Here is a 57,671-nt window from a genome sequence, read left to right as displayed (position 1 = left end):
GGCCAAGGGCGGCGGCAGCGCCAACAAGTCGTTCCTCTACCAGGAGACCAAGGCCGTTCTCAACGAGAAGCGGATGCTCGGGTTCCTGGAGGAGAAGATCCGTTCCCTGGGCACCGCCGCGTGCCCGCCGTACCACCTGGCGATCGTCATCGGCGGCACCTCCGCCGAGCTCGCGCTGAAGACGGCCAAGTACGCCAGCGCCCGCTACCTGGACACCATTCCCACCGAGGGTTCGCCCAGCGGCCACGGCTTCCGCGACACCGAGCTGGAGGCCAAGGTCTTCGAGCTCACCCAGAAGCTCGGCATCGGCGCCCAGTTCGGCGGCAAGTACTTCTGCCACGACGTCCGTGTCATCCGCCTGCCCCGCCACAGCGCCTCCTGCCCGGTCGCCGTCGCGGTCTCCTGCAGCGCCGACCGCCAGGCCCTGGCGAAGATCACACCTGATGGGATCTTCCTGGAGGAGCTGGAGACCGACCCGGCCAGGTTCCTGCCGGAGACCACCGACGAGCACCTGTCGGACCACGTGGTGAAGATCGACCTCAACCGTCCGATGCCGGAGATCCTCGCCGAGCTCACCAAGTATCCGGTCAAGACCCGCCTGTCCCTGACCGGTCCGCTGGTCGTCGCCCGCGACATCGCGCACGCCAAGATCGGCGAACTCCTCGACGCGGGCGGCGAGATGCCGCAGTATCTCAAGGACCACGCGGTCTACTACGCCGGCCCCGCCAAGACCCCCGAGGGGTACGCCTCCGGTTCCTTCGGCCCCACCACCGCGGGTCGCATGGACTCCTACGTCGAGCGCTTCCAGGCCGCGGGCGGCTCCATGGTCATGCTGGCCAAGGGCAACCGGTCCAAGCAGGTCACCGACGCCTGCGCGGCCCACGGCGGCTTCTACCTCGGCTCCATCGGCGGTCCCGCCGCCCGTCTCGCCCAGGACTGCATCAAGAAGGTCGAGGTCCTGGAATATCCCGAGCTCGGGATGGAGGCCGTCTGGAAGATCGAGGTCGAGGACTTCCCCGCCTTCATCGTGGTGAACGACCAGGGCGAGGACTTCTTCAGCGACACCGCCGGCCCGGTCCTGTCCATCGGCCGCCGCTGACCGGAGGCGCGGGCCCGGCTCCCCCGAGCGGGGCCCGCGCGGCCGGACAGGGCACGGCCCCCGGGCGAGAGGGCTGCGGGGTCGCTCGCGGGATGCCCCTGGAACGCGCTGTGGCCCTCACAGGACAGTTTTGACGGAATCCTGCGAGCTTCCCCCCTCTGGCGCCCAAAATGTCGCCCCGGGACGAGCTGGGTCAGCCGGGACCGTCCAGGCCGGGCGGGTGGGGCGGGTCAGCCGGGCCGGGCGGGGCGGAGCACCCCGGCGGGGCGGGTGAGAGGTAGATCCGGAAGGCGCGGTCACGGACGTGGAACTCGCGCAGGCAGCGCCAGCCGAGGCGTTCGTAAAGGCGGACGGCGGCGGTGGCCTCGGATGAGGTGACCAGCCAGGAGAGGCCCACCTCCGCGGCGACGTCCCGGACGAGCACGGTGCCGACGCCACGGCCGGCGAAACGCGGGGAGACCGCGACCTCGTGAAGCTCGAAGCGGGTGTTCAGAATCGACAGGTCGCCGGTGACGTCGACCACGGCGTCGGCGATGGGGCCGTAGAGGCGATCCTCCGGCCAGGGGTCCTTGGTCGGGAAGCCGTAGGCGAACCCCACGGGCTCACCGTCGAGATAGGCGACGCGGCAGCGGAAGCCGGGGGTCCGGAGATGACCGGGCAGGCGGCCGGCGAAGGCCCGGATCTGGTCGGGGGTCTCGCGCCACGGCGGCGGTGCGAACGCCTCCGCGTAGACCGACTCGAACGCCGCGATGACCGGCACCGCGTCGAGCGTCAGCCCGAACGGCACGGGACCCCCTCAGGACCAAACCAACACCTGCCATCATGATGTACCTGCGAATCTATCGCAACAGCGGAAAGACCTGGGTAGCAGGACTGACGCATGTGCGAGCAAGTTGCAATAGTGTCCGAAGAGCATTGATCGACGAGGAGGCAGACCTTCATGGCCGAGTACACCCTTCCGGACATGCCCTACGACTACGCGGCGCTGGAGCCCGCGATCACGGGCGAGATCCTGGAGTTGCACCACTCCAAGCACCACGCCGCCTATGTCAAGGGGGCCAACGACACCCTGGAGCGACTGGCCGAGGCCCGCGACAAGGGCGAGTTCGGCGGACTGGTCGGGCTGGAGAAGACCTTCGCCTTCAACCTGTCCGGGCACGTGCTGCACTCGATCTTCTGGGAGAACCTCTCCCCCGACGGCGGCGACCGTCCCGACGGGGAGCTGGCGGCGGCCATCGACGAGCACTTCGGCTCGTTCGAGGCGTTCGCCAAGCAGCTGACCACCGCCACCGCCGGCGTGCAGGGCTCCGGCTGGGGCATCCTGGCCTGGGAACCACTCGGCCGCCGCCTGGTCGTCGAGCAGGTCTACGACCACCACGGCAACGTCGGGATGAACACCACGCCGCTGCTGGTCTTCGACGCCTGGGAGCACGCCTACTATCTGCAGTATCGCAACGTGCGACCCGACTACGTCGAGAAGCTGTGGAGCCTGGTCAACTGGAACGACGTGACACGGCGTTTCTCGACAGCGACGAGCACGAAAGCCTGACTGAAGATCGCAAGAAGTTTCGAGCCGGTCTCTACTGGTCGCACTACGCAAATCGGTAAGCTGCCCCACATGCGTGCGCCGTCCGGATACCTTCTTGCAGCGCGCTATCGGCTGGCCGAGCCGGTTGGGCGCGGCGGCATGGGCACCGTCTGGCGGGCACATGACGAGCTTCTGGGCCGTGAGGTGGCGGTCAAGGAGGTGCGGCTGCCCCTGGTCCTCGACGAGGAACTGCGGGCGGAGCTGTGCGCCAGGACCGAGCGCGAGGGACGGGCGACCGCCATGGTCGCCCACCCCTCGGTCATCACGGTCTTCGACGTCGTCACCGAGGACGAGCGCCCGTGGATCGTGATGGAGCTGCTCCGCGCCAGATCCCTGGAGCAGCTCCTCCAGGACCGGGGCCCGCTGCCGCCGCGTGAGGCCGCGGAGATCGGGCGGCAGGTCCTGGGCGCACTGCGGGCCGTGCACGCCAAGGGGATCCTGCACCGCGACGTGAAGCCCAGCAACGTCCTGGTGACCGGCGATCGATCGGTGCTCACCGACTTCGGCCTGGCCGCCCTCGAAGGCGACGTGTCGATCACCCAGGCGGGTATCGTGCTCGGCTCGGCCGGGTACATCGCCCCCGAGCGGGTGCTGGGCGCCAAGGCCACCCCGTCGGCCGATCTGTGGTCGCTCGGCGCGACCCTCTACTCCGCCGTCGAGGGCCGCGGGCTGCAGGGGCGCCGTACGGCCGCCGCCGCAATGGCGGCGCTGACCAGCGGCGAGCCGATTCCGATGGAGAAGGCGGGGCCGCTGACCCCGGTGCTGCGCGGCCTGCTCACGATCGACCCGGCGACCCGGCTCGACGCGGTCCGCGCCTCCCTGATGCTCGCCCGGGTGGCCGCGGGCGAGTCGGCCGAGGCGCCGACCGTCAGAAGCACCACGACACTCACCACCGCCTCGTTCGGCCGCCGCTCGCAGCGCCGCGGGCTGCACCGGGCGGGCTCCGCGCCGACTCCGGCGCCCCCGCCGCCAACCCCGGCCCCGGCCCCGGCCCCGGCGCCTCAGCTCCGCCCGCACCGCCGCCCGACCGAGGGCGTGCACCGCAGGTCGGTGAGGCGCCCCTCCGCTCCACACCCGTTCGTCCGGATCCTGCTGGCCCTCATCCGGCTGGTGGTCCCGCGCCCGCTCCGGCCCAAGGAACTCCGTAAGCGCGGATAAAGCCAGGTTCAAGGAAGAATCGCTATCTTCTTCTCATGCCGGAACAGCAGACGCGCGTGCTCGCTGACCGCTACGAGCTGATCGCACCGCTCGGCCGGGGGACGATGGGTACGGTTTGGCGTGCTCACGATCGCTCCCTGGGCCGTGAGGTCGCGATCAAAGAGATCCGTCAGGACCCCGGGCTCAGCGAGGACCAACGCGCCGAACTTCGGGAGCGCATGATCCGTGAGGGTCGTACGGCCGCCCGCATCAGCCATCCCTCCGTGGCGACCGTCCACGACGCGATCATCGAGGGCGGCAGCCCGTGGATCATCATGGAGCTCGTGCAGGCGCGCTCCCTGGAGCAGGTGATCGAGGAGGAGGGGCCGCTGCCGCCCCGGCTCGTCGCCGAGATCGGGGTGGACCTTCTGGGAGCGCTGCGGGCCGCCCACGCCCAGGGGGTGCTCCACCGCGACGTGAAGCCCGGCAACGTGCTGATCACCGAGACCGGCCGGGTGGTGCTCACCGACTTCGGCATCGCCAAGTCCGAGGGGGACAGCAGCCTCACCAAGACCGGCATGGTGATCGGCTCCCCCGGGTACACGGCGCCCGAACGGGCACGCGGGGAGCACAACGGGCCCGAGTCGGACCTCTGGTCGCTCGGCGCCACGCTGTACTTCGCGGTGGAGGGCCGTCCCGCCTATGAGCGCTCCTCGCTCGCCGCGACCCTGGCCGCCCTGATGCGCGAGAAGGCCGATCCGCCGACCCAGGCTGGACCGCTCCGGCCGGTGCTCGAACAACTCCTCGAACGGGACTACCGGCTACGGCTGTCGCCCACGCAGGCGATCGCGATGCTCCGGACCGTGGCCGACACCCCCTCGGCCGCCACCGAGCCCCCGTCCGTCGAGCCCTCGTCCAGCGAACCCCCGTCCGCCACGTCCGGAGCCGGAGCCGCCAAGCCGTCGGCCGCCGAGGATGTTCAGGCGGCGGACGAGGAGTTCGACGCCGACCGCACCGTGCTGGTGATCCGCCCCAAGGGCGGTCTCCGTCTGGCCGGTCCGGGCGCGCCCGCCGCCAAGACGTCCGCGCCGGTGGCCGGGGGTGACACCGTGGCCTTCATCCCGGCGGCCACGGTCGGCGGTCCCCCGGTGTCCGCGCGTCCTGGGCGGGTGGACGCGCGTCCGGGAGGACAGGGCGGCCCGGAACCCGGCAGGCCGGGCAACGGGCAGCGGAGTCCCTCGGGACCGGCGGGGCCCGGGGCGCCGGCGGCCGGGCGAGCCGGCTCCCCGGTCGCGGTGCCCGTCGGCCCGTCACGCCCTCCCGGGCTGGGAACCGACCTGTTCGCGATCGCCGACCAGAACGGCCGGGGTGGGCGGCGGGGTGCTCCGGTGGCCAAGACCACCGTCGGCCTGCTCGTCCTCATGGGGGTGGCGGCCGTCTCGCTGTTGGTGATCGTCATTCTGGCGGTGGCGGCCTTCGCCCACGGTTGATTCGAGCCGTGTCCGGCAGGACGCAGACTGGACTGATGAGCGAGTATCGGATCGAACATGACTCGATGGGTGACGTCCGGGTTCCGGCGAGCGCGAAGTGGCGGGCGCAGACCCAGCGGGCGGTGGAGAACTTCCCCATCTCCGGGCGCGGTCTGGAGAGCCCGCACATCGCCGCGCTCGGCTTGATCAAGGCCGTCGCGGCCGAGGTCAACGCCCAGCTCGGCGTGCTCGACAGGGAGCTGGCCGAGGCGATCGCCGAGGCCGCGACGGATGTGGCGGAGAACGAGTGGGACGACGAGTTTCCCGTCGACGTCTTTCAGACCGGCTCGGGCACCTCGTCCAACATGAACGCCAACGAGGTGATCGCCACTCTCGCCGAGGAGCGTCTGGGCCGTCCCGTCCATCCGAACGACCACGTCAACGCCTCGCAGTCCTCCAACGACGTGTTCCCCACCTCCATCCACGTCGCCGCCACCACCGAGGTGACCTACCACCTCATCCCCTCGCTGAGGCACCTGGCCACCGCGCTGCGGGACAAGTCGCTCGCGTTCGAGCAGGTGGTCAAGGCCGGCCGTACCCATCTGATGGACGCCACCCCGGTCACACTCGGCCAGGAGTTCGGCGGCTACGCCACCCAGATCGACAACGCCGTCACCCGGGTGCGCGGCACGATCCCCCGCCTCGCACAGCTCCCGCTGGGCGGTACGGCCGTCGGCACCGGGGTCAACACCCCGCTGGGTTTCGCCCCCAAGGTCATCGAGAAGCTCCGCGAGGCCACCGGATTGCCGTTCTCCGAGGCTCCCGACCACTTCGAGGCCCAGGGCGCCAGGGACGCCCTCGTGGAGCTCTCGGGTCAGCTCCGCACGGTCGCGGTCTCGCTCAACAAGATCGCCAACGATCTCCGCTGGATGGGCTCGGGCCCCCGCGCCGGGCTCGGTGAGATCAACCTTCCCGATCTCCAGCCCGGATCCTCGATCATGCCGGGCAAGGTCAACCCGGTCATCCCCGAGGCCGTGTGCATGGTGGCCGCCCAGGTCATCGGGAACGACACCGTCGTCACCTTCTCCGGCGCCTCGGGCAACTTCGAGCTCAACGTGATGCTGCCGGTCATCGCCCGCAACGTCCTGGAGTCCATCCGGCTGCTCGCCAACTCCTCCCGGCTGCTCGCCGACCGGTGCGTGCACGGCATCACCGCCAACGTCGCGCGTCTCCTGGAGTACGCCGAGTCGTCCCCGTCGATCGTCACGCCGCTCAACCGGCTCGTCGGCTACGAGGAGGCCGCCAAGATCGCCAAGCAGGCCCTGGCCGAGCGGAAGACCATCCGGGAGGTCGTCGTCGAGCGCGGCCACGTCGCCGACGGCACCCTCACCGAGGAGCAGCTGGACGCCCTGCTCGACGTGCTCGCCATGACCCGGCCGCCGTCCTAGACGGACGCAGGACAGGGCAGAGCGGGAGCGGGAGCGGGTGGGACCAGGTGGGACTCGGCGGAGTCGGGCAGTCCTCGGCAGTCCTGGGCAGGACCTGGACGGAACGTCCTGGGACACTGGGACCCATGACTCAGATCAAGTTCTACGGTCGCCGCGACGTCTGGGCCGGACGGCGTCAGGAGGTCTCCGACACCGTGCACGGCTGCCTGACCGAGGTGTGGCGGCTTCCGGAGGACAAGCGGTTCCACCGTTTCCTGCTGCTGGACGCCGAGGACCTGGTCTGCCCGCGGCGGAGCGAGCGCTATCTGATCGTGGAGATCATCTGTTTCCAGGGCAGGTCGGACGCGGCCAAGCGCGATCTGATCCGTGCCCTGTTCGCCGGGGCGCAGCGGGACCTCGACCTCCCCGCCGACGACCTGGAAATCGTGATCCTGGAGTCACCGCAGGTCAACTGGGGCATCCGTGGTCTCCCCGGTGACGAACTCGCGCTCACCTACCCCGTCACCGTCTGATCGCCGGGCGCCGGGCTGGACTCTCCCCCCGTGGGAGAGCCCAGCCTGACGTCATGAAGAAGATCAACCGTGCCCTCTACGCCGCCAAGGCGGAACCCGCGCTCCTGGACGTCCCCGAACTGCCCTGCCTGATGACGGACGGCTCGGGAGACCCCTACGGCGACACCTACGCGACCGCCGTGGAGAGCCTGTACGGCGTCGCCTACGCGATCCGCGCCGAGCTCAAGCCGGTGCTGACCTACTCGGTGGCCCCCCTGGAAGGGCTCTGGGAGGGGTCTCCCGACGACTGGGCGTCCATGCGGTGGACCGTGCTCATCCCCCAGCCCGAGCAGGTCACCCCCGAGACGATGGCGCGGGCGGTGAGCGCCGTACGCGCCCGCAAACCCTCCTTGGACGTGGACCGGGTACGGCTGGCACCGCTGGCCGAGGGCAGGGTCGTCCAGATCCTGCACACGGGCCCGTACAGCGAGGAGCCGGCGACCGTCGGGAGGCTGATGAGGTTCGTCGCGGACCGGGGCCTGACCGTGACGGGGGCGCATCATGAGATCTATCTGTCGGCGCAGGGCCGTACGGCGCCGGAGAGGATGCGGACCATCATCCGCTATCCCGTCGGCTGAGCTGTTTCATCCGCAGGCCGGGGCCTCCGGGCATTGGTCCTCACGGAACATCGTTGTCCGCAGGTGGCCTATCGAACCCGCCAAACCAGGACAATAGATGACATGGGTGCGCGGGTGTTTCTCGAACTTCTGGCCAGGGACGCGTCGGCGGTCGAGTTCGAGGAACCCGTACTGGCCGCCAGGGCCGCGGGGGCCGACGCGGCGGCGCTGGCCGAGATCGAGGAGGCCAAGCTCATCGCGCTGCGGGTCCGGGCGCTGCTCCGCCGGAGGGCCAGGCGCGAGGCCGAGCTGTCCGCGCTGTTCGACACGGCGGGCGACCTGGCCGGGCTGCGCGACCTGGACGCCGTGCTGGAGGCCATCGTGCGCCGGGCCAGGCGGCTGCTGGGCACCGACACCGCCTACATGACGCTCCACGACCCCGAACGGGGCGACACCTGGATGCGGGTGACCGACGGCTCGGTCTCGGCGAAGTTCCGGACACTCCGGCTGGCCATGGGCTCCGGCCTCGGCGGGCTGGTGGCCCAGACCGCCACGCCGTACACGACGGCCGACTACTTCGCCGACGCGCGTTTCCGCCACAAGACGGATATCGACGACGCGGTGCGGGAGGAGGGCCTGGTCGCCATCCTGGGCGTGCCGCTCAAACTCGGTACCCGGGTCATCGGGGTGCTGTTCGCGGCCGACCGGAGCGTACGGCCGTTCACCCAGGACGAGGTGGTGCTGCTCGGCTCGCTGGCGGCGCACGCGGCGGTGGCGATCGACAACGCCCGGCTGCTGCAGGAGACCGGGAAGGCGATGGAGGAGCTCAGCGAGGCCAACCGGCGGATCGGTGCGCACAGCGGGGCCGTGGAACGGGCGGCGCTCGCGCACGACCGGATGGCCGGGCTGGTGCTGCGCGGCGGCGGGGTCGAGGACGTCGCCGCCGTGGTCACCGAGGTGCTCGGCGGCTCGCTGGTCGTGCTGGACGACGCCGGACGGCCGATCGCCGGAGAGGTGGGCGAGCTGGACGAGGCCGGGGAGACGGGGTGGCAGACCGCCGCCGCCGTGATCGCGGAGGCGGCGCGGTCCTCCCGGACGCCGGCCCGTACCGTCAGGAGGGGGAACCTGCTGGTCGCGTCGGTGGACGTGGGCGGCGAGCCGCTCTGCACGCTCGTGCTGCGGACCGAGGGCAGGGTGGCCGACGCCGACCAGCCCATCCTCGAACGGGCCGCGCTGGTCACCGCGCTCCTGACGCTGTTCCGACGTACCGTGGCCGAGGCCGAGGGGCGGGTCAGGGACGAGCTGCTGGACGACCTGATCTCCCGGCCCGATCTGAACGGCCTGGGCCGGCGGGCCCGGCGGGTCGGGGTGGATCTGGAGGCCGGCCACGTGGTGGTCGTGGTCCGCCACGACGGCCCGCGCGAGCGGGCCGGGTTCTGGGCCTCCTCACAGGCCGCGCTGAGCCACGGTCTCGCCGCCCAGCGCGGGGACGAGGTGGTGCTGCTGCTGCCCGGCGACGAGCCCGGCGGGCTGGCCCGGCGGGTGGCGGCCGAGCTGGGCGCCTCCCTCGGTCATCCGGCCACCGCGGGGGCCAGTGGCCCGGTGCGCGGTCCCACCGAGGTCGCCTCGGCCCACCGGGAGGCGCGGCGCTGCGCCGACGCCCTGCTGGCCCTGGGCCGGGCCGGGGAGGGCGCGAGCGCCGCCGAGCTGGGCTTCGTCGGGCTGCTCGTCGGCGAGGGGCGCGACATCGGGGCGTTCATCGGCTCGACGATAGGCCCGGTGATCGACTACGACGCCCGCAGGGGCACCGCCCTGGTGCACACGCTGACCACCTACTTCGGCACGGGCGCCTCACTCTCCCGTACGGCCGAGGCCCTGCACATCCACGTCAACACCGTCACCCAGCGGCTGGACCGGGTCGCCCGGCTGCTGGACGACGGCTGGCAGGCTCCGGAGCGCGCCCTGGAGGTCCAGCTCGCCCTCCGGCTCCACCGGCTCGGCGGGTGACCTGGGAGGGGGTCAGCTCGGCAGGTAGCGCCGCCGCACGGTCCGGGTGACCCGGACCATGTTCCGCATCCAGGGGATCCGCAGCGCGACGCGCTTCAGCACGGGGTAGCGGGGCGCGGGCCGCAGGGCGGCGCCGGCCGCGCGGATCTCCACCCGGCCGCCGGGGCCGACCACGACCTTGAAGCGGAGCCCGGCCTCCCGGTTGTCCACCCGCAGGAACGGCCTCCAGTCGCCGGGGGCGAGGAAGCCCTCGCGGTAGATCCGCCGGGTCGGGAACTTGGCGATCAGCCGTCCGGCGTGCTGTCCGGGCACCCCGGGCTCGATCAGCGCGGGCGCGCAGATCTCGTGCTCTCCCCGCGCGGCCCGGCGCAGGACCAGCTCGGCGGGCGGGCCGCCGCTGGGCGGCACGTACGGCACGGGCACCACGACGAAGACGTGGTCGGGCTGCGGGGTGACCGTCGCCCCCGGGGAGACCAGGACGATCGACTCGGTGAACGAGCGGGGTTCCACGCAGACGCCCAGCTCGCCCCGGTCGGACCACCACGGGACGATCAGCCGCTGGGAGTAGTTGGCCAGCGTCCCCGTGCAGTTCAGCGGGGATCCGGTCACCCGGGCCCTGGCCTGGTGGCCTCCGCAGTACATCCGCACGTGGATCTCCCACAGCCCGGCGGGCAGGGGGTGGCCCAGGGCCGCGGTGGCCGCGTCGAGCCGGGCGGCGCCGGTGACCTGGAGCCTGATCCCGTTCCGGTACCGGCTGCGCGTCATCGAGCAGGTCACCGGGAGAAAGTAGATGAGCCCGGTCTCCTCGTGCCTGGCGTAGACCTCGAAGCGGGCGCGGGCCGCGGCGTGGGTGACGTCGATCTGCTCGGGGGAGAGGGTGAGCCCGTCGAGGGGGATCGGCGGCTCCCACATCAGGCCGTCCTCGCCGTGCGGGACGAAGCGCACCGGCTCGCCTCCGGCCCGCACGATCTCCACACCGAGCCCCATGACGAACGCGCCGTCCTCCCAGAGCACCTCCCTGAGGTCGGCCTGGAGCCGGGTGCCGCGCATGACCTGGGCCAGTACGAGAAGCTGGTCGAGCCGGCCGGCGCGGAGCAGCGCCGCGCGGGCGCGCAGGTGCACGGGCAGGTAGTGGTCGAGCCCGGGGGGAAATCGCTGGACGACCAGTTCCCGCAGGGTGGTGAAGGTGGCGGCGCGGTCCTTCGAGGAGAGCACGAACGCGCCTCCGGTGAGCCGGCGCAGCACCGCGGTGCGGAAGAAGTGCGCGTACATCCGGTCGCGCCGGCCCCCCTTGGGGACCTCGTAGTCGATGACGTCGAGGAGTTCGCGTAACTCGGCCCCGTGCACGTAGGGGTCGCCCGGCGGCTCCGGCCGCCCCCCGAGGTGGCAGCAGACCTCGTCGGCGAGGACGGCGACGACCTTGGCCCGCAGGTAGGCCCGTACCGCGAAGGTCTGCTCGGCCAGGATCCCGCCGGGGTCGGCGAAGGCCAGCGCCTCGCGGTCCAGGAACGCCCTGCGGTAGAGCTTGTGCGGTGTCAGCAGGGTGAGCAGCCGGTCCTCAAGGAGGTCGGCGCGTTCCCGGTTGCGGTCGAAGGCCTTGGAGGGGGGCGACTGGCCGTCGACCAGCCGCCCGATGAGGATGTCCGCGTCGGCCTCCACCGCGCGGGCGTACATCCGCTCCAGGGCGACCCGCTCCAGCCGGTCGGCCTGGTCGAGCAGATACACGTACTCGCCCCTGGCGACCGCCATGGCGACGTTGCGGCCCCGCATCGGCGAACCGGTCCGCCCCAGGTGGAGAACGCGCACGTTCGACCGGACCGCGGCGACGGCGTCGAGGCGCTGCCGGATCCCGTCGTCCGACCCGTCGTCGGCGAAGACGATCTCGTACTCCTCCGGGTCCATCGACTGTTCCAGCACCGAACGGATACACGCGTCGGCGGTATCACCGGGGTTGTACACCGGCACTACGACGCTGACCTTCACATCCATACGGCCAAGCGTGCGATGCCCGCGCGCCGGAGACGGTCAGACTTGCCGACTCCTGGTGTCTCAGTACCAGCCCTTGGCCTGGGAATGGCCCCAAGCACCACAAGGCGTGCCGTAACGGCCCTTGATGTAGCCGAGTCCCCATTCGATCTGGGTTGCCGCATTGGTCTGCCAGTCGCTGCCGGCGCTGGCCATCTTGTGGCCGGGGAGCGACTGGGGGATGCCGTAGGCGCCGCTGTAGCGGTTCATCGCCCGCTCGTTCCAGCCGCTCTCCTTCATCCAGAGCCTCTCCAGGCAGCTCCACTGGTCGCCCCAGCCACGCGCCTCAAGCATCTGCTTGCCCAGCGCCCTGTTGCCCGTGGGGTTGGCGCTTCCCGGTGGAAGCGCCTTGGGGTTGAAGCCGCCTCCGCCGGGCGCCTCCTTGGGGATCTCGATCGGGTCCAGCGGGTCGCGGTCGTCGCGCCGGGCCTTCAGCCGGTCGGCCTTGAACGCCTGGGCGGCCTGGGCCTTCAGCACGTCGCTGCCGGGGTCGGGCGCGAACGGGTCGCCGCCGCCGAACATCCTGGCCATGTCGTCCAGGGCCAGCGGGGACTGAGGCGGGGCCGAGGCGTTCTGGATCGCGGTGTAGGCGGTGAAACCTCCGCCGCCCACCACGACGATGGCCACCACGCCGAGGATCACGACGCGTTTGGGGGTCAGCCGTCCCGGCGTCCTGGCCTCGCCCGGGGCCTTGTCCGACTGCCGGGCCGTACGGCGGGGGCGGGGAGCTGGGCGCTCCTTCACATGCGGCGGTCCTGAGCTCACGACCTATGAGCTTGCCGTGCGCAGGGGGGTGGTCCGCAACCCGAACGGGAGAGTTGGTCGATGTCCCACAGGGCTTCCATCGGGCTCCCCGCAGCTTACTGCCTGGTTAAATGCTCTTTCCTGCCATTGAGTGGACTAATGTGATTTTGGTCACATTTTTGACCGAGGCGACTCGTCCCACGTGCCCCTGTGCCGTGGGAGGTGTCCGTCTCAGCCTGGCAGGGCATCGTCCGGATCTCGCCTGCCCCAGGTCACAGTTTCGTGACGTGGCGGGGGCTATCGGACATTGCAAGAATAATGACCGGGTGGCCGGCATCCTGCTTGTTGAAGACGACCCCTCGGTCCGGATAGGGCTTGAGCTGGCACTGAGCCGCCAAGGCCACTCCGTGACCTCCTACGGCACCGGCGAGGAGGCGCTCGACCACATCCGGACGCGCCGCCCCGAGATCGCCATCCTGGACGTCATGCTGCCCGGCATCGACGGGGTCGAGGTGTGCCGGCGCATCCGGAAGCTGGACCAGCTCCCGGTGATCCTGCTCACCGCCCGGGGAGACGACCTCGACGTGGTCGTGGGCCTGGAGGCGGGGGCCGACGACTACGTGATCAAACCGGTCGAGCCCCGGGTGCTGGACGCCCGGATCCGCGCGGTCCTGCGCCGGGCCGAGTCGGCCGTCTCCGACCGCATCACCTTCGGTGACCTGGTCGTCGACCGGGGGGCACTGAAGGTCTCACTGGCCGGCAGGGAGGTCCACCTGACCCCCACGGAACTGCGCCTCCTGCTCGAACTGATCCGCCACCCCGACCAGGTGCTCAACCGCAGATACCTGTTGCGGGCCGTGTGGGACCACACCCACGTCGCCGACTCCCGGCTGGTCGACGCCTGCGTCCAGCGGGTCCGCGCAAAGATCGAGTCAGTGCCCGCCGAGCCCGAGTTCATCCACACGGTCCGCGGATTCGGCTACCGGTTCAGCCCGCCGTGAGGCGGATCCACACCGGGCTGCGCGCGCGTCTGGTCATCACCTTCACCCTGATCGCCGTCGCGGCCTCCTCGCTGGTCGCGGTGATCGGCTACGAACTCGTCAAGAGCCGTCTGATCGAGCGCACCGAGCAGGTGGCGGTCCACGACGTGCGCGACACCCTGGAGGGGATCCGGGTGCCCATCGGCGCGGTCTGGCCGGGAAACAGCCCGCCGACCGACGCCGAGATCAACGTGCTGCAGAAGAGCCTGCGCACGCCGAACGGCGGGGTGGTGGTCCGCTACGAGGACTACCTCTACCCCGACGGCGACTTCAGCATGGGCGACGTCCCCGTCGACCTCGCCGCCGGGTCCTCCACGAGGATGGTGGTCAAGCGCCAGCGGCTCAACGGGCGGATGTGGCTGATCATCGCCACCCCGGTGTGGCGGATCGAGCCCATCCACACGGCCCAGCCCACCGGGATGAACGTCTTCGTGTTCGTCCCCCTCTCCGAGGAGGAGCAGCTCCTGACCGACCTGCGGCAGCCGCTGGCCACGGCGGGGGTCATCATGCTGTTCATCGCGCTCGCCGTGGCCCTGGTGTCGGCCCGGCGTGTGCTGCTGCCGGTCCGGCAGCTCGGCTCGGCGGCCCGAGCGCTCGGCGCCGGCCACCTGGACACCCGCCTGCCGGTGCGGGGCCAGGACGAGCTGGCCGAGCTCACCGCGACGTTCAACGACACGGCCGCGGCCCTGGAGCGGAGCGTGTCCGAGCTGCGCTCGCTGGAGGCGATGTCCCGGCGGTTCGTGGCGGACGTCTCCCACGAGCTGAGGACCCCGCTGACCGCGATGACCGCGGTGACCGACATGCTCTACGAGGAGGCCGAGCGGCTGCCCAGCGAACCGGCCGCCGCCGTACGGCTGGTGCTCAAGGAGATCAAGCGGCTGCGTACCCTGGTGGAGCAGCTCATCGAGGCGAGCCGGTTCGACTCGGGCACGGCCACGCTCCATCTGGACACCGTGAACGTCGCCGACGCGGTCTGCGACTGCCTGGAGGTGCGAGGCTGGTTGGAGCAGGTGAGGGTGAACGTGCCGCAGGGACTCGCCTTCCCCCTGGACCCCCGGCGGTTCGACGTGATCCTGGCGAACCTGGTGGGCAACGCCCTCCGTCACGGCGAGCCACCCGTCGTGGTGACCGCCCGCAGCACCCCGAACGGGCTGGAGGTGAAGGTGCGCGACCACGGGAAGGGCATCCCGCCGTCCGATCTGCCCCACGTGTTCAACCGTTTCTACAAGGCCGGGGCGCGGGGCGACGGCAGCGGCCTCGGCCTGTCCATCGCCCGGGCCAACGCGCACCTGCACGGCGGCACGATCTCGGTGCGCCCGCAGCAGCCGGGCACGCTCTTCACGGTCTGGCTGCCCCCGGCATGAGACGGCTGGCGTGCCTGCTGACGGCCGTGCTGACGGCCGTGCCGGTGATCGGCGGATGCGGGATCGAGCCGACCGGGGTGCGGGACCTGGGCGGCCCCCCGGTGATCAGCTACAGCCCCACGTGGGTCACGGTCTATCTGCTCCGCGACGGCCGGCTGGAGCCGGCCAGGATCCCGGTGGGCTCCGACTCGGCCAAGAACATCGTCGACACCCTGTTCCGGGCCGGCAAGCAGCCGCCGAAGCCGGGCCTGACCAGCGCGCTCAACGACTTCAGCCACCACGACACCGAGACCACCAGATATTACGACGAGGCCCAGCGCAACGACCCCGCGGGCAATCTGGGCTACCGGCTGAGCGTGATCATCTCGGGTGAGGGCGAGATCTCCAGGGAGGGCCTCGCCCAGATCACCTGCACCATCCGGCAGAACAAGCAGGAGAGCATCTGGAGCATCGAGGTCACCCGGCTGTTCCCCGGCCCGCCGAAAACGTGGGGGGAGCACACCTGCTTCGAGTTCCGCAACCTCGCGGCCGAAGGAGTGCGGCTCCCCCCGTGACGACTAGAGCGTGATGTCCTCCAGCATCTCGGTGACGAGCGCGGCGATCGGCGAGCGCTCCGAGCGGGTCAGCGTGACGTGCGCGAACAGCGGATGGCCCTTGAGCTTCTCCACCACCGCGACCACGCCGTCGTGCCTGCCCACCCGCAGGTTGTCGCGCTGCGCGATGTCGTGGGTGAGCACGACCCGGGAGTTGGCGCCGATCCGGCTCAGCACCGTGAGCAGCACCCCGCGCTCCAGCGACTGCGCCTCGTCCACGATCACGAAGGCGTCGTGCAGGGAGCGGCCACGGATGTGGGTGAGCGGGAGCACCTCAAGCATCCCCCGGTCCATGACCTCCTCGATCACCTCGGGCGTGGTGACCGCGCCCAGGGTGTCGTAGACGGCCTGCGCCCACGGGCTCATCTTCTCGTTCTCGGAACCGGGCAGGTAGCCCAGGTCCTGGCCGCCCACGGCGTACAGCGGGCGGAAGACGATGACCTTGCGGTGCTGGCGGCGCTCCAGGACCGCCTCAAGGCCCGCGCACAGGGCCAGCGCGGACTTGCCGGTGCCCGCCCGTCCGCCCATCGAGACGATGCCCACGTCGGGGTCCATCAGGAGGTCGAGCGCGATGCGCTGCTCGGCCGAGCGGCCGTGCAGACCGAAGATCTCCCGGTCGCCGCGGACCAGCCGCACCGACTTGTCGGGCAGCACCCGGCCCAGCGCCGACCCCCGGCTGGACAGCAGTCTCAGCCCGGTGTGGGTGGGCAGGTCACGGGCCTCGGCCAGGTCGGCGGTGCCGTGCTCGAAGAGCGCCTCGACATCCTCCGTGGTCACCTGGAGTTCGGCCATGCCCGTCCAGCCCGACTCCACGGGGGCCAGCTCGGCGAGGTACTCCTCGGCGGCGAGGCCGATCGAGGCGGCCTTGACCCGCATCGGCAGGTCCTTGGACACCAGCACCACGTCGTGTCCCTCCGCGGCGAGGGTGCGTGCCACGGTCAGGATGCGGGTGTCATTGTCCCCGAGCCGGAAGCCGACGGGCAGGATCGACGGGTCGCTGTGGTTGAGCTCGATCCGGATGGTGCCCTCGCCGATCGGCATGGGCTCGTCCAGCCGTCCGTGTGTCACCCGCAGGTCGTCGAGGGACCTCAGCGCCTTGCGCGCGAAGTATCCGAGCTCTGGATGATGGCGTTTGCCCTCCAACTCGGTGATGACGACGATTGGGAGGACGACCTCGTGCTCGGCGAAGCGGCTCATCGCCGCTGGATCCGCCAGCAGTACCGAGGTGTCCAGGACGTACGTACGCCGGCCGGTGGCCGGCGACGTGGGTGAGGACGAAGGGTTTGCCACGCGTTCTCCCCCGGGCGCCTTAGGAGGCACCCTGCCATGAGCTGGGATGCGGACCGGACCCGGGCCCACACTCGCGACTCACCGAGGAGGCACCGGGAACCGGCCCTCCTTGGCAGGTCGTGACGCAAAGGTGGGCCCTCTCCGGAGTAGGCGGACTGCACCCGCCTACTTGTTACGGTACGTCCTGAATACCCGTCTTCCAACAGGACAAGCCTGGCCGGAAGAGGGCGTTTCTGGAGCGTTTCAGTTGCCGTACCGTCGATGCCGCGCGGCGTACGAGCGGAGGGCCCGCAAGAAGTCGACCCTGCGGAAGTCAGGCCAGTAGGCCTCGCAGAAGTAGAACTCGGAGTGGGCGCTCTGCCAGAGCAGGAAGCCGGAGAGCCGCTGCTCTCCCGAGGTCCGGATGACCAGATCCGGGTCGGGCTGACCGCGCGTGTAGAGATGCTCCGCGATGTGCTCCACATCGAGGACCTCGACCAGGTCTTCGATGCTCGCGCCCTTGCTGGCGTGCTCCTGGAGAAGGGAGCGCACCGCATCAGCGATCTCACGCCTTCCTCCATACCCAACGGCAACGTTCACAATCAAACCCGGACGGTGTGATGTTGCTTCTTTTGCGTCTTTCAGGACACGGGCCGTGTGATCGGGCAGGAGATCAAGAGCTCCCATGGGTTTGATATGCCATCCGTCGGCCACGAGCTCCTGGACCACATCCTCGATGATCTTCATCAGGAGATCCAGCTCGTCCTTGGACCTGTTGATGTTGTCACTGGACAGTAACCACACGGTGACGACCTCGACACCGGCCTCCCGGCACCAGCCGAGGAGGTCGGAGATCTTGTCGGCGCCCTTACGGTGTCCCCGGCTGACGTCGTCGAGGCCCATTGAACGCGCCCAGCGCCGGTTCCCGTCCACGATGACGCCGACATGCCGGGGGACCATCTCGCGCCGGCGGGACAGCTTCGTCTCCAGCCGCCGTTCGTACAGCCGATAGACGAGATCACGCACGCCCATTGGAGCCCTCCCCTCAACGCCCGCCGTCCGAAGGGCGCTGACAGGCAATTATCGTCGCCCCGGGGACCTCTCCGCCCCCTCTATCGGGGTTCTGGGTAAGTTGCCGGACTTCTGTGCCCCCAGGCACTCTTCGGCCTCCATGACGAGCGCGTCCACGAATGTTCCCAGCTCAGCCGAGGTGAGCACCGCGCGCATGCCCACGCCTCCCCCGCCCCACGCCTCCAGGAACGCCCGCCTGGCCAGCCGCCACTCCCCCGCCGGCCCCCGCAGCCCGGGGATCCAGAGCGGGATGGTGCGGAGCTGACACCGCAACTCGCCCCCGCTGACGATCCCCCTCCTCGTCCGGTAGCGGAAGGCGAACAGCTCCTCGTCCTCGGGAAAACGGTCGTCGGGGTCGGGCCACTGCTCCTGCTCACCGGCGCGGGCCTCGGCGACCCCCCTGGCCAGCCGGGCCAGCAACCAGCCGCACCGCTCCCCCACGGTCCCGTACAGCGCGCCGTCCCGGTGGAGTTCAAGCGTGATCTCGTACGGCGAGCCGACGCTGTCCCGGCACGCCACCGGCGTAACGGTCAGATACGACCCATCCAGACAACGCAATCCTCCCACTTCAGAGAGGGTATCCCCGGCACAGCCCGTCAAAACGTGCTTAACCCCAGGGAGGGGCCCCACCCCGGAACCGGAACCGGAACCACCGGTGGAACCACCGGCCAGACCGGACACGCGGCTCCGGCACGAGTTCGGGATCGGGACCACGTTCGGCTCCGGATCCAGGACTGGGGCTGGGTCCGGGACTGTGGCTGTGGCTGGGTCCGGGACTGTCCGGCGCCCGTCCCGTCGCCCTGAGCTCTTCGGCGAAGTCACGGACGTCGGCGTGGGAGCCACCGGGCGGGCGCGGACGGCCCCGCGCGTAGGCGTCGAACTCCGCCGCGAAGTCCCCGCCGAGCAGCGTGACCAGGTCGGGCCTGAGCCTGGCCACCGCCCCCCTCCGTTTGGCGATCAGGCCGGCCGTCTGGATGCGCAACCGTTCCGCGTCGAACCCCGGAGGAGCCTCACCCCCGGCCACCAGGGCGGTCAGCAGCTCCGCCTGCGCCCTGGCCAGCGCGGCCCGCGCGTCGTCCACGGAGCCGGCGGCGCCGTCCGCGACACCGGGAACACCGGAACCCTCGGTTCCGCCGGACACGCCGGCATCGGAGACATCGGTTCCACCGGGCACGCGGGCATCGGAGGCATCGAAGGCACGGCCGGAGCCCTCGGCGCGGTCAGGCATGGGACAGCGCCTCCCTGATCCGGCCGAGTTCCGCCGCCAGCACGGTGTCGCCGGGATAGTCGCCGTCCCATTCGAGCAGCACACCGGGCGGATCGACCCGGGCGCGGAGCGCGGACAGGATGTCCAGCACCGCGTCGGGGACGCGGGCTGTGTGGGTGTCGTGCCAGAGGCCACGGCGGAGGTGGCCCCCCGCCACGTGCACGTAGGCGAGCCGCGAGAGCGGCAGGCCGTCCAGCGCGGCGACGGCCGACAGCCCCAGGTTGACCTGGTTGGTGTAGAGGTTGGCGACGTCGATCAGCAGCCGGACCCCGGTGGCCTCGACCAGCTCACCGAGGAACCGCGCCTCGGTCATCTCGTCCTCCGGCCAGCCGAACAGGGCCGCCACGTTCTCCAGGGCGAGCGGGACGTCGAGCGCCCCCTGGGCCCGCCGCACGTTCTCCGTGACGACCGCGAGCGCCGCCCTGGTGCGCGGGACCGGGAGCAGGTGACCGGAGTCCAGGCCGCCCGCGCGCACGAAGGCGAGGTGCTCGCTGACCAGCGGCGCGTCCAGGGCTCGGGCACAGGCCGCCAGATGCGCCAGCCGGGCCGCGTCCGGCGGCTCGGCGCCGCCCACCCCCAGGCCGACGCCGTGCGGGATCACCGGTACCCCTCGGGCGCGGAGCACCCGCAGCGACTCGGGCAGCCGGTCGGGGCGTATGTTCTCCGCGATCACCTCGACGAAGTCCACACCGGGCAGGCGTTCCACGGTCAGGTCGATCTCCGGCCGCCAGCCGATGCCGACCCCCGGCGACCGGCCCCCGGCGCCGAGACCGGCCTCGGTCCCGATCCCGGTGCCAGTCCCGATCCCGGGGCGGGTCGGCTCAACCGCCACCGCAACCACCACCGCAACCGCCCCCGCAACCCGATCCGCCCCCGCAGCTCGACCCGCCGCCCGAGTCCCCGCCCGAGTCACCCCCGCCCCAGCCGCCGCCGGAGTCCCCACCGAAGTCGCCGCCGTAGAAGACGCCGTCGGACGAACCGGTGGAGCCGCCACAGGCACCCCCGGCACAGCCGGAGCCGCCGGCGGCCCCCTGGCTCTGGGCCTGGCGGTTCAGCTCCTCCTCCAGGACCGGATCCCCCAGCTCGCTCAGGCCGTACAGGGCGACCGGGATGCCGACCGCGAGGACCAGGCCGGCCTCCGCGGGGTGGACGCCGCGCAGGTGGATGCCCCTGACGGACGTCAACGCCTCGTGTCCGGCCCTGGTCACCACTCCCCGCAGGGCCCGCTTCCGGCCGAGGTAGGTGATCAGGCCGCCGATCGACGCGACCCCCGCGACCAGCACGGCGGCCCAGCGAGCCGTCCCCCAGGAGCCTCCGGCGAGGACGGCGCCGAGTTCGAAGACGACGGTGAGGAGCGTGACGACCAGCAGCCGGTTGTGCAGCCTCCGCGCCTCGGTGAACGCGCCGTCGGGGAGCAGCAGGCCCATTCCCAGCAGGCGGTGGCGCAGGCCGCTCATGGCCCGGCCGTCGGCCACCGTACGGCGGACCGCCTCCACCTGGCAGGAGCCGCCCCGCGAACCGAGCGCGTCCAGGACCGCCTGCTCGATCGGCTCGGAGGACTGCGGTGCCCCGCTCACCAGGCTGGTCCAGCCGCCCCGCGCCAGCCGGACGGATCCGGCCCTGACCAGCAGGGCGAGCGCGGTGTTGATCACCCGGCGCGGTCCGCCGGACAGGTAGGCGAGCTCATAGGTGCCGAGCCCGCCACCCTGATGGCCGGTTTGACCGCCGGCGCCCGCCGAGTGGACCCTGCGGTACTCGGAACCGAGTGCGACGGCGGCGGCTCCGACGGCCGCGGCGAAGACGACGGCGACAACGAGCAGTAGGAGTTCCATGTCCGCCTCCGGGGGAAAGGCGGGGCGCACCGCCCCGTGACCGTTAGACGTCCGGGGCGGCGCGGAAGTTGCCAGGTCCGCCCCGGACGGCCGCCCGCGAGGGATTCACTCCTCGCGGGGCACGTCCGGGGACCGGAGCCCTCAGCCCAGGCGCTCGACCAGAGCCTTGTACTCGTCCCAGAGCTCCTGGGGGAAGTGGTCGCCGAAGGTCTCGAAGAAGGCCGGGATCATCGACGCCTCCTGCCGCCAGATCTCCTCGTCCACGGTGAGCAGGGTCCGCAGGTCCTCGGCGGAGATGTCGAGGCCCTCGGTGTCCAGCTCGGCGGGGAGCAGGCCGATCGGCGTGCGAACCGCCTCCGCCTCACCGTTGAGGCGCTCGACGACCCACTTCAGGACGCGGCTGTTCTCCCCGAAGCCGGGCCAGATGAACTTTCCGGCCTCGTTCTTGCGGAACCAGTTCACGTAGTAGATGCGCGGCAGCCGGACGTTCTCCCGCTTGCCGATGCCGACCCAGTGGGCGAAGTAGTCGCCCATGTTGTAACCGCAGAACGGCAGCATCGCGAACGGGTCGCGGCGCAGCTCGCCGACCTTGCCCTCGGCCGCCGCGGTCTTCTCCGAGGCGATGTTGGCCCCGACGAAGACCCCGTGGTCCCAGCTCAGCGACTCCGTCACCAGGGGGACGGCGGTGGCGCGGCGACCACCGAACAGGATCGCCGAGATCGGCACACCCTTGGGGTCCTGCCACTCGGGGGCGATCGTCGGGCACTGCCCGGCGGGCACCGTGAAGCGGGCGTTGGGGTGCGCGGCGGGCTCGTCACAGTCCGGGGTCCAGTCGCGGCCCTTCCAGTCGGTCAGGTGCGCCGGGGGCTCGTCGGTGAGCCCCTCCCACCACACGTCGCCGTCGTCGGTGAGGGCGACGTTGGTGAAGACGCTGTTGCCCCAGAGGGACTTGATGGCGTTGGCGTTGGTGGACACGCCGGTGCCGGGCGCCACGCCGAAGAAGCCGGCCTCGGGGTTGATGGCGTACAGGCGGCCGTCGTCGCCGAAGCGCATCCAGGCGATGTCGTCACCGACCGTCTCGACCTTCCAGCCCGGGATGGTGGGCTGGAGCATGGCCAGGTTGGTCTTGCCGCACGCGCTGGGGAAGGCCGCCGCGACGTAGCGGGTCTCCCCGGACGGCGGGGTGAGTTTGAGGATGAGCATGTGCTCGGCCAGCCAGCCCTCGTCCCGGGCCATCGTGCTGGCGATGCGCAGCGCGTAGCACTTCTTGCCGAGCAGCGCGTTGCCGCCGTAGCCGGATCCGTAGGACCAGATCTCCCGGCTCTCGGGGAAGTGGCTGATGTACTTGGTGGAGCTGCACGGCCACGGCACGTCGGCCTGGCCGGGCTCCAGCGGGGCACCGACCGAGTGGACGGCCTTCACATAGCCGCCGCGCTCCTCGATGAGACGGAGGGCGCGCTCACCCATCCGCGTCATGACGCGCATCGACACGACCACGTAGGGCGAGTCGGTGATCTCCACACCGAGCTGGGAGATGTCGCCACCCAGCGGCCCCATGCAGAACGGCACGACGTACATCGTGCGTCCGCGCATGCAGCCCTTGAAGAGCTCCCCGAAGGTCTCGCGCATCTCGGCGGGAGCGATCCAGTTGTTGGTCGGGCCGGCGTCCTCCTCGCGCTCGGAACAGATGTAGGTCCGATCCTCGACCCGGGCGACGTCGGTCGGGTCCGAGGCTGCGTAGAAGCTGTTCTGCCGCTTGGCAAGACGCTTGAACGTTCCCTGCTCGACCAGCAGGTTCGTCAGGCGCGTCCACTCGATCTCCGAGCCGTCACACCATTCGATCCGGTCGGGCTGGGTCAGCTCGGCGATCTCCTTGACCCATGCGGCCAGCTCCTTGTGGGTGGTGGGGCTGGGGGCGGTTACGTCCTCGATAACGGACACTGCTACGGCTCCTTACACTTCTCAGGGCCAGGACATCATTTACGACAAAACCGCCCTGGATCCAATTGGCGTAGACCAGTGCACTGACGCGGCCTGCCTGGCCGTGCCGTGGCCTCGCCCCGGTCAAAGGGCGCCTGAGCCGGCAGCGGCCACAGCGTTCCGGGGGGACGTACCCAAAAGAGGTAAGGCTAAAAGAAGCAGCTCCGGCAGTGGTACAGACCAATAACAGAGGTCTAAACCAATCTCCGGACAGGTTCAGACCAATTTTCGGTCGTTTCCCCCGGCCCGGCTCACGAACTGACGTCCGGCCCCGAGGCTCGCACCCGATCGACATGCTGAAGCGCGTCCCGCAAATCGGCCAGCCAGGTGTCGGTGTGCGTGCCCACCAGGCGCACGCACCAGGCGAGCGCGTCACTGCGGCTGCGGGCCACCCCGGCCGCCACCAGGGTGTCCAGGACCCGCCGCTCCGACTGGCGGAGCCGGGTCATGACCGGTACTGACAGTGTGGTGAACATCACCGTCCGACCACCGACGACTACCCCCCAGGAGACCTTTCTGCGGAAGCGGTGCTCGGCCTCCCGCGCGATCTCGACACGCCGCTCCCGGGTCTCCTCCCTGAACCGCTGCACACCGCCCTCGACGGCGGCGGCCCGCTCCAGCTCCGAGACGTCCTCGGCGAGCGCGGGCCCCCCGAGCGGACCGACGACCGTGATCTCCTCCCGATCCAGCACGATCTCCGGCCGGCCTTCGAACCACCCCTCGGGCAACCGTCCGGAGAACCAGCCTCGCAGCTTCTCCACCGTTTCATCGCTTTCCATGTAATCGAGATTACATGCCCTCATTCCGTAAGGCCATCACCCCGTCCTGACGGTCCCGGCCATGGACGGGGTGCTCGCCGTACTCCCCGAGGACCGGACCGGCGCCGACACCCCGCAGGCGCTCCACCAGGACGGCGGTGGACGACTACGCCCCCCTGCCGATGGCCGTGCTGACCACGTAGCCGGATCCGCGAACCCGCGCGACGGCCCGCGGGCCGGTGGGCGGACCCGCACGGCGACCTGCCGGCGGCAACCCCGCAGGCCGCTCAGGGGACCCGCGCGACGGCCCGCCGGCCGATCAGCGGACCCGGGCGGCGACCTGCGGGCTGACCCGCACCGCACCGGCGAAGTTGCGGGTGCCGATCGGGACGATCTTCACCACGTCCCCCGTCCTGGGGGCGTGCAGCATCTTGCCGTCACCCCAGTAGATCGCCACATGCGAGACGTAGCCGGGGTTGGTGGGGTCGTGCCGCCAGAACAGCAGATCACCCGGCTGCGCCTGGGAGAGCGGGATCTGCGGGCCGGAGACGAACTGCTGGTGCGTCACCCGGGGCACCTGTACGCCCGCCTGGGCGTAGGCCCACTGGACCAGACCCGAGCAGTCGAAGAAGTCGGGCCCCTCGGCGCCCCACACGTAGGGACGGCCGAGCTTGCCGACCGCCGCGGTGAGGGCGGCCCTGATCTGGGGCACGGTCATGAAGGCGCCCGCCGGCCAGGCCGTGCGCCGGGGCGCGGCCGGCACCGGGTTGACGGTCACGACCTGGCTGCCCCGGGGAAGGACACGCAGGAGCGTTCGGCGGAGCCTGGCCGAGTCGGTGCGCGGCGCGCTCACGACGAGGGCGTTGTCCTGGGGGATGCCCAGGGCGCGCGCGGTCGGGCGCGAGACGACGGCGTCGATGGCGCCCATGCCCATCGTCGCGTAGGCGCCCACCCGCAGGGACAGACTCCCCGTGGTGACGGTCTTGCCCAGCGACATGCCGCCGTCGTTGCCGAGCACGAAGGAGACGGCGATCTCGCCGGCGGCGACGTCGCGCCAGAGCCGGTCCGAGCGCGCGGTGGGCCGGGGGGTGAAGGCACGGAACGTCGAGGGGTCGACCCCCAGCGTCTGCACCCGCTTGCCGTCCAGGACCACCTCGGCGGCGTCGGCGCGCTCCACCGCCCGCACCCCGGCCACCTGGGCGACCCGGGCCACCACGGCCGAGCTCAGCTGCCTGTCCGCCACGACGAACAGGTGAGGCTTGCGGATCGAGGTCAGCGGGGCCACCGGCGCCGGTGAGGCCGCCCGGGCCGTTGGGACGGCTGTCGGCTCGACCGCGGCCACCCTGCCCTGAAGGTGCCCCTGGAGGGGGTTCCCCGGGGGCGGTTCGGCGGCGGACGTGCGCGGGACGACCGTCTCGGAGGACCCGCCGGGCAGCTGGGCGACGACCACCGCCCCGGCGGCCAGCAGGGAGACGGCGACGATCGCGACGACGGGGACGGCCGGCCTGCGCGTGCGCGCGGGATGACCGTACGGGGCGCGGGGGCGGTGGGAGAGGTCTTGGCGGACCTCACGGATCAACCGGAGGAGGCGCGTCCGCCCGTCGACCACCACGTCCCCCTTCCAGCCGCTCGAACCCGGTCCTCCGAGGGTGCCGTACAGCACGCGGCGATGTCCGCAAACTCCTCAAAACGCCCCAAAACCCAAACCGGCCTCAGAGTGGATGACGGGCTCCGGAACATGACGATCCGCCGGGACACCGTCCCGGCGGATCAGCCAGCTCAGACGAGGTCAATTGCCGATGTATGGAACGGCCTCAAGGATCTCGACCGTGTTGGAGCGGCCGTTCGGCATCGTGTAGGTGGCCTTCTCGCCGATCTTCTTACCGTTGATCGCCGCACCGAGCGGCGACCTGGGCGAGTAGACGTCGATCGGGGAGCCACTCTCCTCGCGGGATGCCAGCAGGAACGCGACCTCTTCGTCGTCGCCCTCGAAGCGGACGGTGACGGTCATGCCGGGCCCGACCACGCCTTCGGTGCGGGGGGGTTCACCGACCTTGGCGGTGTCGATGATCTGGCGGAGGTGGAAGATGCGGGCCTCCATCTTGCCCTGCTCGTCCTTGGCGGCGTGGTAGCCGCCGTTCTCCTTCAGGTCGCCCTCTTCGCGAGCGGCCTCGATCTTCTTCGCGATATCGACGCGCCCGGGCCCCGAGAGGTACTCAAACTCCGCCTTCAGGCGGTCGTACGCCTCCTGAGTTAGCCAGGTGACGCTCTCGTTGTGGGAGTCGGCCACGGATTCTCCTTGCTTCCTCTGTGGGGCTTGGTACTTGGCAGCGTTGGTAGCGGACGTGCGAATTTCGACAGGCTAACAAGTTAACCGCTCGAACGCTTCCCCAAATGTCTCACTATACGAGATAGCAGTAGTGGACGTCGCCCGAAGTGGCCTGCGCACTGGTCTCTAGCCGTTCGGTAAGGCGGACATATCCCTCACCAGCCGGAATACCGACCTCCCGGCTTCCGACCTCCGCGTGGCCGACATCCATGGCCCGGAGCCGGCAGACGGCCTCGCGGTCCGACGGCTTGACCACTTCGAAGGTGATCCGAATAGAATCGCCGCGGCTGGCGTCAAAAGCGATGACCTGGTCGATCACCTGGGTGTTCCCCTTGGACGCCCACATCACGTAGCCCCACCCTCCCGCGCACACCGCGCAGAGGATCGCGATCACGACGTGCACGACGAACCGCCCCCTGCGCTCCGGACGGTCGGGGAAGTCGCCCGGGGTACCGAGCACGGGACCGGTCTGCCGGCCCCCCTCGGCCTCGCTGGTGGCCATGACGGAATCTCCCTGCACTACCTCGGCGTTATCCGAGACAATTGTCTCTCGCGGGGGCCTTGCCCTCGTGGCCGCCCAAGAGAAACTAACCTCTCTTTAGAGTGACCCAGCCCAACCCGGGAGCGGTGCGGCACCGGCTGACGCGGATCGGACGGCACGGCGACGCCGGCCGTCCGCGACGCGAGCGGGGATCCGAGCGTGACCGACGAAGAGGAGACACCGAGCCCGTGAGTGCACCGCTGAGGTTGATGGCCGTTCACGCACACCCCGACGACGAGTCGAGCAAGGGCGCCGCGACCATGGCACGTTACGTGGCGGAAGGCGTGGACGTGCTCGTCTGTACCCTCACCGGAGGGGAGCGCGGTTCCGTCCTGAACCCCAAGATGGACCGGCCCGACATCCTGGAGAACATCGGAGAGGTCCGGCGCCTGGAGATGGAGCGGGCCCGCGAGATCCTCGGCGTGGCACAGCGTTTCATGGGGTTCACGGACTCCGGCCTCCCCGAGGACGAGAACGAACCGCTGCCCGACGGGTGCTTCGCCCTGCAGCCGCTCCAGGCCGCCTCCGCGCCGCTGGTCGCCGCCGTGCGCGAGTTCAGGCCGCACGTCATGCTCACCTACGACGACGACGGCGGCTACCCGCACCCCGACCACATCATGACCAACCGCGTCTCGGTGGAGGCGTTCGAGGCCGCCGGCGACCCCGACCGCTACCCCGAGGCCGGCGAGCCCTGGCAGCCGTTCAAGCTCTACTACCACATGAGCTTCTCCAGGGAGCGGTTCGAGGCGCTGCACGAGGCCATGAACGCCCGCGGCATAGGCTCCCCCTACGCCGACTGGATCTCCCGCTGGGAGGACCGCCCGCAGAAGTGGCCGGTGACCACCCGGGTCCCCTGCGGCGACTACTTCGAGATCCGCGACGAGGCGCTGATCGCGCACGCCACCCAGGTCGACCCCGACGGCTTCTGGTTCGTCTGCCCGCGCGACCTGCAGCGCGAGGTCTGGCCGACCGAGGACTACCATCTGGCCCGCTCGCTGGTGGACATCGAGCTGCCCGAGGACGACCTGTTCACCGGCATCCACGCCGACGAGGTGTCACGCGCCTGCCACTGAGGGACCGTGGGGGCCGCGGCGGCCCCGAGGGGTGAAAGGCGGTCACCCGTCCGCCGCCGGCCCGGCCGCGCGGCGACGGACGTGAGGGCGGGGAGTGTCACGCGCCTGCCGCCGACGGGAGCGCGGGGTGGCGGTGGCAGACTTGAGGGGTGATTGCCATCGATACCGCCCCCGTCGGCGACGTCAGTCCCGGCCTCCTGGGCTTCCTCGTCGTCGCGGCGCTGGGGCTGGCCCTCTACCTGCTCGTCAAGTCGATGAGGAAGCAGATCTCCAAGATCGAGGTCCCCTCCGAGGCCGAACTGCGCGAGAGGCACAAGAACGCCGGCTGACCCCGGGAGCCGGCACGGGCCGGCCCTCACGACCAGGCCCGCTCCAGCGCCTTGGGCAGGCCCCAGCGCCCCAGCGGGGTCAGCACCTCACTCTTGTCCACGATCCCCAGGCACGCCCAGAGCGGCGTGACCGAGCTGAAGAGCGTCTCGGCCGCGTCCAGGTCCTCCGGATCGTCCATCCGGACGTCGATGTCCTCCGACTCGGCGATGAACCTGGCGATCCGCTCGGGGGAGGCCAGCACCCCCGGCCCCCGCCTCGCCAAGGCGGCCACCACGGCGAGCCAGTCCGCGTGGTGGATCGCGCACAGCGCGGCCAGCACGGCGTCCTCGTGGCTCAGCTCGCCGTCCAGATCCCCGAACGTCTCCGGAGTCTCGTCGTCGTCCGGCAGGTCCGAGATCGGCCCGGCGATGCCCGCCGTGACGGTCAGCCAGAGCTCCTCGTCGTCGACCGGCAGCGGCTCCCCCTCGTATCCGGCGCACGCCCGCAGCACGTTGCCCGGGTAACCGGGGTCGGCCAGCACCTCGCGCAGCCGGGAGCACGCGGCCCGCAGGTCGGCGACGGGCCGGTCGGGGGCGGGCAGGCCCGCCAGGATGCGCCGCAGCTCGCTGAGCGCGAACGCCTCCTCCTCGTCCCAGGCCGCGAACAGCTCCTCGTCCTGCTCGTCGCTGACCGCGCTCCCCGGAACCCGCCCGTCGTCGGGCAGCGGGTTGTTGAGCCAGTGTTCCTGGAGGTCCTGGTAGGTCTCCCTGGCGGCCTCGTCCCCCAGCGCGAGCGCGTCCGGATCGACCTCCCCCGCGGCGACCCGTTCCTCCAGGAAGGCGACCAGCCTCCGGAACATCTCCTCGGCGATCGGCCCCCGCTCGTCCTCCTCGGGCCAGACGAAGAAGCCCCGGGTGAGCAGAAGGGGCTCGGTCCCGGTGGACTCCATCCACCGTTGCACGTCACCCACCGTCGCATGACCGGACTCGATCGCGCCGAGTGTCCTTTTGACGGACTCCCAGAACGGCGAGGAGAGCGGGTTACCCGCCGCCAACAGCGCCCGCCGCAGATCGGGGACGGCCACCAGCGCCACCCCCGACGGCACGGCGAGCAGCGCACGGGCGACATCACGCCGGGTCAGCTCGGTGGCCGCCCGCCCGGCATGCACACACACGAAGTCGAGATCCACGCCCAGTGAGCCTACGCCCGAAGCCACGGCAGCACACCTCCCGCCCCGTAAACATCCCCCTGCCCTCTCCGAAGCACGGCACTCGCCTCTCCGGAGCACGGCGCGAACCCCCGTCCCGCCGCCGACGGACACGGCCCGGACCTCCCCGTCACCTCTTGCGTCCCAGGCCGCAGAAGGCGTCCACCTCGGGGGGAACGCCGAAGGAGCCGCACTCCGGCCGCCACCGCGACACCGACACCACGCCCGGCTCCAGCAACTCCAGGCCGTCGAAGAAACGGGCGATCCGTTCGGGGGTGCGGACGGCGTACGGACTGCCGCCCCGCTCGGCATAGATCCGCATGGCCTCCCGCCGCGACGGACCGTGGACGACGTCGGTGCCGTCGTTGAGCGCCAGGTGACTGCCCGGGGGCAGCGCGTCCACCAATCGGCGCACGATCGAACACGCCTCGTCGTCGTCGGCGACGTTGCCCATGACGCCCAGCAGGATCAGCCCGACGGGCCGGGTGAGGTCCAACGTCCCGGCGGCCTCGGCCAGGATCGCGCCGGGGTCGTGCACATCGGCGTCGACGTAGGCGGTGGCGCCCTCCCCGCCGCCGACGAGCAACGCCTGAGCGTGGACCAGCACCAGGGGGTCGTTGTCGACGTAGACGACGCGGCACTCCGGCGCCACCCGCTGGGCGACCTCGTGGGTGTTGCCGTGGGTGGGCAGTCCGGTGCCGATGTCCAGGAACTGCCGGACACCGGCCTCCGCGGCCAGGTAGGAGACGACACGCCGCAGAAAGGCCCGGGAATGGCGGGCCACGTCGATGATGCCGGGAAACGCCTCGACGATCTCCTCGCCGACCTGCCTGTCGATCGGGTAGTGGTCCTTGCCGCCCACCCAGTAGTTCCAGATCCGGGCCTGGTGCGGCCGGGTGGCGTCGATCTTGGGCGTCGGCGGTGGGCCGGAGGGGGTGTCGGTCAAGACGGCTGCTCCACATTCGCTCGGCTCAAGCCCTGCAACCTAAAACGATCTCCACAGCCCAGCATCCCCCATCACCACTGATCCACAAGCGGATCACAGCGAGCTTTTCCAGCCTGCTTCGCGGTTCCGAAGGACAGAGGACCGCTCTGACGGGCCGACCTGTGTGAAGAGGGCAACGGCGCAGTGCCCGCAACCGATCACCGCGGCGTGAGCGGGAACCGTTCAGACGGCGGGTGAACGGCACGGCGCGCGAGGCCCAGAACCGGCCCCTGTCGCTAAGGATCACCCGCCATCCGGGGATCACCGACGTCGCGGACTCAGGCATTGCGGATCTACCATCGTGCATGGATCGCACCTCCTTTGCGATCAAGGCCCCGTCCTGGCGGTTGCATCGCCTTGGCGGGGCCGCCTTTTCCTAGAAGGCGACCGTAAAGAGCCCGACCATTCCGCGACAGGGACGGAACCCACTAGTCACGGCAGAGCAATGTGATGCGATTAATGGGATACCCCCACAAAATCGGCGAGAGCTACCACGCCACGCGGGCGCTTCACCCGGCCCATCAGTTCACGAATTACTGCCTTCGCCAGTCCCGCATGTCGGAGCCATTCAGGCGCAAAGCGACGAACCACGCGGAGAGTATCAACAGCCTCACTGTCACGGTAGGTAGCCACCTGAGCCTGTGCCACGTCCAGGAAGAACCATGCCTTCCACGAGTCGGGAACCTTGCCTGTCATGGGGACTCTCCTCGCCAAGTGGAGCGCGGTTCCCCATTCACCTGCGGCGCTTTCCAGCTGCACCGACTGAATAGCTACAGCGGTCGGCCCGAAAACGGTTATCCAGCGGTCCGTAGAGTCATCCCCGATGCGTAGAGATGCGGCACGGGCCACATTCAGCAGCTCCCGAGCCGTGTCGTACCGCCCGCGCCTGGCGGCCGCAGCGGCGGCCGACAGCAACAGACCGCCGTATGCCGCGATGTGGCTCCGCTCAGAGGTGCGGAACTTCGGTTCGATACTGTCGGCAACACTGACCGCCACCTGCTGGGAGTCCGCGAGCCGACCAGTCCGCATGAAGATCCACGCAATGCTGTTGGCGACCATCGCGGGCAACAGCGGATCGTCGGTGGCGCGCGCCGCCGTCTGCGATCGGTCGAGACTGAGCAGGGCGAGGTCTTCCATGCCGTTGCGGGCAAGTACGTGTGCGCCGAGCTGGTGAGCTTTGGCCAGCAGGGCGTACGCCTGAGCGGCGGCGCCGTTGGAATGCTCGTGGGTCGCGATACGCACCTCGGTGAGCAGTTGCGGGAAGGTCTGGCCGAGGGTCGCGAAGTCGGCACGGTGATAATCGGCCCAGGCACCTTCAACGGACCTACGGAGCGCTCCGACGTCGGGAGGGGTGTCCTCGCCCGAGTCGTCTACCGAGGGCGTGAAATCGCCAACAGGAATCAGCGCGCGACGAACGGCCAGAAGGTTGGGATCGTCGCGTTCCTCACGCTCCGGGACGCCAATGAGAAGCGCGGTGGTCTCCAGGTCAAGGGCATGGGCGAGTGCGTTGACGGTGGAGATGCGGGCTGACTGCCGTTGTCCTTGTTCGAGCTTGCGGATGGTGTCGACGTTAACCCCGGCCCGCTCGGCGAGGACTTCCTGACTGAGTCCGGCTCGCCGCCGGGCGACCTTGAGCCGCTCACCGATGGTCATATCTGGACGAAGGTCCATGGCGCTACCGTCATTCACAGGCCCAGCACCTTCCCTGAAGGCTTGACAGCCTCAGGTTACGGTGTGGGCCTGCTCTGCGCGATGGCCCGGAGCGCAATCCGACCGTGATCGCGCCCAGCCGGATACCGGCCTCCACCACCAGGCGGGGACGGTCACCATTTGAAGCGGCGCGATATTTCTCCGTATTCGCCATACGGTCGCGGAACTTCCAGTGCCAACAGAGGAGAAATTTCCCCTTTCGGGGAGATCAAGGTATCACACAATAAATTTGACTAACAGTCATGATTTTTTATCAAATCCCTGATAGATCGGGAGTATCGCCTTTTTGATCGGTCTCGGCGATATTCGGACGTCAGGAGGATTTGTGTTACGCCCCCCAGCCCACCTCGCCACGGCGGCTACCCTGACCGTGGTGTTCTCCCTCGCCACAGGAAGTCCGGCCCAGGCCGCCGATCCGCCTCCAGCCCAGGTGGAGACCCGTACGGGGACGGATACCCCCGCTCTCGTGAGCGGCCTCGACGAGGCGCCCAAGAGCGGTGACCCCGTCACCGTCGCCCGGAGTCATCTCCGCAACGGACGGTACAAAATAAAGAATGTGGATACCGAGCTGGTACCACTCGACGTGGTCCGCGACGGTTCCGACGAAACCGTGCGATTCGAGCAGCGATACCGGGGTGTCCGCGTGTTCGGCGCGCACTACCTGGTGCGGATGGACAAGACCGGCGACGCCCACAGGGTCACCGGAGCGGGCGGCCGGTTCCTCACCAAGCTGAGCGTCCCGACCACCCCGAGGTTTCCCGAACGGCTCGCGCTGGAGGTCGCGCGTTCCCGGGTGATCGACCAGGGCGTCGACGGGAGGGATCTCACCGCGAAGTCCGGCGGGCTCGTCGTCGTCCCGGTCGGCAAGGGCGTCCTGGCCTGGCAGGTCACCGTCAACGGGCTGGACACGCGGAGACGGCGGCCGCTGCTCACCGACGTCTACGTCAACGCCGGGACCGGCGCCCCGCTGTTCTCCTCCTCCCGGATCCACTCCGCGGCCGAGGGCGCCCTCGTCACCTCGGGCACGACGGTCAGGGGTAAGACGGTCCCGCTGAACGCCTATCAGCGGGCCGACGGGAAGTACGAGCTGCGCGACCGCGCGCGGGCGATGTGGAACGGCACCACGGGAGAGGTCCTCACCTACGACGCCCAGGGACGTAACGTCTTCGACTTCCTCGGCTCCCTCCCGCCCGACACCCCTCTCGCCGCCTCCGACACCCCCGCCTTCACCGGTAAGGCCGCCGAGGTGGGCGCGGTGGACGCGCACTGGGGCGCGGGCCAGGTCTACGAGTACTACCGGCGGCTGGGCCGGAACGGGCTCGACGGCAAGGGCGGCTCGATCGGGTCGGTCGTCAACGTCACCGTCTTCGGGCAGCCCTTCGTCAACGCCTTCTGGGACGGCACCAAGATGGTGTACGGCGGAGGCGGGCCCGATCACTACTCCCTGGCCTCGGCGCTCGACGTGGTGGGCCACGAGATGACCCACGGCGTGGTCGAGCACACCGCCAACCTGGTGTACTTCGGCCAGTCCGGTGCGATGAACGAGGGACTGGCCGACTACTTCGGCAACGCCATCCAGGCCGAGGTCGAGGGGATCGACCTCACCGACCCCGACGCCGGCCTGCTGGGGGAGACGTTCTGCCGCACCGCGCCACCCCGGCAGTGCGCGATCCGCGACCTCAACGACGGTCGTACCGCGCCCGCCGACTACGTGGGCGCCACCGGCCGCATCGACGGCGCGGGCGTCCATCTGAACTCAACGATCTTCAGTGGCGCCCTGTGGGACATCCGCGAGAAGCTGGGCCCCACGGCCGACAGGATCATCCTCAAGGCGCTGTCGGAGTACATGACCCCGCTCGACGACTTCACCGACGGCCGGCGGGCGGTGCTCGCGGCCGCCGCGCGGATGCGGCTCGGCGTCAAGGAACTGCTGACGATCGCCCACGCCTTCGACGTCCACGGCATCAGGGCCGGCTGGGAGCATCGCATCCCCACCGACCATGACACCCTGCTCCGCGACATCGCCAACCCCGGCGCCCGGCCGGCCGCGGCCGGTGACCACTACGTGATCACCAACTCAACTCCGTCCGCGCCTCCAGCCGTGTACGCGGGCCGGGTGAGCGGGGGCAGGGCCGAGCGGATCTCCGGGCCGGAGGAGCGCTACTCCTACAGCCCGGCCACGGACGGCAGAACCGCGGTGTGGGCCACCTACACCGAAATCGGCACCACGTGGAAGATTCAGGTGTGGAGCCGGCCGCTGGACCGCTCACAACCTCCCAAGCTGGTGTACGAGGGTGACAACCCCGTCCTCACCCTGGCGGTGGAGGGCGACACGGTCGCCTACTCGCTCTGGGATCCCGCGACGCGTACCTCGGACGTGTGGGTGCGGAAGGGCGACGCCGCCCCGGTCAACCTGACCCCCCAGCCGGAGGTGTCCAGTTCGGCGGCGACGATGCGGAACGGCCGGATCGCCTACGTCAAGGAGGACCCGGGTCACATGCTGATCGCCACCCGCGACCTCGCCTCGGGACGGGAGACCGAGCTGCCCGCCCCGCAGAGCCCGCCCAACGTGGTCGGTCTCGTGTCCGGCCCCGTGCTGACCGGCTCCCACCTGGTCTGGCTGCAGGACGCCCAGCGGGACGGCGGGCAGGGCATCATGCGCGCGACCCCGGACGGCGGCGCTCCGACGGTGCTCTCCCCCGATGACGCGTCCGCGCAAGACCTCATGGACATGGACGCCACGGACACGGCCGTCACCTACAGCGCCTTCCCCGACCTGTCCATACCCATCAACGAGAACCTCCCCAAAATCACTCAGATACTGATAAATGGCGGCACACCGGTTCGAGTCACATGCAACCGGGGTGAACAGGGCGAGTTCGCGGCGGCCGGGGGCACGCGGGTGGTCTGGGTGGACGGCACCGCCGCCCGCATCGACCTCGCCACCCGGGCACGCCCGAGAGGACGGTGCTGAGGCCGTGACACCCCGCGAACGGACAGGGACCGTCCTGCGAGCGGGCGGCGCCCAAGGCTGAGACGGGAGAGCAGGGCTGAGACGGGGAGGCGGGGGTCTACCGGACCCCCGCCTCCCCCGCCGGACGCTCACCGCCTTCCCGCCGTCGAACCTCGCCCCCCGGTTCCGGCGCCGCCCGCGGGCTCGTGGCGCCACCTGGCTCCCGGTCTAGTGTGGGAGGGACCGCTCGGGTGGAGCCGTGGCGCGGCCTCTGCGCGCGTCACGCGAGGAGAACGTACGCATCGCGTACGCGGAAGAGGTCCCATGAACCGCTTGAAGGACGCGACGAGTCCCTACCTGCTGCAGCACGCGGACAATCCCGTCGAGTGGTTCGAGTGGGGCGAGGATGCCTTCGCCGAGGCCGTACGGCGCGATGTGCCGCTGCTGATCAGCGTCGGCTACTCGGCCTGCCACTGGTGCCACGTGATGGCGCACGAGTCGTTCGAGGACGAGGCCGTCGCCGCGACGATGAACGAGCGTTTCGTCAACGTGAAGGTGGACCGCGAGGAGCGGCCGGACGTGGACGCGGTCTACATGGCGGCCACCCAGGCCATGACCGGTCAGGGCGGATGGCCGATGACGGTCTTCGCCACCCCTGGGGGACACCCCTTCTACACCGGAACCTACTTCCCCAAGCCGCACTTCCAGCGGCTGCTGGCCGGCGTGTCGAACGCCTGGACCGGTGACCGGGCCGCGGTGCTCGAACAGGGGTCGAAGATCGTGGAGGCGCTGAACGAGCGGACCGCGCTGCCCGCCGGCCCGCTGCCCACCACCGCCACACTGGCCCAGGCCGTCGAGAACCTGAACCGGTCCTTCGACCCGGAGCGCGGCGGGTTCGGCGGCGCGCCGAAGTTCCCGCCGTCGATGGTGCTGGAGTTCCTGCTGAGGTACGGCGCGGCCTCCGGGAGCGGAACCGCCACCACCGGTGAGGGAACGGGCACGGCGATGGCGATGGCGGAGCGGACGCTGGAGGCCATGGCCAGGGGCGGGATCTACGACCAGCTCGGCGGCGGCTTCGCCCGCTACAGCGTGGACGCCGACTGGGTGGTGCCGCATTTCGAGAAGATGCTCTACGACAACGCGCTGCTGCTGCGGGTCTACGCGCACTGGTGGCGCTCGACCGGCTCGCCCCTGGCCAGGCGGGTGGCGCTGGAGACCGCCGACTGGCTGCTGGCCGAGATGCGCACCCCCGAGGGCGGCTTCGCCTCCGCCCTGGACGCCGATAGCGAGGGGGTGGAGGGCAGGTTCTACGTCTGGACCCCCGAGGAGATCCACCGGGTTCTGGGGGAGGAGGACGGCGTCTGGGCGACCGCCCTGTTCGAGGTGACCGGCACGTTCGAGCACGGAACCTCGGTGCTCCAGCTGCTGTCCGACCCCGACGACGCCGAGCGGTTCGCCCGGGTGCGCGCCGCCCTGCTGGCCGTACGGGGCCACCGGGTACGGCCCGGCAGGGACGACAAGGTGGTGGCCGCCTGGAACGGCCTGGCCATTGCCGCCCTCGCCGAGACCGGGGCGCTGTTCGACCGGCCCGACCTGGTGGAGGCGGCGCGGGCGGCGGCCGTACTGCTGGACGAGGTCCACCTGGACGGCGGCCGGCTGCTGCGCACGTCGCGCGACGGCCGGGCCGGGGGCAACGCCGGGGTGCTGGAGGACTACGCCGACCTGGCCGAGGGGTTGCTCTCCCTGTACGGCGTGACCGGGGAGGTGCGCTGGTTCCACCGGGCCGGGGCGTTGCTGGACACGGTGCTCGACCGGTTCGCCGACGGCTCCGGCGGGTTCTTCGACACCGCGGACGACGCCGAGCGGCTGTTCCAGCGCCCGCAGGACCCGACCGACAACGCGACCCCCTCCGGCCAGTTCGCCGCCGCCGGGGCCCTGCTGTCCTACGCCGCCCTGACCGGCTCGGCCAGGCATCGGGAGGCGGCCGAGGCGGCCCTCGGCACGGTGTCCGTCCTGGCGGGCAAGCACGCGCGGTTCGCCGGGTGGGGGCTCGCGGCGGCCCAGGCCGCCGTCTCCGGGCCGCTGGAGGTGGCGATCGTGGGGGCGTCCGGCGATCCGGCGACCTCGGCGCTGCACCGGGCCGCCCTGCTGTCGCCGGCCCCCGGCCTGGTCGTCGCGCTCGGCGAGCCGGGCGCCGCCGGGGCTCCCCTGCTTGAGGGCCGCGGCCTGGTGGGAGGCGGCCCGGCGGCCTACGTGTGCCGGGGGTTCACCTGCGGGCTGCCGGTCACCACCCCCGCCGCCCTGCGCGCCGAACTGGCGTCGTCCTGATCGTCCCCGAGGCGTCCGGGACCTGTCCCCCGCGAAAATCCGGGACCTGTCTCCCGCGAGAAGACGTCCGGGTGTCTGAAAGGTGTCAGCGGCCTGGACGGTTCTGGGGGACGTTGCCGGGAGACGGAGCCTGGTCGGCGCCGTTGGCCCCGCCGTCCGGGTCGCCGCCCGCCGGGCCGGTACCGCTCCCCGGACTGTCCGTGCCGCCGTCGCCCGCGCCGGGGCCGGGGCCGTTCTCATCGCCGTTCCCGGTGCCCGCGCCGTCGCCGGTTCCGGTGCCCGCGCCGTCCGGGGTGGAGGTCTGGTCGGGAACGGGAGCGGTCGTCTCGTCCGGGCGCCGGGTGGGCGGGAGGGTGCGGTCACGGTCGCCGTCGTCGGTGTCGTCGTCCTGGGGGCCGGAGTTGTAGGTGCCGCCGTAGGAGGTGGAGTAGCCGTAGTTGGACGGCTCGCCGAACTCCTTGACCGTCTTGCCGGCCATCGCCTCGGTCATGAAGGCGCGCCAGATCTGGGCGGGGTAGGTCCCGCCGTACAGGGCGCTGCCGTCCACGACCACCGGCTTGTTGTCGTCGCGGAACATGTCGACCGCCGCCGCCAGCTGCGGAGTGAACCCCGCGAACCACACGGACGCGGACTTGTCGGTGGTGCCGGTCTTGCCGGCCACCGGGCGGTCGTAGAGGCGGGCGGCCGACCCGGTGCCGGCGGTGACGACCTGGGTCAGCGCGTAGGTGGCGTCGGTGGCGGCCTGCTCGTCGAAGGCCCGCCTGCCCTTGGTGTCGATCTTGGTGACCTTGCCGTCGACGTCGGTGATCGAGCGGATCACGTGGGCCTCGCGGTGGACGCCCCCCGCGGCGAACGTGGCGAAGCCGGAGGCGTTCTGCACGGCGCTCACCGACGCCACCCCCAGCGGGAGCGTGGCGGCCGACCGGTGCGGGACGAGCTGGTCGGCGGGGATGCCCGCCTTCTCCGCGGTCTCGACGATCCGGTGCAGGCCGATCTTCTGACCCAGGTCCACGAACGCGGTGTTGACCGAGCTCTGGGTCGCCTTGACGAGGTTGATCTGGCCGTAGGAGTAGTCGTCGGAGTTGGGGATGCCCTTGTCGGTCGAGGTGAGCCGGAGCGGGGAGTTGCCGTCCACCCGCGTTTCGAGGCCGAACCCCGCGTCCAGGGCGGCGGCCAGCGTGTACGCCTTGAAGGTGGATCCGGCCTGGACCTTGGCGCCGAAGGAGTTGTCGTAGGGCTGGGTGCGCCAGTCGCGACCGCCGTAGAAGGCGAGCACCTCGCCGGTCGCGGGGTCCACGGCGGCGAGGCCGGTGCGGACCTTCGCCGGGGTGTTCTCGGGCAGCACCGAGGTGACGGCCCGTTCGGCCGCGGCCATCAGGCTCTTGTCGAAGGTGGAGACGATCTTCAGCCCGCCCTGGTTGATGACCTCGTCGGTGTATCCCCTGCGCTTGAGCTCGGCCGCCACCTGGTCGAGCATGTACCCCTCCTGCCCCTTGGGCACGAAGACCGGCTTGGACTTCCTGAGCTCGGGGAACACGGTGGCCGCGGCCTGCTCGGCGGTGGCGGTCCCGGTCTGCACCATGCCGTCGATCACCGACCGCCAGCGCGCCCTGGCCGCGTCCAGGTCGGCGCCCTCGGGGCTGGCGAACCGGGACGGCTGCTGGATCACCGCGGCGAGGTAGGCGCCCTCGGCGAGGGTCAGTTCGCTGACGTCCTTGCGGAAGTAGGCGTCGGCCGCGGCCTGGATCCCGTCGGCCCCCCGGCCGAAGTAGATCGTGTTGAGGTACTGCTCCAGCACCCAGTCCTTCGACTTCGACTGGTCCACCTTCAAGGAGATCATGACCTCCTTGAGCTTGCGGACGATGGAGCGCTCCTGGCTGAGGCCGCTGTAGTAGTTGCGGACCATCTGCTGGGTGATCGTCGAGCCGCCCTGGAGCTGCCGGCCGGTGAGGGTGGACCACATGGCGCGGAAGGTCCCCTTGATGGACACGCCCTTGTCCTCGTAGAACGAGCGGTTCTCCGCGGCGATGACCGCGTTCCTGACGTCGCGCGGAATCTGCTCCAGGGAGACGTTCTTACGGTTCACCCCCTGCCTGGCCAGCACGGTCCTGCCGTCACGGTAGTAGATCACCGAGCCCTGCGCGGTGGCCCTGGGCTGCGTGGTGTCGGGGATCGGCGTCATGGCCCACACCGCGGCGAGAGCGCCGACCGCGGAGACGACGAGGACGCCGAAGACGATGAGCACGATCCGCAGGAGTCTCCTCCTGGGCCTGTCCTTCCCGCCGCCCTTGAGCACGTGATCCCCCGTCCAGTCCGGAGCCGACCCCCGTCGGCCGCGCGGAACCGTAAGGGTAAACGATGCATAACGGTGTCTGAACCCTGCTTGGGATAGTACGGCTAGCTCTTCCCCCCGCGCGGCACGTCGGCCACCAAGGGAAGGACCCGATATGGCACAGGTGTGTCCAAGGCGATGACCGTCGAGGTCCTGACCACACCGTGGACCTCGACGATCAGGTCGATGACCCGCTGCAGATCGGTGTTGCTGCGCGCCACCACCCGGCAGTGCATGTCGTCGCCGCCGGTGATCGTGTGCACCTCCAGGACCTCGGGGATGGCCGCGAGCTGGTCGGCGACCGGGACGTGCCCGCTGACCTGGCGGATCTGCAGGGTGACGAACGCGGTCACGTCGTAGCCGAGCGCCGCGGGGTCGACGTCGGGGCCGAACCCGGTGATCACTCCCCTGGCCGCCAGCCGGTCGAGGCGGGCCTGTACGGTCCCCCGGGCCACACCGAGCCGCCGGGAACACTCCAGCACCCCGAGTTTGGGCTCTTCGGCGAGCAGGGCGATGAGCCGGGCGTCGAGTTGATCAATCGTCATGGTGTACAGGTTCTCCGGCGACAGGTGCGACTCGGTGGACAGATTGTCCACCAATTAACACAACTGTTGCACAACCAGTGCGTTAAAACGGACAGTGTCCGCATGAGCGACATCTTTCCCGTGAACGGCATGGACGCCGTGGTCTTCGCCGTGGGCAACGCCAAGCAGGCCGCCCACTACTACTCCAGTGCCTTCGGTATGCGGCTGGTGGCCTACCGGGGTCCGGAGACCGGCAGCCGCGACGAGGTCGCCTACGTGCTCACCTCCGGCGGCGCCCGGTTCGAACTACGCGGCTCGGTACGGCCCGGCACCGCCGTGGCCCGCCATGTGGCCGAGCACGGCGACGGCGTGATCGACCTGGCCATCGAGGTCCCGGACGTGGAGGCGGCCTACAGCGGCGCGCTGGCCCGGGGCGCCAGGGGCCTCGCCGAGCCGTACACATTGGAGGACGATCACGGCAAGGTCGTGCTCGCGGCGATCGCCACCTACGGCGAGACCCGGCACACCCTGGTCGACCGGTCCAACTACAGCGGCCCCTACCTGCCCGGCTACATCGCGGCCGAGCCCCTCCTGCCGGCCCCCGACGTGAGGAACGGCCGCCTGTTCCAGGCGATCGACCACTGCGTCGGCAACGTCGAGCTCGGCAGGATGGACGAGTGGGTGGAGTTCTACCGGCGGGTCATGGGCTTCACCAACATGGCGGAGTTCGTCGGCGACGACATCGCCACCGAGTACTCGGCGCTGATGTCCAAGGTGGTCGCCGACGGCAGCCGCAAGGTGAAGTTCCCGTTGAACGAGCCGGCGATCTCCAAGAAGAGGTCGCAGATCGACGAGTATCTGGAGTTCTACGGCGGCCCCGGCGTGCAGCATGTCGCGCTGGCCACCAACGACATCCTCTCCACCGTCGACCACATGCGCGCGGCCGGGGTGCGGTTCCTCGACACCCCCGACTCCTACTACGACGACCCGGAGCTGCGCGCCCGCATCGGCCAGGTCCGGGCTCCGATCGAGGAGCTGAAGAAGCGCAGGATCCTGGTCGACAGGGACGAGGACGGCTACCTGCTGCAGATCTTCACCAAGCCGGTGCAGGACCGCCCGACGGTGTTCTTCGAGCTGATCGAGCGGCACGGATCGCTCGGCTTCGGCAAGGGCAACTTCAAGGCCCTGTTCGAGGCGATCGAGCGCGAGCAGGACCTCAGGGGCAACCTGTAACGGCCCTTGGCTTTGCAATGGCCGATGTGTGGTGATCTACACCTTATGGGATCATCATCACCGGACGACGCGGGATCACCGACACCAGACGACTCATCCTCTTTCCCCTGGTCTCCCCCGCCACCCGACCGGGGGAGAGAGGCCGGGCCGCCCATCAGGCTCGGCGGGCGCTGGCGCCGCCTGTTCGCGGGAATCCTGGACATCGTCATCGTCGGGATCATCTCCTCGCCCTTCACCTACAGCACGGTCACCACCGCGTGGAACCCCGACAAGAACGTCTTCGTGCAGATCCCCGTCCAGCACACCCTGCTGGCCTCCTTGATCGGCTTTCTGTACTACTGGCTGCTGACCGCCTTCTGGAACGGGCAGACGCTGGGCAAGAAACTGTTCGGCCTGCGGGTGGTCGACGTCAGCGGGCGCAAGGTCGGCGTCGGACAGGCCGCGATCCGCGAGCTGGTGGCGTGGGTGCTCTACGCCACGTGCTGTCTGGGCTGGATCAACCTCGCGTTCATCCTCTTCACCAGGAACAAGCAGGCCATCCACGACATGGTGGCCAAGACTCTGGTGGTAGATGCCTGAACCTCGAAGATCCCCCGCTCCGCTCGCGTAGTGTGCGATTCAAGGCGGCCCGGCCCGACCGGGCTCGGGAAGGGGATTTGCGATCATGGCGTCCGGTCGGCTGGCAATCGCGGCAACCGCAGTGCTCGTGGGGACACTCGGCACCGTCGGGTGCTCGGCGTCGAGGGGGGAGAGCGGGCCCACCTCGGTCGTCGCGGACGGCGCCTCCCCCGGTGCCGCCGACTCCGCCCAGCGCCACGCGGGCAGGATCGGCGCCCCCGGAATCGGCGACCCCGACTTCCCCACCGACGGCAACGGCGGCTACGACGTCGACCGCTACCGGCTCAAACTCGACTACAGGCCGGACACCAGGCACCTGTCCGGCGTCGCCGGGATCGAGGCGAAGGCCACCCAGGACCTGGCCAGGTTCAACCTGGACCTGTCGGGCTTCAAGGTCGGCCAGGTCACGGTGAACGACGCCGCCGCGCAGTTCCAGCGGTCCGGGAACGAGCTCATCGTGACCCCCGCCAAGATCATCCCGGAGAAGTCGGCCTTCACCGTCAAGGTCACCTACGCCGGGGAGCCCAAACCGGTCAGAGACTCCCCCAACCTCGGCACCTACGGGTTCATCCCGACCGCCGACGGCGCGTTCGTGGCCTGCGAGCCCAACGGGGCGAAGACCTGGTTCCCCGGCAACGACCACCCGGCGGACAAGGCGCGCTACGACTTCGAGGTCACCGTCCCCGAGGGGCTGACCGTGCTGGCCAACGGCGAGCTCGTCGGCGAGCCGAGCACCACCGGGGGCAAGACGACCTTCACCTGGCGGGAGAGCCACCCGATGGCGAGCTACCTGGCCACGGTGACACTGGGCAAGTTCGAGCTGCGCCAGGGCAAGACCGCCGCGGGGATCAAGAACGTCGCGGCCGTGGACCCGCGCTACCAGAGCTCCCTCGACAGCCTCTACACGCTCTCCGGCAAGATCACCGACTACTGGAGCACGGTCTTCGGGCCCTACCCGTTCTCCTCCACCGGCGGCGTGATCGACGACTTCGCCGCCGGATACGCCCTGGAGAACCAGACCAAGCCCATGTACGGCGGGTTCAAGCCCGGAGACGACATCATCGCCCACGAGCTGGCCCACCAGTGGTTCGGCGACAGCCTGAGCATCACGCGGTGGAAGGACCTCTGGCTCAACGAGGGGTTCGCGACCTACGCCGAGTGGCTCTGGTCGGAGCACAAGGGCAACGCCACCGCCGAGCGGATCTTCCGCAGCCACTACTCGGCCGGCGCGGACGCCGCCATCTGGAAGTACCCTCCCGGCCGGGCCAAGCCCGAAGACCTGTTCAACAGCTCGGTCTACACCCGGGGCGGCATGACACTGCACGCGCTCAGGCAGCGGATCGGTGACCCGGCGTTCTTCACGCTGCTGAAGACGTGGAACGCCGACCACAAGTACGGATACGTCACGACCGAGGAGTTCGTGGCGCTGGCCGAGAAGATCTCCGGCAAGCAGCTCGACGACCTCTTCAACGCCTGGCTGTTCACCCCCAAGAAGCCGACCACCTGGTAGCCCGGCCGGACGGCACGGTGCGGCGGATCACCCCGTGACGGGGCGGAACAACCGGCCACCGGGTGACAGACCTCTGGATACCCGGCGGATGACGGACCGGCCGGTGCCGATCAGCCCGAGGTGAGCTTGTAGCCCTCCCTGCGGAGGGCTTCGAGCACCTCGTCGGAGTGGGCGGGCCCCTTGGTCTCCAGCTGGAGCTGGACCTCGACCTCGCCCAGGTGCATGCCGATCCGCCCGTGCACGATGTCGAGCACGTTCGTGCCCAGACCCGCCAGCCTGGTCAGCAGCCCCGCCAGCGCCCCCGGCCGGTCGGGCAACGGCACCCGCAGGGTCAGATAGCGCCCGGCGGCGGCCAGGCCGCGCCGGAGAACCTTGGTCAGCAGCAACGGGTCGATGTTCCCGCCGGAGAGCACGGCCACCACCGGCGGCTCGAAGAGATGCGGATGGGCCAGGATCGCGGCCACCCCGGCCACCCCGGCGGGCTCGACGACCTGCTTGGCGCGTTCGAGGCAGAGCACCAGCGCCTGGGAGATCTCGCTCTCGGTGACCGTGACGACGCTGTCCACCAGATAGTGGATCAGCTCGAACGGCAGCGCCCCCGGACGGCCCACCGCGATGCCGTCGGCCATCGTCGAGGCGGGCGGGACCATGACCGGCTCCCCCGCCGCGAGCGAGGCCGGATAGGCGGCGGCCCGTTCGGCCTGCACCGCGACGATCCGCACACCGGGCCGGAGCGACTTGACCGCGAGCGCGATCCCGGCGGCCAGCCCGCCACCGCCGAGCGACATCACGATCGTGCCGACCTCGGGGAACTGCTCCAGGATCTCCAGCCCGATCGTGCCCTGCCCGGCGATGACGTCGGGGTGGTCGAAGGGGTGGATGAACACCGCCCCGGTCCGGTCGGCGTGCTCGACGGCCTGGGCCAGCGCGGCGTCCACGGTGTGACCGGCGAAGACCACGTCCGCACCGTAGGAGCGGGTCGCGGCCACCTTGGGCAGCGGCGCCCCCTCCGGCATGTAGACCGTCGAGGAGATGCCGACCAGCCCCGAGCCGAGCGCCACACCCTGCGCGTGGTTGCCCGCGCTGGCCGCCACCACGCCCCGCTCCCGCTCCGCCTCGGTCAGCCCGGCGATCCTGACATACGCCCCCCGCACCTTGAACGACCCGGAACGCTGAAGGTTCTCGCACTTGAGGTGGACCGGGCCGCCGATGGCGGCCGACAGCGCGTGCGAGTGGAGCAGCGGGGTCCGCAGCGCCACATCGGCCAGGAGCTCACGAGCGGTGACCACGTCGTCGTAGGTCACCTGGGGGTCTGCCATACACGCATTTTCCCACGTCCGACGGGTACGACGGCCCCGCCGAGTGCGACGGCCCCGCTGGAGGCGACGGGAGCGCACCGGGCGCCCGCGGAACCCGCACCGGGTGTGACAGGCCCCGTCCGCCACGGCCGACGCCCCGCGAACCGGCCGTGATCAGGGCGCCGCCGCGCCCTGTCCATACAGCGCGAGGGCCCAGGCGATGGACCTGAGCGTCCGCACCTGGGGCGACAGCCTGGACGGGCCCACGACGATGCTCACCGGGACCTACCAGGTGCGGGGAGAGATCAACCGGCGGCTGCTCGAAGCGCTGCCCGCACTGCTGGTCCTCCCGGACGACACCTGGGACTGCCCCCTCGTCCCGCTGCTCGGTGATGAGATCGGCAAGGACGAGCCAGGTCAGGAGGCCGTTCTCGACCGGCTGCTCGACCTGCTGCTCATCGCCGTCCTCCGCGCCTAGTTCTCCCGGCCGGAGGCCAAGGCCCCGACGTGGTACCGTGGGCGCAGTGGCCTGGCAGGTCGGCTGCGGCAGCTCCTTCGCACTCAGCGCCGCCTTCAACGCGCGCACGGCGTCAGCCCGCAGGCGCATCGCACCGGGCGTGCCTGCGGTGAATCGGCTCCGGCGCTTCTCCTGCGCCCACCGGTCAGGGTCCATCCCGGTTACTGAGGTTGAACTGGTGGTGTCGTAGATCCTGACGTGCCTTGATGGCCGGATACACCGACTTTATGAGGTACGGGCCTTCCCCCTTGAACGTGGACACCTTGGAGACTGGATCTTGAGGTCCAGGGGAAGAGATGTCCCTGATGGTGATGAAGAACTACCTGCCCGAGTTCAAGGCCGACGCGGTGGCGCTGGTGCTGTCGAGGCCGGACCGGACGATCACGTCGATCGCGCGGGATCTGGGGGTCAGCCGCGAGACGCTGCGGGTGTGGGTACGCGCCGCGCAGGCCCGGGATGAAGGCGGGCAACGAGCGGCCGGCGGGGTCAGGACCGGCAAGGACACGCAGGTCGGGCACATACCCTCGGACGACGTGCTGGAAGAGGAGAACAAACAGCTCAAGGCGCGGATCCGGGAGCTGGAGCAAGAGCGGGACATCCTGCGCAAGGCGGCCAAGCTTTTCGCGAACGAGACAAACTGGTGAACCGCTTCCAGTTTGTTGAGGACCACAAGGCGCTCTACGGGGTGAAGCGGTTGTGCCGGGTGCCGCAGGTGTCACGCTCGGGCTTCTACCGATGGTCGAAGGGCGCCGCGGCGCGGCTGGCCCGCCGCCGGGCCGATGAGCAACTGGCCAAGCGAGTACGGCGCGTTCACGGCGAGCATGACGGCACCTACGGCTCGCCCCGGGTGACGGCCGAGCTGCGCGCGGCCGGGATCGTGGTCAACCACAAGCGGGTGGAACGGGTGATGCGTGAGTACGGCATCGCCGGGCTGCATCTGCGCAAGAAGGTCCGCACCACCATCCCGGAACCGGACGCGGCACCGGTGCCGGACCTGATCCAGCGTGACTTCACCGCCGAGCGGCCCAACACCCGCTACGTCGGCGACATCACTTACCTGCCCGCCGGCGGTGGCCGGTTCCTCTACCTGGCCACGGTCGTGGATCTGTATTCGCGTCGGCTGGCAGGCTGGTCGATCGCCGATCACATGCGCACGGAACTCGTTGTCGACGCGCTGCAGGCCGCGGCGCACACCCGCGGCGGCCGCCTGGACGGCGCGGTGTTTCACACCGATAACGGGGCGCAGTATTGCTCTCGGGAGTTCGCGCGGGCCTGCCGCCGGCTCGGCGTCACCCGTTCGCGCGGCGCGGTCGGCACCAGCGCCGACAACGCGGCGGCCGAGTCCCTCAACGCGAGTCTGAAACGCGAGACGCTGCAGGGCGCGCACCGCTGGCCCGACGCCCGCACCGCCCGCGTGGCCGTGTTCGGCTGGATCACCCGCTACAACACAATCCGGCGGCACTCCCGCCTCGGTCAGCTCAGCCCGATCGACTACGAGAAGACGGCAGATAACCTGAAGTCTGCCGCCTGAAATCGGTGTCCACGTTTATGGGGCAAGCCCCCTGTTACCTCGTCACGAAAACCTTGCCAGAGCCTGCCGATGACGCCGCCCATCATGCGCACCTGGGCACCGCGCGGTCAGACCCCGATCATCACCGTTCGCGGCCGTTCCCGGCGCCGGTCCTCCATCGCGGCCCCGGCCTGCCACAAACCCGGGCAACGCTCCCGCTTGATCTACCGACCCCGGCTGGACACCCGCCCCGACGAGCGTAAATCCTTCGCCTGGAGCGACTACCGCGACCTGCTGATCGCCGCACATCGGCAGCTCGGCGGCCCGATCGTGCTGGTGTGGGACAACTTGAACACCCACCTGACCGCTGGGATGCGTGCCTTCATCGCCGTCCAGGACCGGCTGACCGTTGTCCGACCGCCCATCTACGCCCCCGACCTGAATCCGGTCGAGGGCATCTGGTCACCGCTGCGGCGCGCCTTCCCGGCCAACATCGCCTTCACCAACCCAGAGCACCTGATCCGCACCGTCCGGCAAGGGCTGCGCACCATTCAATACCGCAGCGACCTCATCGACCACTGCCTCGCGGGAACAGGCCTGACCCTCACACCGGCATGACCACACACGACATCACAAGTTCAACCTCAGTAACCCGCGATTATGAAAAATTTCCCGCCAGTTCCCAAGCCGTGATCCACATCATATCGATCAACAACCTTACCAAGCGCATAACGGACGAAAGAACCCCAACCCGGCAGGGAAACCACTAGGATATAAGCAACAATCTACTCAAATCAAATTCCCAATGAGTGGCCTCACCAGTGCAAACCAAGGCCCGGGGAAAGGGGCCACAGCCTGCGAGCCGGCGCGGGTATTGCGCGCGAACCGATCGCTGGATCCCCGGCTCAGCTACACTTGACGGTCTATTCAAAAAGGGCCGTACGGCGGAGGCTGCATGGGTCGGTTGGCGCGCCCTGGACGTCGGTCAGCCCCGGTTCCCGACCCTGACAGCATTCTTGGATCCTTCGCCCAAGCGCTGCGCGACCTGCGCGACCAGGTCGGCGATCCCAGTTACAAAGCGTTGGCCAGGGAGACCGAGCGGTTGGGCTTCCCCTACTCCGAGACCTCGCTCCGGAACGCTACCGCCGGGCGTGCTCAGCCGTCCTGGGAGGTTGTCAACGCGTTCATCCGGGCGTGCGTGGCCTTCGCTCAGGCACACCCACACCGGGCGAACGAGAAGGCGCGGAACTGGAACGTGCAGGAACTGCTCGATACCTGGGCGACCCGCTGGCGTGAGATGGCGGTCTCCAGCGAGCGAGAGGCCCTGGACGAGACATTCGGCTCGGCAGTGCTCCCTGATGGAACGTTCGGAGAACGCGTGGATGTGCCCGGTAACCTGCCAGCGGCGCTGAACGGTTTTGTGGGCCGGGAGCCGGAACTGGCCGAGGGCGTGCGGCTGATGTCGACGACCCGTCTGGTAACCCTCACCGGTACCGGTGGTGTCGGCAAGACCAGGCTCGCGCTGCGCCTGGCGGAACAGACCACTGACCGGTTCCCCGATGGGGTGTGGCTGATGGAGCTGGCCGGGCTCACCGATCGGGCGGTGATCAACAGTGCCGTCGCTGCCGTTATCGGCATCCAGCTCAACGCCGACCGGGAACCGCTGGAGACCATGGCTGAAGCACTCGGCGACCAACGGGTGCTGCTGGTGCTCGACAACTGCGAGCACCTGCTGGACGTGACCGCGACCCTGGCCCGGTCTCTGTTACGGCTGGCGCCCAACCTGCGCATCCTGGCCACCAGTCGGCAACCGCTGAATGTGGCTGGTGAGCATGTGTTGACGGTTGGTCCACTTCCGCTGCCAGAGGAGGACGGCACGGATTCGGCAGCCATGTACCTGTTCGCCGACCGTGCACGGGCCGCCCTGCCGGGGTTCTGCCTGACCGAGGAGAACCGGGCCGCAGTGGCCCGGGGCTGCCGCCTGCTGGAGGGACTGCCGCTGGCGCTGGAACTGGCGGCCCGCCGTCTCAGGGTGCTCTCCCTCGATGATCTACTGGACCGACTCGGTCAGCGTTTTCTCCTGCTCGGGCCGGCGGGCTCGGAACGTACGGCGCATCCACGGCATCGGACGCTGCGAGCGGTCTTTGACTGGAGCTATGAGCTGTGCTCGACGGACGAACAGCGGGTGTGGGAACGGCTGTCGGTGTTCACCGGCAGTGTCTCCCTGTCCGACGCCGAGACGGTGTGCGCCGACAGGCAGCTCGGTCCGCACGCCGCGTTCGAGGCGCTTGCCGGGCTCGTCGACAAGTCGCTGCTGAGACGGGTCGAGGCCCAAGGGCGGACCCGGCTGCACATGCTGGAGACGGTCCGGCTCTACGGGCAGGAACGGCTGGCCGCGTCCGGACAGGAGGCTGAGGCTCGCCGCCGTCACCGTGACCATTACCTCGAACTCGCCCGGCAGGCGGAGGAAGGATACGCCACGCCGCACCAGCAGGAGTGGCTCCTGCGGCTCACAAGGGAGCACACCAATCTATTGCAGACCTTCACGTACGCGCTGGCTGAGGATGCGGCGGACAAAGACGAAGCGGCCGGCCCCCTCCTGGAGGGCGTCTATGCCCTGTGGCTGTACTGGGCCGCGAGTGGGAAGGTCGGAGAGGGCGCCCACTGGATGCGCCGGATCAGCGAACGGTATTCCGCGCCCCCCACTGCCGACCTATCCGCGGACTGGTGCCGAGCGCAGTGGTGTGCCGCGTTCACCCGTACGCTGCACGGTGACCGCCACGGCGCCGAACATGTGCTCGACCGCGTCGAGCCGGTTATCCAGAGTGAGGGCGACGAGTGGATTGGCATCCATGCCGCCGTCCACCAGCTCCGCGGACTCTGCGCCTTGTTCACCGGGGACCTCGAACGGGTGGAGAGGCATTCCCGGGCGGCACTACGGGCCGGTGGGCACCGCTCCGGCATGATCACCGGTCAGCAGGCGCTGGCGCAACTCGGGCTGGTCGCCTCGATGCGCGGCTCGCGGCAGGAGGCCCTCGCCTGCTTCCAGCAGGCACTGGAGCTGTCGGAGGGCTGCGGAGAGATCTGGCACCGCTCCTACCTGCTCTGGGCTCTCGCCGTCGAGTGCATCGAGACCGATCAGACCGGGGAAGCCATCACCCTGCTGCGGCGTAGCCTCGATCTGAAGTGGCGGCTCGGTGACCGGCTCGGTGCGGCCACGGTAAGCGAGACGCTTGCCTGGGCTCTGGCGCAGTGCGGGCAGCCTCGCCTTGCGGCGCTGATACTCGGTGCCGCGCACATCGCGTGGCAACCGGCCGGCGCTCCTCAACTGTGGGGGTTTGCGCACCTGATGGAGAGCCGCGACCGCAGCATCACCCAGATCCGGCGGATGCTTGGCGACGGGCCCTTCCAGGAGGAGTACCGCACCGGCGAACGGCGAGGCTTGACACTCGTCCTGAACGAGGTGTTCGAGGAACCGGCCGCAGGGTCCTGAGCTTTCCTCATTTCGTGATTCCGCAGGGAATGCGCTGCATTACCGCAGGACGCCGATTCGGAATGTCCTCACATCCAGACTGTGAGAAGTCATGCCGAATCGCATGGCGGCCGGATCGGCGCTCAATGGAAGGTTCCCTACCGTGGTCACCCCCGAGATCCTGCGCGCGGCCCGCGACATGCTCCCAAACCCCGAGCACTCCATCACCTCCATCGTCGAGCTGCTCGGCGTCTCACCCGGCACGCTCTACAACCACATTCCGGACCTAAAAGAACTCCGTGCTCGCCAGCGCGTACCACCAGCTCACGGCAGGCCAGCGGTGATCCCCGGCCCGCACCGGCGAGCACGGCCCCCTCGGCTTGTACGGCAGAGGCGACGACGCCAGCCTCGACCTGGATCACGAAACCAAGCCTCCATACGAACCTCGCCACCGCCGACGGCAAGCGCTAATCGGTACGCCTGCCTACCTTGGGACTTCACGTTCGCGAGAAGACGGACTACCCGCTACCAGATCAGGGAGCGGCCCCTGGAAATAGCTCCTGACCAGCCCTATTAGCCCTTTCCCGCTTACTTGCTCTGCCCCCCCGGAAGTACTCGAACGCAGACCAAGCTGAGCCATCTGCAGGAGGAACACGATGTCCCCAGGCCCGAACCTGACCCCACCCCACGAGGGGCAAGCTCCGATCCCTGACCACAGCCGGCCGATCGGAGAGTACGTCTCCACCCCGGTCCCGCAGCCGGCCATGCCTGCCGCGGCTCGATCCGTCAATCCGGCACTGGACGGCTCCGCGTGGAGCACCGCGCTGCTGGCTCTGCTGCCCAAAGCGCTGGCATCGCTGCTGATCATGTTGTTTGTCTCTCCTCTGCTGGGCCTGGCCTGGCTGGCCGCGGGCATCGCCGCCTTCACTGACCGTTTCGAGCCCACAGCCGCCAAGCTCATGGGACTGCGACCTCCTAACGCCGCAGAAAAGAGCTTCCTGCGCGCAGCGTGGAGCCGCGTCGCCGCGCGGGCGGGCATCGATCCGCAGTCCCACATGCTGTGGGTGCAGGACTCCTCCGACATCAACGCCGCCGCAACGATCGGGCGCACCGTCGTGGTCACTCGCGCCGCCCTGGCCCGGCTGAAAGATCAGCCCAGCCAGCTTGAGGCCATCTTGGCCCATGAGCTCGGGCACCATCTGCGCGGCCATGCCCGCATCGCATTCCTGCTGTACTTCTATGGTCTTCCGGTCGACGTCGTCCTGCGGTTCGCCGGGCGCACTCTCTATCTGATGTTCCTGCAGTCCACCGGGTTCGTCACGCTGGCGTTCATGATGCTGGTCCCCATGGTGATGATCTTCCCCCCTACCGCCATTCTCCTGCTGTCCTGGCCCATTTCGCGCTACCAGTCCCGCAAGGCGGAACTCGCCGCTGACCTGTTCGCCGCCGATCTGGGCTACGGTCCAGTGCTGTGCGCGGTCCTGCAGAGCTGGCTGGACCGAGGCTGGGACGACGGGCCCCGCACCCTCGTGGCCAAGGTCTTGGCCACCCACCCCTCGATCGCCGAGCGTATCCTGCACTTGGAGACCCACGACACCGGGGTGGAGTAGTCGTGGACTCCCCGTCGAACAACCAGGCCCCGGCGCGCGCCACCGCCGCTGGGGCTGCGGCCCTTGTCTCCACTGCCGTCCCCGGTCAGGACTGGATGCCCGGCCACAACCCCGCAGCCGTGCAAGCCCTGGCCAAGATGTGGCGCTCGACGGAACTGGGAGATGTCGACCGTGCGCGCATCTCCCGCGCCACCCGCCAGGCGACCACCTACCCGCAACTGCGAACCGAGCTGTGCGAAGAGATCCTCATAATCGGACCAGCCGCAGCCGTCCACGCCTCCGGCCAACGAGATCTGCCCGCTGAGCCGCCCCGCGTCACCGGCCACAACCTGGAACTCCAACAAGTCCGGCTGGGGCGCGTCGTCCCCCACCGGATGAACCGGCACCAGCGCTACGAGGCAAACTTCGGCATCGACCTCGATTGCCTGCGCACCAACCTGCTGGTCATCGGCCCACCAGGATCGGGCAAGACACGAAGTCTGGCCCTGCCCCTAGTCGAACACCTCGCTTTGGAAGCCCTGGCCAACGCCGCCAGCGTCGTGGTCATCGACCCTAAAGGCGACGACTTCGACCTTCCCGGCTGGTTCGACCTCACCATCGACCCCCTCGTCCCCGACAGCGCCGGCCTGTCTCTCTACGGCGCCGCCACCGGCCCCGACGGCAACCCCAACCCCGAAATCGCCGCCGACCAGATCGCCTCCGCGCTATTGCCCGTCGGCGTCTCCGCCGACAAGCAGTATTTCATGGACGCCTCCCGCAACGCCCTCTACAACTGCCTGGCCCCTTTCCAGGCCGGATACCAACGCTGGCCTACCATCAGGGAATTGCTCAACCTGCTACGCGAAGACAAGGACTCCGACTCTCGTCACAAGCTCCGGGAAGCACTGAACAAACGCGGAAAGAAAATCAAGAAAGAATACGAAGGGCTGCTGAAACAACGTGAAACCCAGCTCGGCCGCCGAGAGGACCCCGCCGCCTCGCTCATCGAGCGTCTCAGCTGGCTCGACCGGCCCACCATCAGCCACCTGTTCGACAAACCCGATGCCTTCACCATGACACGCATCAACCAACCCCTGCGCGTGCGGGTGGTCCTGCGTGAGCCCCAACTTCCCGAAGCCTCACGCTTCCTCGCCCGCCTGGTGGTCTCCCAGTTCACCTACGTCGTCTGCGACCAGAAAACCAACCGGGGGATCTTCAAGGGCCTCCTCGTCGACGAGGCCGGACGGTTCGTCGACGAATACGTGGCCCACGCCATGGAACGCGCCCGCTCCAACAACGCCGGACTTATGCTCTTCTCCCAATCTCTCGGAGACTTCCCTGACGAACTCCTTCCCCGCATCTTCGGCTCCGCGGGCGGCAAAGTCGCCTTCGGAGGCATGGGCCCATCCGATGCCGATATCTTCTCCCGCTACTGGGGAGAGACCATCACCCCCGAATATTCCTACGCGACCACCATCACCAACTCACCCGACGGAACTAATCGAACCCTCACCGAAACCACCCATAACACCTATCGAGCGCGCTGGACTCCCGGCGAACTCAGTACCGACCTCCCCCCTGGGCACGCCATTATCCAATTGAGGCGAAGCACCGGGCAAACAGCCCTTCCCGAACTCGTCAACCTACGATAAGATGCAATCAAACTTCACGCTTCATTTCGCTCTACTTGCAAGCTCTGTAGCACGCTGCAGGGCAAATAAGTGGAAAGGCGAGGTGACGTCAAATGGCAAAACGCCACAAAGACGCAGTTCGTGAAGAGATGGCGAAGAAAGAAAATTTCAGGAGGGGGAGAATAGGTTCTTCGATGGCTTGGTGCGCACACTGATAGTCGGTGGACTGGTGCTCATTATGCTATGGTATTATTCCCTCAAGTGATTCGCCGTCGGCAGATTCCTGGCATATATCGTATATGCCAGGAATTCGTTTTTAACGGTAACCGTTGGCCGTGATCGATGAGGCCGAGCTGGCTGACCCGCTCCAGACTCGGAACGTCGGTACTCGATCTTACTGACGTCATTGGCACCCAGTCGGCGGTTGATGTGCTCGATGAGACTCTGCTGCTATGCCGCACACGCACCTCCCCCGCCTCGCGGTAGAACTGCCGGATCCACGACTCACGCATGATCCGCACAGCCGGGACCTGCCGCAGCCACGCAGGCGCGGCCGGATCACAGATCCGCTCCAGCAGCGCATAACCATCCACGCCGACCTGCCACAGCCAGGCATCCCGGGCGACCTCGCCGTACGGCAGGCGGTAGGCATCGACGCGTTGGCCGTGGCGCTCCCGCCGGGTGGCCGGCGCCCACCCGGCCGGCCCGGCGCGGCAGCGACCAGCGCGTTCAACGCCGAGCGCATCACCTCACCCACGAACTCGGCCCGGTTCAGCGACCGCACCGCGCCCGGCACATGCGTGGAATCGGTGCGCCGACGCCCGCCGCCGCCGCGCAGAAAACCCAGCTCCCCAGACGCTCCAGAAGCAACTCCAGGATGTTTTCCTCCTGGCCGTGCGCCACCAGCCGGGCACGAAAACCGCTGAGCACCGAAAAGTCGAAACCCGGATCGGTGAGCTCCAGCCCGAGCGCCTATTTCCACTCGATCCGGCCGCGGACCGCATCGGCCGCCTGCCGATCGGACAGGTTCTCCGCGTACCGCAGCACCAAGACCGGCGCCAACCGCCCCGGTGACAGCCCGAGACGCCCTCGTACTCCGAACACGCCCGCAAACTCCCCGTCGGCGAACAGCGAGTCCAGCGCATCCCGGATGCGGATCGCCGGCATCTCCTTCGGAAAAGCCGCCCGCGCCACCCGCGCGGTCATCTCGGGAATCTCCGGCCAAGGCCGAGGCCGCATCGACACCACAGGCCCTTCTCCACCGCCCGGCCAGGGAGACCCGAGCAGAGACAGCACATCCCGGACCAGAAAACGATCAACGCGAAGAAGACACACCGAATTAGACAACGGAGTCCTGAAGGCCGGAGCACTACGGACGAATCTGGTAGCGCGTCGCCCTCCGGCACGCGGCAGACGATCGACTCTCGGGTTGTCTACGTACACTGACGGGCATGGCATGCCGCATCAGTGAACTGGTCATCGCCGCCGCCGACCCCGACCGGCTCGCCGCGTTCTGGAGCGAGGTCCTCGGCTACGCCGAACTCGGCCGGGAGGACGACGGAAGCATCGAGATCGGGCCGCCCGACGCCGGCTTCGGCGGCCCGCAGCCCACCCTCATCCTCAGCCCCAGCAGCGAGCCGCGGGCCGGGAAGCTCCGGCTGCACATCGACGTCAACGCCACCGACCGCGACCAGGACGCCGAGCTGGAGCGGCTGCTCGCTCTCGGTGCCAGGCCCGTCGACGTCGGCCAGACCGGCACCGAGAACTGGCACGTCCTGGCCGACCCGGAAGGCAACGAATTCTGCCTCCTGCACGCCCGGCTCCAGCCCCTCTGACCAGGTGCGTCCCGGCGCCAATCAAAAGAGAACGCGGCGCTGGGAGTCGATCCGCAGCCTTGCCCACACCACTTTTCCGCCGGGGGCGACCCAACGGTAACCCCACGCGTCCGCGACCTCGTCGATGATTCGCAGGCCCCGACCGCCCTCGTCGTCCACGGACGCGGAGGTGAGCCTCGGCGGTGTACGGCTCGCGTCCCAGACCTCGATCACCACCGCGTCCCGCGTCCGATAGAGACCGGCGCGTATGCACCGCCGGTTGGCGGATGTCTCGCCTTCATGAGTAAAAGCAGACATGTCGCCACCCATCTCATTGACCGCATTGGTGACAAGCTCGGTCATAACCAGGGTCGCGATGATTTCCAGCTCTCGCATGTCCCATTTCGCGAGCACCCGTTCCACGAGTCTGCGGGCCAGCGACGGCGCGATCGGGTGGACGGCCAGATCCACATGGTGCGCCTGCTCCACCAGGTCCGGTGGGCTCACCGCGCCACCTCCCGGACACGCCGGAACGCGTCGGCGTCCAGCACACGAACCCGCTGGTCCCGGCCACGGCCCCAGGTGAAGAACCAGTCGGCGCCCTGCGTCGACACCATGACCTTCAGCGGCCCCCTGGTCCCGGGGACCAGCACTGCGGGCTCCCCGCCTCTCGGAAGGTCGACCGTCGCGCTCAGGCCCGCCATGCGCAGGTCCCACGCCAGCCGTACCAGATGAATGAACTGCTCCTGCTGTTTGCGTATTGCCATGGTCCGCCTCTCCGGGCACTTCCGGCGAACACGGCCGGCATGAAAGGCCGCCGGCGCCGATCGCGCATTACTCATCGCGGCCCAGGCATTAAAGCTTGGTACCGGGTTCCTTACTTAGAGTTATGGATGTTTTCCTAGATTGCCTTTAAGCTGAGAGGGCCCGTAAGCGGATCACCAGTTCAGAGCAGTCCAGGCAATGACAGGCATTGGTTTCCCCGGCGTGAAACCTGGTCTGAATATGGCGTGAACGCTTTATCAAATGCCCGATTCCCCCCTTTTATCGGAGGTTGCGGTGAGCACCGACTTCTCCCCCGACCCGGGCTGCCCCCGCGTGCGTTTCGGCGCCGAGATGCGCCGTCTGCGTGAGGCGGCGCAGCTGTCCCAGGCCGCCGTGGCCGCACGCCTGGGCTGCACGCAGACCCAGGTAAGCCGCCTGGAGATCGCCACCCGGACGCCGTCGAGGTCCGACGCCGAGAGGCTGGACCGGCTCTTCGGGTCGACCGACAAGCAGTACTTCGTGGGCCTGCACCGCCGCGTCGTCTCCCGTCCGGGCGGGCCTGGATGGTTCATGAGCTGGGTCGAGGAGATCGAGCCCACCGCCCTCGTTCTCCGCTCCTGGGATCCCCTCCTGATCCCGGGCCTGCTCCAGACCGAGTCCTACGCCCGAGAGGTTCTCCGCTATGAGCCTCGAATCACTTCTAAAGAGTTGGAGGAGCGCGTCCAAGCTCGTATGCAGCGCCAGCAGATCCTTGACAAGGAGGATGCCCCGTCACTCCTGGCCCTCATTGACGCGGGTGTACTGCGTCGTCCGGTTGGCGATTCCACGGTGATGCGGGACCAGCTCGACCACCTGCTTGAGGTGGTGTCCCTGCCGACCGTCTCTCTACAAGTCGTCGCCCCAGAACAGCTTCCGGGCCTCCTGGGTGCTTTCATGATTGCCAAACTCCCCAACGGTGCGCCAGACATCATCCACGCGGACTCCTCAGCTCAAGGCCTGATCTCCTCCGACCACGACCTCGTGACCTCCATCTGGAACCGCTATGAAGCGATACGACTCTGGGCATATCCTGAGCACGTATCACGCCGAATGATTGAGGAAGTGAAAAAAGAATGGACCTGAGCACCGCCGTATGGCGAAAGTCCTCACTTTCTGGCTCGAATGGCGGGCAGTGCGTCGAGGTCGCCACCAACCTCCCCGACACAATCGCCATCCGCGACAGCAAGAACCCCAACGGCCCCAGACTCCTCCTCACTCACCCCCAGTGGCACACCTTCATTGACGGCATCAAAACCGGCGAGTTCGACCAGATCTGACCCACCCCGGCTGTCACCGGCCCCCTCACCTCTCGATAAAGGGGCCGGTGACACCACGTTGCCGGCGCACCCAGTCGATCGACCCAACGACCAAGGAAGCGAAACAGAATGGACCTGAGCACCGCCGAATGGCGAAAGTCCTCGCACTCTTCAGGAAATGGCGGGCAGTGCCTCTTCAGGAAATGGCGGGCAGTGCGTCGAGGTCGCCACCAACCCAGGGCCGAAGCGTTCTCACGTCGTGAGACCGAGTAGCTGAAGACCGTCTGCGGGGTGGCTGCGGTAGTGGTCGGTGGCGGCGGCGATGTTGG

At 69.4% G+C, this 57,671-nt stretch carries 49 protein-coding genes and 2 pseudogenes (1 of these 51 running past the window's edge); 28 read left to right on the top strand and 23 right to left on the bottom strand.

The window, feature by feature from the left end; genetic code table 11:
* A protein-coding gene (locus ACWEF2_RS26100) for a fumarate hydratase (protein ID WP_453818970.1) crosses the window boundary here: on the top strand, positions 1-1,099 show its 3' portion. Its footprint begins 554 nt before the window's first position; only the last 1,099 of its 1,653 coding nucleotides appear in the window; its start codon lies beyond the left edge, outside the window; the stop codon is at positions 1,097-1,099.
* Positions 1,100-1,292: 193 nt separating this feature from the next.
* Here the strand turns inward: ACWEF2_RS26100 and ACWEF2_RS26095 are convergent, their stop codons facing one another.
* Positions 1,293-1,886 (bottom strand): N-acetyltransferase family protein, encoded by a 594-nt coding sequence (locus ACWEF2_RS26095; RefSeq protein WP_453818969.1) that lies wholly within the window; start codon positions 1,884-1,886, stop codon positions 1,293-1,295.
* Positions 1,887-2,039: 153 nt separating this feature from the next.
* On the opposite strand from ACWEF2_RS26095, the gene ACWEF2_RS26090 reads away from it, so the two are divergent.
* The 7 genes from ACWEF2_RS26090 to ACWEF2_RS26060 all read left to right on the top strand — a co-directional run bounded on the left by ACWEF2_RS26090 (position 2,040) and on the right by ACWEF2_RS26060 (position 9,856).
* Positions 2,040-2,648 (top strand): superoxide dismutase, encoded by a 609-nt coding sequence (locus ACWEF2_RS26090; RefSeq protein WP_453818968.1) that lies wholly within the window; start codon positions 2,040-2,042, stop codon positions 2,646-2,648.
* Positions 2,649-2,717: 69 nt separating this feature from the next.
* On the top strand, positions 2,718-3,845 hold the full coding sequence (locus ACWEF2_RS26085) for a serine/threonine-protein kinase (RefSeq protein ID WP_453818967.1): 1,128 nt from the start codon (positions 2,718-2,720) through the stop codon (positions 3,843-3,845).
* A 56-nt stretch (positions 3,846-3,901) separates the two neighbouring features.
* Positions 3,902-5,314, top strand: coding sequence for a serine/threonine-protein kinase (locus tag ACWEF2_RS26080; protein ID WP_453818966.1), 1,413 nt, complete (start codon positions 3,902-3,904; stop codon positions 5,312-5,314).
* Between the two features lie 35 nt (positions 5,315-5,349).
* Complete coding sequence (locus ACWEF2_RS26075; RefSeq protein WP_453818965.1) at positions 5,350-6,741, top strand: class II fumarate hydratase; 1,392 nt, start codon at positions 5,350-5,352, stop codon at positions 6,739-6,741.
* 125 nt (positions 6,742-6,866) lie between these two features.
* Positions 6,867-7,253: a tautomerase family protein gene (locus ACWEF2_RS26070; protein WP_453818964.1), complete on the top strand. Its 387-nt coding sequence runs from the start codon at positions 6,867-6,869 to the stop codon at positions 7,251-7,253.
* Between the two features lie 53 nt (positions 7,254-7,306).
* Entirely contained in the window at positions 7,307-7,870 is a 564-nt protein-coding gene (locus ACWEF2_RS26065) for a GyrI-like domain-containing protein (protein ID WP_453818963.1), read from the top strand.
* 114 nt (positions 7,871-7,984) lie between these two features.
* Positions 7,985-9,856: a helix-turn-helix domain-containing protein gene (locus ACWEF2_RS26060; protein WP_453818962.1), complete on the top strand. Its 1,872-nt coding sequence runs from the start codon at positions 7,985-7,987 to the stop codon at positions 9,854-9,856.
* A 12-nt stretch (positions 9,857-9,868) separates the two neighbouring features.
* Here ACWEF2_RS26060 and ACWEF2_RS26055 read toward each other — a convergent pair whose 3' ends face one another.
* Together ACWEF2_RS26055 and ACWEF2_RS26050 are read right to left on the bottom strand one after the other, a co-directional pair.
* Positions 9,869-11,845 carry a glycosyltransferase family 2 protein gene (locus ACWEF2_RS26055; RefSeq protein ID WP_453818961.1) on the bottom strand — a complete coding sequence of 659 codons (1,977 nt, stop codon included), beginning with the start codon at positions 11,843-11,845 and terminating at the stop codon, positions 9,869-9,871.
* 60 nt (positions 11,846-11,905) lie between these two features.
* Positions 11,906-12,625 carry an aggregation-promoting factor C-terminal-like domain-containing protein gene (locus ACWEF2_RS26050; RefSeq protein ID WP_355595206.1) on the bottom strand — a complete coding sequence of 240 codons (720 nt, stop codon included), beginning with the start codon at positions 12,623-12,625 and terminating at the stop codon, positions 11,906-11,908.
* A gap of 326 nt (positions 12,626-12,951) precedes the next feature.
* Here ACWEF2_RS26050 and ACWEF2_RS26045 point away from each other — a divergent pair, with 326 nt between their 5' ends.
* Genes ACWEF2_RS26045 through ACWEF2_RS26035 form a run of 3 tightly spaced genes read left to right on the top strand, consistent with a single transcriptional unit; the run spans position 12,952 to position 15,583 of the window.
* Positions 12,952-13,626, top strand: a complete 675-nt coding sequence (locus ACWEF2_RS26045; protein ID WP_355595208.1) for a response regulator transcription factor — start codon at positions 12,952-12,954, stop codon at positions 13,624-13,626.
* Entirely contained in the window at positions 13,623-15,029 is a 1,407-nt protein-coding gene (locus ACWEF2_RS26040) for an ATP-binding protein (protein ID WP_453818960.1), read from the top strand. Before ACWEF2_RS26045 ends, ACWEF2_RS26040 begins: the two co-directional genes overlap by 4 nt.
* Positions 15,026-15,583: a hypothetical protein gene (locus ACWEF2_RS26035; protein WP_453818959.1), complete on the top strand. Its 558-nt coding sequence runs from the start codon at positions 15,026-15,028 to the stop codon at positions 15,581-15,583. Before ACWEF2_RS26040 ends, ACWEF2_RS26035 begins: the two co-directional genes overlap by 4 nt.
* Before the next feature lie 3 nt (positions 15,584-15,586).
* On the opposite strand, the gene ACWEF2_RS26030 is transcribed toward ACWEF2_RS26035, so the two are convergent.
* The 11 genes from ACWEF2_RS26030 to ACWEF2_RS25980 all read right to left on the bottom strand — a co-directional run bounded on the left by ACWEF2_RS26030 (position 15,587) and on the right by ACWEF2_RS25980 (position 26,630).
* The gene (locus ACWEF2_RS26030; protein WP_453818958.1) at positions 15,587-16,912 is read right to left on the bottom strand and encodes a PhoH family protein; all 1,326 of its coding nucleotides are present in this window, start codon (positions 16,910-16,912) and stop codon (positions 15,587-15,589) included.
* A 243-nt stretch (positions 16,913-17,155) separates the two neighbouring features.
* Entirely contained in the window at positions 17,156-17,923 is a 768-nt protein-coding gene (locus ACWEF2_RS26025) for an isoprenyl transferase (RefSeq protein ID WP_453818957.1), read from the bottom strand.
* A gap of 48 nt (positions 17,924-17,971) precedes the next feature.
* The gene (locus ACWEF2_RS26020; protein WP_453818956.1) at positions 17,972-18,481 is read right to left on the bottom strand and encodes a hypothetical protein; all 510 of its coding nucleotides are present in this window, start codon (positions 18,479-18,481) and stop codon (positions 17,972-17,974) included.
* An 88-nt stretch (positions 18,482-18,569) separates the two neighbouring features.
* Complete coding sequence (locus ACWEF2_RS26015) at positions 18,570-19,190, bottom strand: hypothetical protein (RefSeq protein WP_453818955.1); 621 nt, start codon at positions 19,188-19,190, stop codon at positions 18,570-18,572.
* On the bottom strand, positions 19,183-20,061 hold the full coding sequence (locus tag ACWEF2_RS26010; RefSeq protein ID WP_453818954.1) for a DUF692 domain-containing protein: 879 nt from the start codon (positions 20,059-20,061) through the stop codon (positions 19,183-19,185). Before ACWEF2_RS26010 ends, ACWEF2_RS26015 begins: the two co-directional genes overlap by 8 nt.
* Complete coding sequence (locus ACWEF2_RS26005) at positions 20,051-21,061, bottom strand: TIGR04222 domain-containing membrane protein (protein ID WP_453818953.1); 1,011 nt, start codon at positions 21,059-21,061, stop codon at positions 20,051-20,053. The genes ACWEF2_RS26010 and ACWEF2_RS26005 overlap by 11 nt, the downstream gene beginning before the upstream one ends.
* A 141-nt stretch (positions 21,062-21,202) precedes the next feature.
* Complete coding sequence (locus ACWEF2_RS26000; RefSeq protein WP_453818952.1) at positions 21,203-23,002, bottom strand: phosphoenolpyruvate carboxykinase (GTP); 1,800 nt, start codon at positions 23,000-23,002, stop codon at positions 21,203-21,205.
* Between the two features lie 290 nt (positions 23,003-23,292).
* Positions 23,293-23,820: a hypothetical protein gene (locus tag ACWEF2_RS25995; protein WP_453818951.1), complete on the bottom strand. Its 528-nt coding sequence runs from the start codon at positions 23,818-23,820 to the stop codon at positions 23,293-23,295.
* Positions 23,821-24,118: 298 nt separating this feature from the next.
* The gene (locus tag ACWEF2_RS25990) at positions 24,119-25,462 is read right to left on the bottom strand and encodes a C40 family peptidase (protein ID WP_453818950.1); all 1,344 of its coding nucleotides are present in this window, start codon (positions 25,460-25,462) and stop codon (positions 24,119-24,121) included.
* Positions 25,463-25,588: 126 nt separating this feature from the next.
* A complete protein-coding gene (greA, locus tag ACWEF2_RS25985; protein WP_355595232.1) occupies positions 25,589-26,089 on the bottom strand; it encodes a transcription elongation factor GreA in 501 nt (166 codons plus the stop codon).
* Positions 26,090-26,201: 112 nt separating this feature from the next.
* On the bottom strand, positions 26,202-26,630 hold the full coding sequence (locus ACWEF2_RS25980) for a DUF4307 domain-containing protein (protein WP_355595234.1): 429 nt from the start codon (positions 26,628-26,630) through the stop codon (positions 26,202-26,204).
* A 227-nt stretch (positions 26,631-26,857) separates the two neighbouring features.
* Between ACWEF2_RS25980 and mca the strand changes: the two genes are divergently transcribed.
* Entirely contained in the window at positions 26,858-27,742 is an 885-nt protein-coding gene (gene mca / locus ACWEF2_RS25975) for a mycothiol conjugate amidase Mca (protein WP_453818949.1), read from the top strand.
* 149 nt (positions 27,743-27,891) lie between these two features.
* Entirely contained in the window at positions 27,892-28,071 is a 180-nt protein-coding gene (locus ACWEF2_RS25970; protein ID WP_453818948.1) for a hypothetical protein, read from the top strand.
* Between the two features lie 26 nt (positions 28,072-28,097).
* Here the strand turns inward: ACWEF2_RS25970 and ACWEF2_RS25965 are convergent, their stop codons facing one another.
* The 3 genes from ACWEF2_RS25965 to ACWEF2_RS25955 all read right to left on the bottom strand — a co-directional run bounded on the left by ACWEF2_RS25965 (position 28,098) and on the right by ACWEF2_RS25955 (position 31,932).
* Entirely contained in the window at positions 28,098-29,267 is a 1,170-nt protein-coding gene (locus ACWEF2_RS25965; RefSeq protein WP_453818947.1) for a hypothetical protein, read from the bottom strand.
* Between the two features lie 121 nt (positions 29,268-29,388).
* Positions 29,389-30,204, bottom strand: a complete 816-nt coding sequence (locus ACWEF2_RS25960) for an SAM-dependent methyltransferase (protein WP_453818946.1) — start codon at positions 30,202-30,204, stop codon at positions 29,389-29,391.
* Positions 30,205-30,699: 495 nt separating this feature from the next.
* Positions 30,700-31,932: a helix-turn-helix domain-containing protein gene (locus ACWEF2_RS25955; RefSeq protein WP_453818945.1), complete on the bottom strand. Its 1,233-nt coding sequence runs from the start codon at positions 31,930-31,932 to the stop codon at positions 30,700-30,702.
* 346 nt (positions 31,933-32,278) lie between these two features.
* Here ACWEF2_RS25955 and ACWEF2_RS25950 point away from each other — a divergent pair, with 346 nt between their 5' ends.
* Positions 32,279-34,927: a M4 family metallopeptidase gene (locus ACWEF2_RS25950; protein ID WP_453818944.1), complete on the top strand. Its 2,649-nt coding sequence runs from the start codon at positions 32,279-32,281 to the stop codon at positions 34,925-34,927.
* A 303-nt stretch (positions 34,928-35,230) separates the two neighbouring features.
* Positions 35,231-37,234, top strand: coding sequence for a thioredoxin domain-containing protein (locus ACWEF2_RS25945; protein WP_453818943.1), 2,004 nt, complete (start codon positions 35,231-35,233; stop codon positions 37,232-37,234).
* A gap of 85 nt (positions 37,235-37,319) precedes the next feature.
* Here ACWEF2_RS25945 and ACWEF2_RS25940 read toward each other — a convergent pair whose 3' ends face one another.
* Positions 37,320-39,530, bottom strand: a complete 2,211-nt coding sequence (locus tag ACWEF2_RS25940) for a transglycosylase domain-containing protein (RefSeq protein WP_453818942.1) — start codon at positions 39,528-39,530, stop codon at positions 37,320-37,322.
* Positions 39,531-39,631: 101 nt separating this feature from the next.
* Complete coding sequence (locus tag ACWEF2_RS25935; RefSeq protein ID WP_453818992.1) at positions 39,632-40,111, bottom strand: Lrp/AsnC family transcriptional regulator; 480 nt, start codon at positions 40,109-40,111, stop codon at positions 39,632-39,634.
* Between the two features lie 102 nt (positions 40,112-40,213).
* Here ACWEF2_RS25935 and hppD point away from each other — a divergent pair, with 102 nt between their 5' ends.
* The 3 genes from hppD to ACWEF2_RS25920 all read left to right on the top strand — a co-directional run bounded on the left by hppD (position 40,214) and on the right by ACWEF2_RS25920 (position 43,451).
* A complete protein-coding gene (hppD, locus tag ACWEF2_RS25930; RefSeq protein WP_453818941.1) occupies positions 40,214-41,323 on the top strand; it encodes a 4-hydroxyphenylpyruvate dioxygenase in 1,110 nt (369 codons plus the stop codon).
* Between the two features lie 45 nt (positions 41,324-41,368).
* Positions 41,369-41,902 (top strand): RDD family protein, encoded by a 534-nt coding sequence (locus ACWEF2_RS25925; protein ID WP_453818940.1) that lies wholly within the window; start codon positions 41,369-41,371, stop codon positions 41,900-41,902.
* A gap of 85 nt (positions 41,903-41,987) precedes the next feature.
* The gene (locus ACWEF2_RS25920; RefSeq protein ID WP_453818939.1) at positions 41,988-43,451 is read left to right on the top strand and encodes a M1 family metallopeptidase; all 1,464 of its coding nucleotides are present in this window, start codon (positions 41,988-41,990) and stop codon (positions 43,449-43,451) included.
* A gap of 110 nt (positions 43,452-43,561) precedes the next feature.
* Here the strand turns inward: ACWEF2_RS25920 and ilvA are convergent, their stop codons facing one another.
* Positions 43,562-44,770, bottom strand: coding sequence for a threonine ammonia-lyase (gene ilvA, locus ACWEF2_RS25915; RefSeq protein ID WP_453818938.1), 1,209 nt, complete (start codon positions 44,768-44,770; stop codon positions 43,562-43,564).
* Between the two features lie 139 nt (positions 44,771-44,909).
* Here ilvA and ACWEF2_RS25910 point away from each other — a divergent pair.
* From ACWEF2_RS25910 to ACWEF2_RS25880, 7 genes and pseudogenes are all read left to right on the top strand, one after another.
* Positions 44,910-45,224, top strand: a pseudogene (locus ACWEF2_RS25910) (cupin domain-containing protein); the annotation flags it as partial.
* Positions 45,225-45,571: 347 nt separating this feature from the next.
* A protein-coding gene (locus tag ACWEF2_RS25905; RefSeq protein ID WP_453818991.1) for an IS3 family transposase occupies positions 45,572-46,797 on the top strand; the annotation gives its coding sequence in 2 pieces (ribosomal slippage) (positions 45,572-45,884 and positions 45,884-46,797; 1,227 coding nt in all).
* A gap of 69 nt (positions 46,798-46,866) precedes the next feature.
* On the top strand, positions 46,867-47,394 hold the full coding sequence (locus ACWEF2_RS25900) for a transposase (protein WP_453818937.1): 528 nt from the start codon (positions 46,867-46,869) through the stop codon (positions 47,392-47,394).
* A 29-nt stretch (positions 47,395-47,423) separates the two neighbouring features.
* A pseudogene (locus ACWEF2_RS25895) lies at positions 47,424-47,546 on the top strand (IS5/IS1182 family transposase); the annotation flags it as partial.
* A 185-nt stretch (positions 47,547-47,731) separates the two neighbouring features.
* Positions 47,732-50,269, top strand: coding sequence for an ATP-binding protein (locus tag ACWEF2_RS25890; protein WP_453818936.1), 2,538 nt, complete (start codon positions 47,732-47,734; stop codon positions 50,267-50,269).
* A 635-nt stretch (positions 50,270-50,904) separates the two neighbouring features.
* Positions 50,905-51,858, top strand: coding sequence for a M48 family metalloprotease (locus ACWEF2_RS25885; RefSeq protein WP_453818935.1), 954 nt, complete (start codon positions 50,905-50,907; stop codon positions 51,856-51,858).
* Positions 51,859-51,860: 2 nt separating this feature from the next.
* Positions 51,861-53,489: a type IV secretory system conjugative DNA transfer family protein gene (locus tag ACWEF2_RS25880; RefSeq protein WP_453818934.1), complete on the top strand. Its 1,629-nt coding sequence runs from the start codon at positions 51,861-51,863 to the stop codon at positions 53,487-53,489.
* A gap of 951 nt (positions 53,490-54,440) precedes the next feature.
* Here the strand turns inward: ACWEF2_RS25880 and ACWEF2_RS25875 are convergent.
* Positions 54,441-54,674 carry a transposase gene (locus ACWEF2_RS25875; RefSeq protein ID WP_453818933.1) on the bottom strand — a complete coding sequence of 78 codons (234 nt, stop codon included), beginning with the start codon at positions 54,672-54,674 and terminating at the stop codon, positions 54,441-54,443.
* Positions 54,675-54,919: 245 nt separating this feature from the next.
* Here ACWEF2_RS25875 and ACWEF2_RS25870 point away from each other — a divergent pair, with 245 nt between their 5' ends.
* The gene (locus tag ACWEF2_RS25870; protein ID WP_453818932.1) at positions 54,920-55,303 is read left to right on the top strand and encodes a VOC family protein; all 384 of its coding nucleotides are present in this window, start codon (positions 54,920-54,922) and stop codon (positions 55,301-55,303) included.
* A gap of 21 nt (positions 55,304-55,324) precedes the next feature.
* Here ACWEF2_RS25870 and ACWEF2_RS25865 read toward each other — a convergent pair whose 3' ends face one another.
* Positions 55,325-55,789 (bottom strand): ATP-binding protein, encoded by a 465-nt coding sequence (locus ACWEF2_RS25865; protein ID WP_453818931.1) that lies wholly within the window; start codon positions 55,787-55,789, stop codon positions 55,325-55,327.
* On the bottom strand, positions 55,786-56,049 hold the full coding sequence (locus tag ACWEF2_RS25860) for a hypothetical protein (RefSeq protein ID WP_453818930.1): 264 nt from the start codon (positions 56,047-56,049) through the stop codon (positions 55,786-55,788). Before ACWEF2_RS25860 ends, ACWEF2_RS25865 begins: the two co-directional genes overlap by 4 nt.
* Positions 56,050-56,341: 292 nt before the next feature.
* Here ACWEF2_RS25860 and ACWEF2_RS25855 point away from each other — a divergent pair, with 292 nt between their 5' ends.
* Complete coding sequence (locus ACWEF2_RS25855) at positions 56,342-57,169, top strand: helix-turn-helix domain-containing protein (protein WP_453818929.1); 828 nt, start codon at positions 56,342-56,344, stop codon at positions 57,167-57,169.
* Complete coding sequence (locus ACWEF2_RS25850; RefSeq protein ID WP_453818928.1) at positions 57,160-57,363, top strand: DUF397 domain-containing protein; 204 nt, start codon at positions 57,160-57,162, stop codon at positions 57,361-57,363. The genes ACWEF2_RS25855 and ACWEF2_RS25850 overlap by 10 nt, the downstream gene beginning before the upstream one ends.
* The last annotated feature ends 308 nt before the right edge of the window (positions 57,364-57,671 follow it).

This window comes from Streptosporangium sp. NPDC004631, from assembly GCF_053601935.1.
Note: the sequence above shows the minus strand (reverse complement) of the source record. Positions and strands in the feature narration are given on the sequence as shown.

Excerpts from the sequence above, each read along its gene's own strand:
- ACWEF2_RS26090 (WP_453818968.1), top strand. The coding sequence starts at position 2,040 with ATGGCCGAGTACACCCTTCCGGACATGCCCTACGACTACGCGGCGCTG.
- ACWEF2_RS26085 (WP_453818967.1), top strand. The coding sequence starts at position 2,718 with ATGCGTGCGCCGTCCGGATACCTTCTTGCAGCGCGCTATCGGCTGGCC.
- ACWEF2_RS26075 (WP_453818965.1), top strand. The coding sequence starts at position 5,350 with ATGAGCGAGTATCGGATCGAACATGACTCGATGGGTGACGTCCGGGTT.
- ACWEF2_RS26070 (WP_453818964.1), top strand. The coding sequence starts at position 6,867 with ATGACTCAGATCAAGTTCTACGGTCGCCGCGACGTCTGGGCCGGACGG.
- ACWEF2_RS26065 (WP_453818963.1), top strand. The coding sequence starts at position 7,307 with ATGAAGAAGATCAACCGTGCCCTCTACGCCGCCAAGGCGGAACCCGCG.
- ACWEF2_RS26055 (WP_453818961.1), bottom strand. The coding sequence starts at position 11,845 with ATGGATGTGAAGGTCAGCGTCGTAGTGCCGGTGTACAACCCCGGTGAT.
- ACWEF2_RS26035 (WP_453818959.1), top strand. The coding sequence starts at position 15,026 with ATGAGACGGCTGGCGTGCCTGCTGACGGCCGTGCTGACGGCCGTGCCG.
- ACWEF2_RS26025 (WP_453818957.1), bottom strand. The coding sequence starts at position 17,923 with ATGGGCGTGCGTGATCTCGTCTATCGGCTGTACGAACGGCGGCTGGAG.
- ACWEF2_RS26015 (WP_453818955.1), bottom strand. The coding sequence starts at position 19,190 with ATGCCTGACCGCGCCGAGGGCTCCGGCCGTGCCTTCGATGCCTCCGAT.
- ACWEF2_RS26005 (WP_453818953.1), bottom strand. The coding sequence starts at position 21,061 with ATGGAACTCCTACTGCTCGTTGTCGCCGTCGTCTTCGCCGCGGCCGTC.
- ACWEF2_RS25995 (WP_453818951.1), bottom strand. The coding sequence starts at position 23,820 with ATGGAAAGCGATGAAACGGTGGAGAAGCTGCGAGGCTGGTTCTCCGGA.
- ACWEF2_RS25980 (WP_355595234.1), bottom strand. The coding sequence starts at position 26,630 with ATGGCCACCAGCGAGGCCGAGGGGGGCCGGCAGACCGGTCCCGTGCTC.
- ACWEF2_RS25945 (WP_453818943.1), top strand. The coding sequence starts at position 35,231 with ATGAACCGCTTGAAGGACGCGACGAGTCCCTACCTGCTGCAGCACGCG.
- ACWEF2_RS25935 (WP_453818992.1), bottom strand. The coding sequence starts at position 40,111 with ATGACGATTGATCAACTCGACGCCCGGCTCATCGCCCTGCTCGCCGAA.
- hppD (WP_453818941.1), top strand. The coding sequence starts at position 40,214 with ATGAGCGACATCTTTCCCGTGAACGGCATGGACGCCGTGGTCTTCGCC.
- ACWEF2_RS25925 (WP_453818940.1), top strand. The coding sequence starts at position 41,369 with ATGGGATCATCATCACCGGACGACGCGGGATCACCGACACCAGACGAC.
- ACWEF2_RS25920 (WP_453818939.1), top strand. The coding sequence starts at position 41,988 with ATGGCGTCCGGTCGGCTGGCAATCGCGGCAACCGCAGTGCTCGTGGGG.
- ilvA (WP_453818938.1), bottom strand. The coding sequence starts at position 44,770 with ATGGCAGACCCCCAGGTGACCTACGACGACGTGGTCACCGCTCGTGAG.
- ACWEF2_RS25900 (WP_453818937.1), top strand. The coding sequence starts at position 46,867 with ATGACGCCGCCCATCATGCGCACCTGGGCACCGCGCGGTCAGACCCCG.
- ACWEF2_RS25890 (WP_453818936.1), top strand. The coding sequence starts at position 47,732 with ATGGGTCGGTTGGCGCGCCCTGGACGTCGGTCAGCCCCGGTTCCCGAC.
- ACWEF2_RS25885 (WP_453818935.1), top strand. The coding sequence starts at position 50,905 with ATGTCCCCAGGCCCGAACCTGACCCCACCCCACGAGGGGCAAGCTCCG.
- ACWEF2_RS25875 (WP_453818933.1), bottom strand. The coding sequence starts at position 54,674 with ATGACCGCGCGGGTGGCGCGGGCGGCTTTTCCGAAGGAGATGCCGGCG.
- ACWEF2_RS25870 (WP_453818932.1), top strand. The coding sequence starts at position 54,920 with ATGGCATGCCGCATCAGTGAACTGGTCATCGCCGCCGCCGACCCCGAC.
- ACWEF2_RS25860 (WP_453818930.1), bottom strand. The coding sequence starts at position 56,049 with ATGGCAATACGCAAACAGCAGGAGCAGTTCATTCATCTGGTACGGCTG.
- ACWEF2_RS25850 (WP_453818928.1), top strand. The coding sequence starts at position 57,160 with ATGGACCTGAGCACCGCCGTATGGCGAAAGTCCTCACTTTCTGGCTCG.